51 protein-coding genes, 1 tRNA gene, 2 rRNA genes and 2 riboswitches (2 of these 56 running past the window's edge) are annotated in these 56,588 nt (G+C 62.3%); of the genes, 41 read left to right on the plus strand and 13 right to left on the minus strand.

From position 1 onward, the window contains the following. From ACZ52D_RS08895 to ACZ52D_RS08905, 3 genes are all read left to right on the plus strand, one after another. A 23S ribosomal RNA gene (locus tag ACZ52D_RS08895) occupies nt 1–1,386 on the plus strand; it begins 1,442 nt to the left of the window's first position. 215 nt (nt 1,387–1,601) lie between these two features. After that, nucleotides 1,602–1,716 (plus strand): 5S ribosomal RNA (gene rrf / locus ACZ52D_RS08900). A gap of 123 nt (nt 1,717–1,839) precedes the next feature. Then, nucleotides 1,840–1,916: transfer RNA gene (locus ACZ52D_RS08905), tRNA-Met, on the plus strand. A gap of 222 nt (nt 1,917–2,138) precedes the next feature. Here the strand turns inward: ACZ52D_RS08905 and ACZ52D_RS08910 are convergent. Then, nucleotides 2,139–3,911 carry an OmpA family protein gene (locus ACZ52D_RS08910; protein WP_464441084.1) on the minus strand — a complete coding sequence of 591 codons (1,773 nt, stop codon included), beginning with the start codon at nt 3,909–3,911 and terminating at the stop codon, nt 2,139–2,141. 262 nt (nt 3,912–4,173) lie between these two features. After that, complete coding sequence (locus ACZ52D_RS08915) at nt 4,174–5,049, minus strand: LysR substrate-binding domain-containing protein (protein ID WP_464441085.1); 876 nt, start codon at nt 5,047–5,049, stop codon at nt 4,174–4,176. A 168-nt stretch (nt 5,050–5,217) separates the two neighbouring features. On the opposite strand from ACZ52D_RS08915, the gene ACZ52D_RS08920 reads away from it, so the two are divergent. From ACZ52D_RS08920 to ACZ52D_RS08930, 3 genes are read left to right on the plus strand one after another with little or no spacing between them, the layout of a single operon-like run. After that, a complete protein-coding gene (locus tag ACZ52D_RS08920; protein WP_464441086.1) occupies nt 5,218–6,873 on the plus strand; it encodes a GMC family oxidoreductase in 1,656 nt (551 codons plus the stop codon). Beyond that, nucleotides 6,863–8,071, plus strand: a complete 1,209-nt coding sequence (locus tag ACZ52D_RS08925) for a mandelate racemase/muconate lactonizing enzyme family protein (protein WP_464441087.1) — start codon at nt 6,863–6,865, stop codon at nt 8,069–8,071. The genes ACZ52D_RS08920 and ACZ52D_RS08925 overlap by 11 nt, the downstream gene beginning before the upstream one ends. Nucleotides 8,072–8,087: 16 nt before the next feature. Then, on the plus strand, nt 8,088–9,518 hold the full coding sequence (locus ACZ52D_RS08930; RefSeq protein WP_464441088.1) for an aldehyde dehydrogenase family protein: 1,431 nt from the start codon (nt 8,088–8,090) through the stop codon (nt 9,516–9,518). Nucleotides 9,519–9,747: 229 nt separating this feature from the next. On the opposite strand, the gene ACZ52D_RS08935 is transcribed toward ACZ52D_RS08930, so the two are convergent. The 3 genes from ACZ52D_RS08935 to ACZ52D_RS08945 form a co-directional block, all read right to left on the minus strand. Then, the gene (locus tag ACZ52D_RS08935) at nt 9,748–10,500 is read right to left on the minus strand and encodes a class II aldolase and adducin N-terminal domain-containing protein (protein ID WP_464441089.1); all 753 of its coding nucleotides are present in this window, start codon (nt 10,498–10,500) and stop codon (nt 9,748–9,750) included. A gap of 5 nt (nt 10,501–10,505) precedes the next feature. Then, nucleotides 10,506–11,474 carry an NAD(P)-dependent oxidoreductase gene (locus ACZ52D_RS08940; protein WP_464441090.1) on the minus strand — a complete coding sequence of 323 codons (969 nt, stop codon included), beginning with the start codon at nt 11,472–11,474 and terminating at the stop codon, nt 10,506–10,508. A gap of 183 nt (nt 11,475–11,657) precedes the next feature. Further along, complete coding sequence (locus tag ACZ52D_RS08945) at nt 11,658–12,449, minus strand: shikimate dehydrogenase family protein (RefSeq protein ID WP_464441091.1); 792 nt, start codon at nt 12,447–12,449, stop codon at nt 11,658–11,660. 106 nt (nt 12,450–12,555) lie between these two features. Between ACZ52D_RS08945 and ACZ52D_RS08950 the strand changes: the two genes are divergently transcribed. The 9 genes from ACZ52D_RS08950 (at nt 12,556) to ACZ52D_RS08990 (ending at nt 20,993) form a co-directional block, all read left to right on the plus strand. Further along, a complete protein-coding gene (locus ACZ52D_RS08950) occupies nt 12,556–13,248 on the plus strand; it encodes a GntR family transcriptional regulator (protein WP_417475487.1) in 693 nt (230 codons plus the stop codon). Nucleotides 13,249–13,297: 49 nt separating this feature from the next. After that, the gene (locus ACZ52D_RS08955; protein WP_464441092.1) at nt 13,298–14,314 is read left to right on the plus strand and encodes an ABC transporter substrate-binding protein; all 1,017 of its coding nucleotides are present in this window, start codon (nt 13,298–13,300) and stop codon (nt 14,312–14,314) included. Between the two features lie 59 nt (nt 14,315–14,373). Then, complete coding sequence (locus tag ACZ52D_RS08960; RefSeq protein WP_222456530.1) at nt 14,374–15,141, plus strand: ABC transporter ATP-binding protein; 768 nt, start codon at nt 14,374–14,376, stop codon at nt 15,139–15,141. Continuing rightward, entirely contained in the window at nt 15,134–15,946 is an 813-nt protein-coding gene (locus ACZ52D_RS08965) for an ABC transporter permease (protein ID WP_222456529.1), read from the plus strand. Before ACZ52D_RS08960 ends, ACZ52D_RS08965 begins: the two co-directional genes overlap by 8 nt. Then, entirely contained in the window at nt 15,943–17,199 is a 1,257-nt protein-coding gene (locus tag ACZ52D_RS08970; protein ID WP_464441093.1) for an FAD-dependent oxidoreductase, read from the plus strand. Before ACZ52D_RS08965 ends, ACZ52D_RS08970 begins: the two co-directional genes overlap by 4 nt. 84 nt (nt 17,200–17,283) lie before the next feature. Next, a riboswitch (cobalamin riboswitch) is annotated at nt 17,284–17,486 on the plus strand. Between the two features lie 88 nt (nt 17,487–17,574). After that, complete coding sequence (locus ACZ52D_RS08975) at nt 17,575–18,294, plus strand: (2Fe-2S) ferredoxin domain-containing protein (RefSeq protein WP_464441094.1); 720 nt, start codon at nt 17,575–17,577, stop codon at nt 18,292–18,294. After that, nucleotides 18,281–19,219, plus strand: a complete 939-nt coding sequence (locus ACZ52D_RS08980; protein WP_464441095.1) for an ABC transporter substrate-binding protein — start codon at nt 18,281–18,283, stop codon at nt 19,217–19,219. Before ACZ52D_RS08975 ends, ACZ52D_RS08980 begins: the two co-directional genes overlap by 14 nt. Continuing rightward, nucleotides 19,220–20,227: a FecCD family ABC transporter permease gene (locus tag ACZ52D_RS08985; protein ID WP_464441096.1), complete on the plus strand. Its 1,008-nt coding sequence runs from the start codon at nt 19,220–19,222 to the stop codon at nt 20,225–20,227. Further along, nucleotides 20,217–20,993, plus strand: a complete 777-nt coding sequence (locus ACZ52D_RS08990; RefSeq protein ID WP_464441097.1) for an ABC transporter ATP-binding protein — start codon at nt 20,217–20,219, stop codon at nt 20,991–20,993. Before ACZ52D_RS08985 ends, ACZ52D_RS08990 begins: the two co-directional genes overlap by 11 nt. A 25-nt stretch (nt 20,994–21,018) precedes the next feature. On the opposite strand, the gene ACZ52D_RS08995 is transcribed toward ACZ52D_RS08990, so the two are convergent. Together ACZ52D_RS08995 and ACZ52D_RS09000 are read right to left on the minus strand one after the other, a co-directional pair. Continuing rightward, entirely contained in the window at nt 21,019–21,315 is a 297-nt protein-coding gene (locus ACZ52D_RS08995; RefSeq protein WP_464441098.1) for a DUF2218 domain-containing protein, read from the minus strand. Nucleotides 21,316–21,390: 75 nt separating this feature from the next. Continuing rightward, nucleotides 21,391–23,352 (minus strand): TonB-dependent receptor domain-containing protein, encoded by a 1,962-nt coding sequence (locus tag ACZ52D_RS09000; RefSeq protein ID WP_464441099.1) that lies wholly within the window; start codon nt 23,350–23,352, stop codon nt 21,391–21,393. A 171-nt stretch (nt 23,353–23,523) separates the two neighbouring features. Between ACZ52D_RS09000 and ACZ52D_RS09005 the strand changes: the two genes are divergently transcribed. Then, the gene (locus tag ACZ52D_RS09005) at nt 23,524–24,468 is read left to right on the plus strand and encodes a helix-turn-helix domain-containing protein (protein ID WP_464441100.1); all 945 of its coding nucleotides are present in this window, start codon (nt 23,524–23,526) and stop codon (nt 24,466–24,468) included. A 53-nt stretch (nt 24,469–24,521) separates the two neighbouring features. Here the strand turns inward: ACZ52D_RS09005 and ACZ52D_RS09010 are convergent, their stop codons facing one another. The 3 genes from ACZ52D_RS09010 to ACZ52D_RS09020 form a co-directional block, all read right to left on the minus strand. After that, on the minus strand, nt 24,522–26,072 hold the full coding sequence (locus tag ACZ52D_RS09010; RefSeq protein WP_464441101.1) for a TRAP transporter large permease: 1,551 nt from the start codon (nt 26,070–26,072) through the stop codon (nt 24,522–24,524). Beyond that, entirely contained in the window at nt 26,065–26,565 is a 501-nt protein-coding gene (locus ACZ52D_RS09015; RefSeq protein ID WP_464441102.1) for a TRAP transporter small permease subunit, read from the minus strand. The genes ACZ52D_RS09010 and ACZ52D_RS09015 overlap by 8 nt, the downstream gene beginning before the upstream one ends. 65 nt (nt 26,566–26,630) lie before the next feature. Further along, nucleotides 26,631–27,716, minus strand: coding sequence for a TRAP transporter substrate-binding protein (locus tag ACZ52D_RS09020; protein ID WP_222456518.1), 1,086 nt, complete (start codon nt 27,714–27,716; stop codon nt 26,631–26,633). 202 nt (nt 27,717–27,918) lie between these two features. Here ACZ52D_RS09020 and ACZ52D_RS09025 point away from each other — a divergent pair, with 202 nt between their 5' ends. Further along, nucleotides 27,919–28,620, plus strand: a complete 702-nt coding sequence (locus ACZ52D_RS09025) for a GntR family transcriptional regulator (protein WP_464441103.1) — start codon at nt 27,919–27,921, stop codon at nt 28,618–28,620. Nucleotides 28,621–28,641: 21 nt separating this feature from the next. On the opposite strand, the gene ACZ52D_RS09030 is transcribed toward ACZ52D_RS09025, so the two are convergent. Further along, a complete protein-coding gene (locus tag ACZ52D_RS09030) occupies nt 28,642–29,346 on the minus strand; it encodes a GntR family transcriptional regulator (RefSeq protein ID WP_464441104.1) in 705 nt (234 codons plus the stop codon). Nucleotides 29,347–29,443: 97 nt separating this feature from the next. Next, nucleotides 29,444–30,313, minus strand: a complete 870-nt coding sequence (locus tag ACZ52D_RS09035) for a glycosyltransferase family 2 protein (protein ID WP_464441105.1) — start codon at nt 30,311–30,313, stop codon at nt 29,444–29,446. A gap of 128 nt (nt 30,314–30,441) precedes the next feature. On the opposite strand from ACZ52D_RS09035, the gene miaB reads away from it, so the two are divergent. From miaB to ACZ52D_RS09120, 17 genes are all read left to right on the plus strand, one after another. Further along, complete coding sequence (gene miaB, locus ACZ52D_RS09040; RefSeq protein ID WP_464441106.1) at nt 30,442–31,764, plus strand: tRNA (N6-isopentenyl adenosine(37)-C2)-methylthiotransferase MiaB; 1,323 nt, start codon at nt 30,442–30,444, stop codon at nt 31,762–31,764. A gap of 348 nt (nt 31,765–32,112) precedes the next feature. Further along, entirely contained in the window at nt 32,113–32,634 is a 522-nt protein-coding gene (locus tag ACZ52D_RS09045; protein ID WP_417475589.1) for an OmpA family protein, read from the plus strand. Nucleotides 32,635–32,647: 13 nt separating this feature from the next. After that, nucleotides 32,648–32,953, plus strand: a complete 306-nt coding sequence (locus ACZ52D_RS09050) for a hypothetical protein (RefSeq protein ID WP_222456512.1) — start codon at nt 32,648–32,650, stop codon at nt 32,951–32,953. Nucleotides 32,954–33,094: 141 nt separating this feature from the next. After that, nucleotides 33,095–34,105, plus strand: a complete 1,011-nt coding sequence (locus tag ACZ52D_RS09055) for a PhoH family protein (protein ID WP_369925001.1) — start codon at nt 33,095–33,097, stop codon at nt 34,103–34,105. Nucleotides 34,106–34,191: 86 nt separating this feature from the next. Continuing rightward, nucleotides 34,192–34,707 (plus strand): rRNA maturation RNase YbeY, encoded by a 516-nt coding sequence (gene ybeY, locus ACZ52D_RS09060; protein ID WP_369925002.1) that lies wholly within the window; start codon nt 34,192–34,194, stop codon nt 34,705–34,707. 22 nt (nt 34,708–34,729) lie between these two features. Continuing rightward, entirely contained in the window at nt 34,730–35,629 is a 900-nt protein-coding gene (locus ACZ52D_RS09065) for a hemolysin family protein (RefSeq protein WP_464441107.1), read from the plus strand. Then, entirely contained in the window at nt 35,626–37,128 is a 1,503-nt protein-coding gene (lnt, locus tag ACZ52D_RS09070) for an apolipoprotein N-acyltransferase (RefSeq protein ID WP_464441108.1), read from the plus strand. Before ACZ52D_RS09065 ends, lnt begins: the two co-directional genes overlap by 4 nt. A 61-nt stretch (nt 37,129–37,189) precedes the next feature. Beyond that, nucleotides 37,190–37,238: riboswitch (SAM-SAH riboswitch) on the plus strand. Between the two features lie 7 nt (nt 37,239–37,245). Then, nucleotides 37,246–38,427 (plus strand): methionine adenosyltransferase, encoded by a 1,182-nt coding sequence (gene metK / locus ACZ52D_RS09075; RefSeq protein ID WP_369925005.1) that lies wholly within the window; start codon nt 37,246–37,248, stop codon nt 38,425–38,427. A gap of 258 nt (nt 38,428–38,685) precedes the next feature. Further along, on the plus strand, nt 38,686–39,291 hold the full coding sequence (locus ACZ52D_RS09080; protein ID WP_464441109.1) for a COG3904 family protein: 606 nt from the start codon (nt 38,686–38,688) through the stop codon (nt 39,289–39,291). Nucleotides 39,292–39,440: 149 nt separating this feature from the next. Further along, the gene (gene trmB, locus ACZ52D_RS09085) at nt 39,441–40,217 is read left to right on the plus strand and encodes a tRNA (guanine(46)-N(7))-methyltransferase TrmB (RefSeq protein WP_417475504.1); all 777 of its coding nucleotides are present in this window, start codon (nt 39,441–39,443) and stop codon (nt 40,215–40,217) included. A 103-nt stretch (nt 40,218–40,320) separates the two neighbouring features. Next, nucleotides 40,321–41,667 (plus strand): 3-phosphoshikimate 1-carboxyvinyltransferase, encoded by a 1,347-nt coding sequence (aroA, locus tag ACZ52D_RS09090; RefSeq protein WP_222456505.1) that lies wholly within the window; start codon nt 40,321–40,323, stop codon nt 41,665–41,667. Beyond that, on the plus strand, nt 41,664–42,287 hold the full coding sequence (locus ACZ52D_RS09095) for a (d)CMP kinase (RefSeq protein ID WP_464441110.1): 624 nt from the start codon (nt 41,664–41,666) through the stop codon (nt 42,285–42,287). The genes aroA and ACZ52D_RS09095 overlap by 4 nt, the downstream gene beginning before the upstream one ends. 164 nt (nt 42,288–42,451) lie before the next feature. Then, the gene (locus tag ACZ52D_RS09100) at nt 42,452–44,011 is read left to right on the plus strand and encodes a sulfatase-like hydrolase/transferase (protein ID WP_464441111.1); all 1,560 of its coding nucleotides are present in this window, start codon (nt 42,452–42,454) and stop codon (nt 44,009–44,011) included. 288 nt (nt 44,012–44,299) lie between these two features. Continuing rightward, entirely contained in the window at nt 44,300–45,202 is a 903-nt protein-coding gene (locus ACZ52D_RS09105; protein WP_464441112.1) for a metal ABC transporter substrate-binding protein, read from the plus strand. A gap of 97 nt (nt 45,203–45,299) precedes the next feature. Next, nucleotides 45,300–46,211, plus strand: coding sequence for a manganese/iron ABC transporter ATP-binding protein (locus tag ACZ52D_RS09110; protein WP_369925010.1), 912 nt, complete (start codon nt 45,300–45,302; stop codon nt 46,209–46,211). Beyond that, nucleotides 46,211–47,089 carry a metal ABC transporter permease gene (locus ACZ52D_RS09115; protein WP_222456501.1) on the plus strand — a complete coding sequence of 293 codons (879 nt, stop codon included), beginning with the start codon at nt 46,211–46,213 and terminating at the stop codon, nt 47,087–47,089. Before ACZ52D_RS09110 ends, ACZ52D_RS09115 begins: the two co-directional genes overlap by 1 nt. Continuing rightward, nucleotides 47,089–47,949, plus strand: a complete 861-nt coding sequence (locus ACZ52D_RS09120; RefSeq protein ID WP_464441113.1) for a metal ABC transporter permease — start codon at nt 47,089–47,091, stop codon at nt 47,947–47,949. The genes ACZ52D_RS09115 and ACZ52D_RS09120 overlap by 1 nt, the downstream gene beginning before the upstream one ends. Nucleotides 47,950–47,988: 39 nt before the next feature. Here ACZ52D_RS09120 and ACZ52D_RS09125 read toward each other — a convergent pair whose 3' ends face one another. Further along, nucleotides 47,989–48,462 (minus strand): nuclear transport factor 2 family protein, encoded by a 474-nt coding sequence (locus tag ACZ52D_RS09125; RefSeq protein ID WP_464441114.1) that lies wholly within the window; start codon nt 48,460–48,462, stop codon nt 47,989–47,991. A 312-nt stretch (nt 48,463–48,774) separates the two neighbouring features. Here ACZ52D_RS09125 and ACZ52D_RS09130 point away from each other — a divergent pair, with 312 nt between their 5' ends. The 7 genes from ACZ52D_RS09130 to ACZ52D_RS09160 all read left to right on the plus strand — a co-directional run. Continuing rightward, on the plus strand, nt 48,775–49,602 hold the full coding sequence (locus ACZ52D_RS09130; protein ID WP_464441115.1) for a GAF domain-containing protein: 828 nt from the start codon (nt 48,775–48,777) through the stop codon (nt 49,600–49,602). A 119-nt stretch (nt 49,603–49,721) separates the two neighbouring features. Continuing rightward, nucleotides 49,722–51,242, plus strand: coding sequence for an aldehyde dehydrogenase (gene adh, locus ACZ52D_RS09135; RefSeq protein ID WP_464441116.1), 1,521 nt, complete (start codon nt 49,722–49,724; stop codon nt 51,240–51,242). A 139-nt stretch (nt 51,243–51,381) separates the two neighbouring features. Then, a complete protein-coding gene (locus ACZ52D_RS09140) occupies nt 51,382–52,413 on the plus strand; it encodes a LacI family DNA-binding transcriptional regulator (protein ID WP_464441117.1) in 1,032 nt (343 codons plus the stop codon). 114 nt (nt 52,414–52,527) lie between these two features. Further along, complete coding sequence (locus tag ACZ52D_RS09145) at nt 52,528–53,829, plus strand: ABC transporter substrate-binding protein (RefSeq protein WP_369925016.1); 1,302 nt, start codon at nt 52,528–52,530, stop codon at nt 53,827–53,829. Nucleotides 53,830–54,073: 244 nt separating this feature from the next. After that, nucleotides 54,074–54,904 carry a carbohydrate ABC transporter permease gene (locus ACZ52D_RS09150; protein WP_369925106.1) on the plus strand — a complete coding sequence of 277 codons (831 nt, stop codon included), beginning with the start codon at nt 54,074–54,076 and terminating at the stop codon, nt 54,902–54,904. A 10-nt stretch (nt 54,905–54,914) separates the two neighbouring features. Next, entirely contained in the window at nt 54,915–55,745 is an 831-nt protein-coding gene (locus tag ACZ52D_RS09155) for a carbohydrate ABC transporter permease (protein ID WP_464441118.1), read from the plus strand. 12 nt (nt 55,746–55,757) lie between these two features. Further along, a protein-coding gene (locus tag ACZ52D_RS09160; RefSeq protein WP_222456492.1) for an ABC transporter ATP-binding protein crosses the window boundary here: on the plus strand, nt 55,758–56,588 show its 5' portion. Its footprint extends 174 nt past the window's final position; 831 of the gene's 1,005 nt are visible here — the first part of the coding sequence; the start codon lies at nt 55,758–55,760; its stop codon lies off the right edge, out of view.

The following is a 56,588-nucleotide window of genomic DNA, read 5'->3' on the forward strand; positions in this document are numbered from 1 at the left end:
CGTAGGCGATGGGAACCAGGTTAATATTCCTGGGCCAGGAGGATGTGACGGATTGCAAAGGTAGTTCACTCTTATCGGATTGAGTGGGCTGCTCAGCAGTCCCTGGAAATAGCCCTCCATCAGACCGTACCCTAAACCGACACAGGTGGACTGGTAGAGAATACCAAGGCGCTTGAGAGAACGATGTTGAAGGAACTCGGCAAAATACCTCCGTAAGTTCGCGAGAAGGAGGCCCGGGTTCAAGGCAACTTGGATCCGGGGGCACAAACCAGGGGGTGGCGACTGTTTATTAAAAACACAGGGCTCTGCGAAGTCGCAAGACGACGTATAGGGTCTGACGCCTGCCCGGTGCCTGAAGGTTAAAAGGAGGGGTGAGAGCTCCGAATTGAAGCCCAGGTAAACGGCGGCCGTAACTATAACGGTCCTAAGGTAGCGAAATTCCTTGTCGGGTAAGTTCCGACCTGCACGAATGGCGTAACGACTTCCCCGCTGTCTCCAACATCGACTCAGCGAAATTGAATTGCCTGTCAAGATGCAGGCTTCCCGCGGTTAGACGGAAAGACCCCGTGCACCTTTACTACAGCTTCGCACTGGCATCAGGATTGTGATGTGCAGGATAGGTGGTAGGCATCGAAACCAGAACGCAAGTTCCGGTGGAGCCTCCCTTGAGATACCACCCTTCGCACTCTTGATGTCTAACCGCGGTCCGTTACCCGGATCCGGGACCCTGCGTGGCGGGTAGTTTGACTGGGGCGGTCGCCTCCTAAAGAGTAACGGAGGCGCGCGAAGGTTGGCTCAGAGCGGTCGGAAATCGCTCGTTGAGTGCAATGGCAGAAGCCAGCCTGACTGCAAGACTGACAAGTCGAGCAGAGACGAAAGTCGGCCATAGTGATCCGGTGGTCCCGCGTGGAAGGGCCATCGCTCAACGGATAAAAGGTACGCCGGGGATAACAGGCTGATACTGCCCAAGAGTCCATATCGACGGCAGTGTTTGGCACCTCGATGTCGGCTCATCTCATCCTGGGGCTGGAGCAGGTCCCAAGGGTACGGCTGTTCGCCGTTTAAAGAGGTACGTGAGCTGGGTTTAGAACGTCGTGAGACAGTTCGGTCCCTATCTGCCGTGGGTGTAGGATACTTGAGAGGAGTTGCCCCTAGTACGAGAGGACCGGGGTGAACGATCCACTGGTGGACCTGTTGTTGCGCCAGCAGCAGTGCAGGGTAGCTATGATCGGACAGGATAACCGCTGAAGGCATCTAAGCGGGAAGCCCCCCTCAAAACAAGGTATCCCTGAGGGCCGTGGAAGACCACCACGCCAATAGGCCGGAGGTGTAAGCGCAGCAATGCGTTCAGCTGACCGGTACTAATCGCCCGATAGGCTTGATTTGATCCAGTAACAGACAGTGTTACAGGAAACAGAAAGAAAACCATCCAAAACACAAAACCTGGACAACGTTGATTGTAACCGACGCAGGTTGTTCTGCCTGCCGCCAATCGGCGGTGACATAACAACCCAGCGGCAACGCGCATTTGCTTCGCAAACACGCTGCCTGCCGCTCGCCTGCCTTGCTCCGCAAGGCCGTCGGATTTGGATTTTCCTCGGTTTGGTGGCTACAGCACAAGTGAAACACCCGGTCCCATCCCGAACCCGGAAGTTAAGCACTGTCGCGCCGATGGTACTTGGGCTCAAGCCCTGGGAGAGTAGGTCACCGCCAAACCTAGTAAAATCCAAAACCTCTCTTCAACGATACAAGATTACCCGGAAAACGCGCCGATACGGCAAGTCACCGGATAATAACCGGCCTCAAGTAGCGATCCGCGCGGTAGGCCAAAAAAAGTGTCGCGGGATGGAGCAGCCAGGTAGCTCGTCAGGCTCATAACCTGAAGGTCGCAGGTTCAAATCCTGCTCCCGCAACCAAAGGTCACGACAAAGCCTCCGCAAAAAGCGGGGGCTTCTTCGGTTCAGCGCTCCCCAAAGCCATGAGCCCGGCCAATCCTCCAACAAGTTCAAGCCGATGGCCGCCCGAAGGCGTGGTAGTCGCGGACCGCGCGGATGAATGAAGCGCCAACAGGGCCCTGCTGAATGCAGGGTCCTGAAGTCTTTTTGAGCGAACTTAGAGAGAAAGCTGATTATTGCGGTTCATTGCTCGCCATGCAGCAGCGGGGTGATGCGGCGAACGGCGACACGGCGGTTGGCCCGTTCTGCGGCGGCTGTCTGGACCGCAAGATCCGTTTCACCATAGCCTTGTACAACGAGGTTCTCCGGCGGCACTTCGAAATACTCGCTAAGTGCCAACGCGACGGTTTCTGCCCGACGATCCGACAGCGCGAGGTTATAGGACGCAGCGCCGACGGCATCGGTATGGCCTTCAATCAGGAAGACTTCACGCGGATTCCGGTCGATCATGTCCCGCAGCGCGTTCCCCAGCGCCGCGAGTTCCCGCGCTTCCTCGGGGCGGATCACGGCCGAGCCGGTTTCGAAGTTAATGGAATCCACGTTGATTTCAGGCACCAGGCGCCGCACTGCGTCGATGCCTCGGACTTGCGAGAGGGAGAACCGGCGTTGAGCCGTCGCGGCTTCCTCGGCGGCGAGAGCGGCGGCGAGGTCCTCAGCGTCGACGCTGCGATAGTTGATGACCTTCTTCTCGGTCGTGTCACGTTCCGGCAGATCTTCGACTACCACTTCCTCGACACGCTGGGTGTCGTCGAACAACACGACCGTGCGCCCGTCCGGCAGAATACGGGTGCGACGCAGGACACGGCCATCGGCGGCGCGAATGGTTTCGACCTTGGCGCCGTTTTCGCGTTCCACGACCGTGCGGGTCGAGCCGTCCTTGTAACGGTAAGTGGTGACCTCCGAACCGGGCTGACGCAGAAGGGCGTCGTCATTCTTCAGCACCCTGTATTGCCCATTCTGCTCCACCACGGCTCGGTCGCCGGAGTTGCTGACCACCTTTTCACCGGAATTGAGCAATTTGCCGACAGCGAGGGCGCCGAGCCCCAAGAGGGCAGCACGCTGGATGTCCGACAGTCCCTCATCGTCTTCTGCAGGTGCGGCAGCGGCGGCACTGGGCGCGGCAGATTCGTTGACGGACGTTTCGAACTCCTCGTCAGAGCTGCGCGAGTTTTCTTCGGTCACGGTTTCTTCGATCACCTCGGCCTCGGCGGTGGTGTCCGCCTCGGACGAGGTCGCCGCTGCGGCAGCGGCGGCTTCAGACGCAGCCGCGACCGCGTCTGCCTGGGCTTGACTGTCTACGGGCTGCAATTCCTGGCCGTCCGTTTCCGACTGCTCGACTTTCATCTCGTCTTCGTTCTGCGAAGCGTCTGTGGCTTGCGCCTCACCTGCGTCGGCTGACCCCGCATCTTCGGTGGACTGCTCGGAAGAACCTGTGGCCTCGGTCGTTTCAGTGGCTTCGGTTTCTGCTTCTGCTTCTGCTTCCACTTCAGTCTCAGTCTCAGTCTCAGTCTCAGTCTCTGCCGAAGCTGTATTTGCTTCGCTTGTGGCGTCCTCGCCTACCTGGGCCTGTGCGTCGGTCTGTTGTGTTGCCGAGGTGGTGTCGTCGTTCGACGCGGTGGCTTCGGCTCCGGTGTCAGTCGAGGTTTCTGCTTCAACTTGGGCGTCGGAGGAGGTGCCTTCCTCTTCCAGGATCTCGGCTGTTGCGTCTACATCTGCGCCCAAAACAGCGACGGACTGCAGGTTTTCAGGCAGAAGCTCATCGAAAGCGCCGTTGCCGTAGGTCTCGCAAAACTGGGCGATCGGCCCGCGTTTCTGGGCGACCTCCTCGCCTGCGTCGAGCTTGCGCTCGCGACGGTCCGCCCGCTTCTTGCACTTGCCAACCAGGTCCGAGATTTCCGCTTCGGTCATTGCCGAGATGTCGATTGGCGCGCGTTTGCCCTGCGAGATGGCAGGCACGGGCACTGCAAGAGACAACATAACCGCAAGGGCGGTGGTCGATTTGAAAGGTCCGGTCTTCATGTTTGCTCCCTTCCTGAACACGCAGTTCGAGTTTGAGAGACAACGCCCGAGCGAGGGATAGGTTGCATCACTGCTATGAAATGCGCGGAGTTTTGCTGCCGCGCGCACTTCATCTCGGAATGGACAGCCCGATATCTCCCGCCGAACTTACGCCGACATCAGATCGAACAGTGGGGCCGGAGAGGTGTCGCCCCCGAGATCAGGTTTCATTCATCAGCCACTGGCGGAAGGCTTCCATCTCGGCTCGCCCGGCGGGGCCATCGCGCATGACAAGGTAGTAGGCTTCGCGGATCGGCAGGCTGAATTCAAAGGGGGAGACCAGAACGCCGCGTGCCTCGAATGGTTTCGTAAAGCTTTTGTGGATGAGCGCGGTTCCAAACCCTGCGGTGATGGTTTGCAGGGCAATCAGGGACGAGTCCGCCGTCAGCCAGACCGGAGGCTCGGGGAAGTCCAGGCCGAAGCGGTCCGAGAGCCGTCGCCATTCCAATTCGGAGCCGAGAACAGGAACGGTCCCCGCGGAAAGAAGGTCCCGCACATCGGGTGTGTCCCCAAAGCTCTGCAAATGTTCGGGGTGGCAAACCAGCGTTGCCACTTCGTCTCCCAGTTTCCAGATATCGGTTTCGTTCCAATGGCCCGTGCCATAGCGGATATCGATATCAATGGCTTCTGGATCCATCCGGTCGGACCAGACGGCGGTGGACAGGACCACCTCGATTTCCGGGTGCAAGTCGTGGAAGGCCTTCAGGCGCGGCGAGAGCACGAGTGCAGCATAGCTGATCGACGCCCGGATGCGGATCTTGCGCTTGCGGCTGACGGTGAACAATCCCTCAGTGGCGTCCTTCATCTCGGCAAAAGACTTGCGAATGGGCAGCGCGTAGGCCTGTCCCATGTCCGTCAGCTCGACCCCCCGCGGAAGACGGCGAAACAAGGGGACGTTCAGGTATTGCTCCAAGAGACGGATCTGCTGGCTGACAGCGGCAGGGGTCAGGTTCAACTCGACCGCGGCGTCAGAGAAACTGCTGTGCCGGGCGGCGGCTTCGAAGGCTCTGAGCCAGGTCACATGAGGCAATCGCATGGGGTGGCTTCCATCTTGCAGGGTGATTTCTTCATCATGCACACCCCGGCAGCAATGTGGATAGCGTGACCCGATAATTGAACCGCCCCTTTGGCGAAAGATCCGTTGTTTGTCACCGCCCACCGCGATCCCCCAAAACGAGCGGGTATCGCAAGGGAGCGTATCGGGATGTCTTCCCCCTCGTATGATTACATTGTCGTTGGTGCCGGGTCTGCTGGATGCGCGCTGGTTGAGCGACTGACGCGAGATGGCCGCACGCGCGTGCTGCTGATCGAGGCAGGCGGATCGGATCGGCGCTTCTGGATCAAGGTGCCTATCGGCTATGGCGTTAATTTTGCCAATCCGCGCCTCAACTGGAGCTACCACGCAGAGCCGGACGACAGCTTGAACGGTCGCCGTGTCTACTGGCCGCGCGGCAAGGTGATCGGCGGGTCGAGCTCGATCAATGCGATGGCGTACATGCGGGGGCTTCCGCATGATTTCGACGATTGGGCCCGTGCGGGGGCCGCTGGATGGGCGTGGAGTGACGTCCGCGCGGCCTATGAAGAAATGGAACGGCATCTGGAACGCGGGGCCGATGGTGCGCTGCGAAGTCACGGTGACGGGCTGCTTGCGGTAAGTGACCTGCAGGACCAGATGTCGCCCTTCTCGGACCGATTTCTTACGGCTGCAGAAGAATGTGGCTGGAGCCGTTGCGACAATCTGAGCACCACAACGGTCGAGGGCGTCGGCTACTACCGAAGCACGGTGCGCAATGGCCTGCGTTGTTCCGCGGCGGATGCTTTTCTCGCGCCAGCACGCGGTCGCGCAAACCTGAGGATCATGAAACACACGCAGGTAGACCGCATCCTCTTTGAGGGGGCGCGGGCAACCGGTGTGCGGCTACGGCACAAAGGCAGGCACCGTGATGTCACCGCGGGACGCGAGGTGATCCTGTGTGCCGGTGCCGTCAATTCGCCCAAGCTGCTGCAGCTGTCCGGCATCGGTCCCGTCCCGCTCTTGCAGGGGCTGGGGCTGGCCGTTCGCTGCGCCATGCCGGAGGTGGGACGAGGTCTGCAGGACCACCTGGCGATATCCCATATGTTCCGGGCCACGACACCGACCCTGAACAACACGTTGGGGCGGTTTTTCCCACGGCTCCGGGCAGGCGTGCAATACTTGGTTCGCCAACGTGGACCGCTGGCGGTGCCTGTCAATCAAGTGGGCGGCTACCTCCGCACGGACCCAGGCAGCGAACACCCGGACATGCAGATCTACTGCAATCCGCTGTCCTACGTCAGTCGGCCGGACGGGCGCCCCGCGCTTGAACGCGAAGCTGGATACCTGCTGAGCGCGCAACTCTGCCGCCCGACCAGTCGCGGAGAGATCATGATCCGCTCTGCCGACCCCAAGGACCCTCCGCTGATACGGCCCAATTCGCTTGCAACCGAATATGACCGCGCCGGTGCGCGCCGGGCCATCGCGGTGATCAACCGGCTCGCCAGCTCCTCGCCCTTGGCCGATGTGACGCGCACCCGTCTGATACCGGCGCCGACCGTGCAGGACACCGACGTGCTGATGGAGGATTTTCGCGCCCGGGCCTCGACCGTCTTTCACCCGACTTCGACCTGCCGGATGGGGAGGGACGCGCGGGAATCGGTGGTGGATGCCCGGTTGCGCGTTCACGGTGTGGCTGGCCTGCGGGTTGTCGACAGCTCGGCCTTTCCGACCGTGACCTCGGGCAACACCAATGCACCGACTATGATGCTGGCAATTCGCGCCGCCGAGATGATCCTCGAGGATGCCGCGGCGACCAGCGAAAAAAGGACATCTTATGCATCTTGAGAAGATCGAAACCTTTGTGTTCGGAAATCCGCCGCCGCGTCATGGCGGGCGCTACTTTGTTTTTGTTCGGCTGACGACGGCCTGTGGCATCAGCGGCGTGGGCGAGATCTACAATGCTACATTCGGCCCGGATCTCGTGGCGGCGATGGCGGTGGACATGTTCCAGCGCCAGTTCGAGGGGGCTGATCCCCACCACATCGAACAGTTGTGGCGGCAGGCCTACGGAGCGGGCTTCACGCAGCGTCCTGACCTCACCGTCGCGGGCGTGTTGAGCGGGCTTGAGATGGCCTGCTGGGACATCATCGGCAAGGCTGCGGATCAACCTGTCCACCAATTGCTGGGCGGCAAGGTGAACCATCGCCTGCGTAGCTATACCTATCTCTATCCTCCGCAGGGCGATGTCTATCCATCGCCGGGCGATCCGAGTGTCTACGACGACCCCGATCTGGCCGCTGAGGTTGCGGTTCAGATGGTGCACAAGGGGTTCACCGCGGTGAAGTTCGACCCAGCCGGCCCCTACACGATCCATGATGGCCACCAGCCACGCATGGCGGATCTCACCCGCTCGGAACAGTTTTGCAGCCGCATCCGCGAAGCCGTAGGCGACCGGGCCGACCTGCTGTTCGGGACCCATGGCCAGTTCACGGTCTCCGGTGCCAAACGCATGGCGCGACGGTTGGAGGCCTATGATCCGCTCTGGTTCGAGGAGCCGATCCCGCCGGAAAATCCGGCGGACATGGCCGAAGTCGCCCGGTTTACGTCGATCCCTGTGGCGGCTGGTGAACGATTGTGCACCAAGCATGAGTTCGCGCGCATGCTGGAGGCCGGTGCGGCCTCGATCCTGCAAATGAACCTCGGTCGCGTCGGCGGGCTATTGGAGGCCAAGAAGATCGCGGGCATGGCGGAGACGCGGTCGGCCCAGATCGCCCCGCATCTCTATTGCGGTCCCGTGGTCGCTGCCGCCAACATCCAACTCGCGGCGTGCAGTCCCAATTTTCTGATCCTGGAAAGCATCGGCACGTTTGAAGGCCCCTATATGTCCTGTCTCAAGACCGGCATTACCTGGGAGGAGGGCTATGTGATCCCGTCTGATGCGCCCGGTCTTGGGGTTGAGCTCGACGATGCGGCCATCGCGGCATTGCCCTATTGCGACAGCGCCTTGCACCTGACGATGGAAACCCAACCGGTAACCCCCTGAACAACTGAGGCAGACGATGCAACAGCTCGACAAATTCTACATCGGTGGCGCCTGGGTCACTCCGGATGGAGACCGGACCATGCCCATCAAGAACCCCGCCGACAACAGCCATGTCGGCACGCTGACGCTGGGAAGCGTTGCGGACGTGGATCGTGCGGTGACGGCAGCCAGAGAAGCCTTTCAGAGCTTCTCGCGCACGCGCAAAGAGGAGCGTCTCGCTTTGTTGCGCAGCCTGCTTGAGGTCACGCGCCGTCGTCAGGGGGATCTGGCCCGGGCGATCACCACGGAAATGGGAGCGCCTGCGACCATGTCTCACGACGTGCAGGCCGAGAGCGGTATTGGGCATCTCGTTTCCTTCATCGAGGCGCTGGAGAAGTTGGCCGAAGAGGAAGTTATGCCCAATGGGGATATTCTGACCCGCGAGCCAATCGGCGTGGTTGGCATGATCACGCCCTGGAACTGGCCAATCAATCAGATCGCTCTCAAGGTGATTCCTGCCCTAGCTACAGGGGCAACCTGCGTGTTGAAACCATCGGAGCATACGCCGCTTTCGGCTAATCTATATGCGGAGATCGTAGCGGAAGCAGGGTACCCGGCCGGGGTCTTCAATCTTGTACACGGGGATGGTCCTGTGGTGGGGGCGGCTATCGCGGCGCATCCGGATGTTGCCATGGTCTCTTTTACCGGGTCGACGCGGGCCGGGATCGAAGTCTCTCGCGTTGCGGCAGCCGGGATCAAGCGCGTGACGCTGGAACTTGGGGGGAAATCGCCCAACCTGGTTTTTGCGGACTGCGATCTGGAGCAGAGAATTGCGGAAGGTGTTGCCGAGTGTTTCGATAACACCGGCCAGTCCTGCAATGCACCGACACGGATGCTGGTGGAACGGTCCTGCTATGACCGCGCCCTGGAACTGGCCCGTGCTGCCGCCGAGGCGCAGAAAGTGGGGGACCCGGCACGGGAGGGCGATCACATCGGCCCCTTGTTTGACGAGATCCAATTCCACCGCGTGCAGGAAATGATCAAGGCGGGTATCGACGAGGGGGCGACCCTGCTGGCGGGTGGTCTGGGCAAGCCTGCGGGGCTGGAGCAGGGGTGGTATGTCCGTCCCACGGTCTTTGCGGATGTCGAAAACCATATGCGAATTGCGCGTGAGGAAATCTTTGGCCCCGTTCTGGTGATGATCCCCTTCGACACAGAAGCAGAAGCTATCGTCATCGCCAATGATACCGAGTACGGGCTGGCGGCCTACATTCAGACCGGCGACAGGGCGAGAGCAGCCCGCGTCGCGCGCCAGCTTCGGGCGGGCGTGATTTCGATCAACGGGCGCGGGACGGCATATGGCTCCCCGTTCGGGGGATACAAGAAGTCAGGCAACGGTCGGGAAGGCGGTATCTTCGGGTTGGAAGATTATCTGGAGCTGAAAGTTCAGCCGCCATTCGTCACCTGAGACATCCTGTAGCCCTTACGCCGGGCATGAAGCGCAACAGGCTCGGCGTGATGACGCCGAGCCTTCGGTTGAGTTAACCGAAAGCCATAAAGCCGTACCCTGCACCGCTGTTTGTGCTGTGCCGCCCGACTTGTTTCCCAATGCCCTTGGCTTAGCAGCGGACCGCGTCTTTGGTGCACCCAAGAAGGAGGACAGCCCGCAAGGGGGGCACAGCGCACTGAGTTTGCCGTCAGGTGGCGTAGTCCGCGTTTTCATGGTCGAGGATTTCGCGGATGGCCGCCAGATGCGCGGCGGCCTGTCCGGGGTAATCCTCGAGTTCGCGTGCAGTTTTCTCGGCAATGTCGGGCGGGATCAGGCGCAGGGGTTGCCCGGTCTGGAGAGCGCGGATGTAGGTTTCTGCCGCGCGTTCAAAGTAGTAAAGGCGATTGAAGGCATCGCCGACATTGTCGCCAAGGACAAGAACCCCGTGATTGCCCATGATCATGACCTTCTTGGACGGGTCGGTCAGCAAGGTGGCGCAACGCTCCCCTTCGTCCTCGAAAGCCAACCCGCCAAACTGCTCATCGATCACGACGCGGTTGTAAAAGGTGGCCGTGTTCTGGTCGATGGGCGGCAGGCGGCTGTCTGCAAGGGAGGCCAGAACGGTCGCGTGGATCGAATGGGCGTGCATGACGCACCGCGCGTGCGGGCAACGCCGGTGAACGGCACCGTGCAGCCCCCAGGCGGTTGGGTCCGGGGCCATGGGGCGGCTGAGGGTTTCGGGATCATTGGCGTCCAGCAGCAGCAAGTCCGAGGCGCGGATGCGCGAAAAATGCGCCTGGTTGGGATTAATAAGGAATTGGGTGCCGTCATCATTGACGGCGAGGCTGAAATGATTGGCCACCGCCTCGTGCATGTTCAGGCGCGCCGTCCAACGAAAGGCGGCGGCCAAATCGGTGCGCTCCTGCCAATAGCTCAGGTTCGATCCGGACGTATCGGGCATGGTGGTTACTCCGCTGCGACAGGACGTTGTGCGCCGGGAGGGAAGACCTCATAGCCCGGCTCTTCGGGTTCGTCGTCCACCAGCTCGGCGGGGAAACCGTCAGCAAGGACTGACAGGCCGGTTGCTTCTTCCAGACGGCGAATGATGTCATCGGTGTTGGCGCGGGTGCCATACCGAGCCTGCCCATCCTTCATGATCTCCACAATCATGGGTGATATCTCCAGCGGCACGTTGGCGCGTTGGGCGATCGCCTCGAACAAGCCGAGATCCTTCAGGATCAGGTCCATGGTGAAATTCACGTCACGCGACCCGTTCAGGATCAGCTGGCTCTCTGTTTCATGCACGAAGCTGTTTCCGGAGGATATCCTGATGGCTTCATAGGTCGTGGCCAAATCGATTCCGGCCGCCTTCATGGTCACCAAGGCTTCGCAGCATGTAAGAAGATTCGCAGTGGCGAGGTAGTTGGTCATCACCTTGAGCGTCGAAGCCGTGCCGACGGGGCCAGTATGCAAAACCCTTCGGCCAAGGCAGGTCAGCAGGGGAAGAACCGTCTCGAAGGTGGGGCGTTCGCAGCCTGCAAAGATAGAGATATTGCCGGTATCCGCCCGATGACAGCCGCCTGAGACGGGGCAATCGACAGCCGCGCCGCCTTTATCCTCTACCAGAGCGGCAAGGCGTCGGATCTCGGCCTCATCCGTTGTCGACATTTCGAGCCAGATCTTCCCCGGGCCGACTTCCGGCAGCATTTCATCCATGACGGCAGCGGAGGCGCTGGGCGAGGGCAGGCAGGTTATCACCACGTCGCTTTGACGCATCAGCGCCACAGGGGTCTCCGCCGTACCTGCTCCGCGGGCCGCGAAATTGTCCATCAATTCCGCCTTTTGGTCCATCACAGTGAGGTCGAAGCCGTTGCGCAGGAGACTACCGGCCAGTTTGCCTCCCACATTGCCGAGGCCGATGAATCCAACTTTCATGTCGTGCTCCCATACGCTGATGCCATCTGGCGCAAGGGTGCCAAGTTTTCAGGACTGAGAGAAGCGATGGATTCGCATGCTCAGGGTCCCTTCTTGTTGTATCAGGAGAACGCGCCAGGTGAGCCACAGCGGACTGTGGCCCTCTGCAGCGCATTCAAGTCGCGCGGGGCAACAGGACGACGTTCAGGTCGGCTCTAACCCGAGAAAGCTGCGCATCCGGCTCGCCTGGCATTTCGCCATATCCCTGCCAGTCACGGCGGCAACACCTGCCTGGCGGGCCATACGCAGCAACTCGGTTTCTTCTGGCTCGGTCAGGGCGTCTGCCACACAACGCGCATTTGAAATCAGGTCTTGCGTGAAGGGGGGCGGGGCGATGGCGGGACTTCCAGCAGGGGACGCATTTATTACAATGTCTGCCTTGGCCGGGAGAGATGTGGAAACCGGAACGTTCAGAACCAGGGAAAGTTTCTCCGCCAAGTTCGACGCCTGCGTGGGATCAATGTCGATGACGGCGATGCTGTAAGCGCCACGTTGTGCAGCCTCGATCGCGATGGCGCCACCCGCTGCGCCAGCACCGCATATCACAACGGCGCTATGTGCGACGCTGATGCCCTTGTGCTCGATCGCATCCAGCATGCCGTGGCCGTCGAACATATCTCCGATCAGGTCTCCGGTTTCCGTCAGGCGGAAGGAATTTGCCACGCCAAGACTCCGCGCGGTTTCGGAGAGACGGTCACACATCTGCGCGAGGGCGGCCTTGTGGGGAGTGGTGCTGAGGAACCCCGGCACGTTCCGTGCCTGCCTTGCCCATGCAACGAACGGCTCAAGCCCGGTGGCTGGAAGGTCGAGGGGAACGCTGATCGCGTCCTGACCTCTATCGAGAAAAACTGCGTTCCATATCGCAGGGGTTGCTACCTGTGCCACGGGATCTCCCAAGATTGGGATCACCTGTGTCGCGCTCCGGTTCGTCTTCATTTTGCTCCCCCCTTGCGATCACAGGACGTCTATTGACGGCTGCTGTTGAACGATTCTAATAATGTTACACATTTTTTGGATCAAGTAACGAAAGGGGCGGTGGAGCGTGTTCGGTCGCAAGCCTCAGAAGACAAATTCGCAGACCGTGGTTTCGGTTGTCGCGGCATCGCTGCGTCGGGACATTGCCTTTGGCGATCTTGCTCCGGATTCCAAGTTGAAGATCGAAGCGCTGCGCAGCCGCTACGGTGGGTCGAACCATTCCGTGCGCGAAGCGCTGACACAGCTGGCGTCGGAAGGGCTTGTGGAGGCGACGGCGCAGCGGGGGTTCCGGGTGGCGTCGGCCACGCAGGCGGATCTTCAGGATATCATCAAACTGCGCGCCGAACTGGAGCCGCTGGCCCTGAAATGGTCGTTGCAAAATTCTGACATCGCTTGGGAGGGGAGGCTGGTTGCCGCGCTGCATGCGACCGAACGCGCAACCGAAAGCCTGCTGCAAGATCCCGATGGCGCCGTGATGATGTGGGACGAAGCGGCGAGGGAGTTGCACCAGGAGGCGATGTCGGCCTGTGGTTCGCCGCGGATGATCCGCGTGCTTGGCCAGCTTTATGATCAATCCCGGCGCTTTCGCCTGGCGGCGCTGCGCGAAGGGCGCTGCGATCCGCGTGAGCTGAGCCGCCTGCGCAGCGGCATGGTCGCTGCCATTCTTGCAAAGGATGCCGACACTGCAACCGAGCATCTTATCCGCGATATCCGGCATGAGCTGGACGCGTCGCAAGCTCGGGGAAATGGCAACACGTGAAAAGCTGCGCCCCGTCCGGGGCGCAAACTTCAGAGGAGGAGGAACTCAGATGAAAACCCTTACCAGGCGCGCCACGCTGGCCGCCCTTGGCGGCGCGCTGGCGACACCCTATCTGGTGCGCTCGGCGCGGGCCGGAACCGCGGTGAACCTTGGCGCGCTGCGCTTTGTCAGCCACGCGCCCAGCTACATCGCCTATGAGCGCGGCTACTTCAAAGAGGCCGGGCTGGACGTCAGCTTTGACTTTTTCGAGGCCGCGCAGCCGATGGCAGTCGCCATTGCCTCGGGCGATACCGACTATGCGATGACCGCGATTTCGGGCGGTCTGATCTCGCTGGCCGACAAGGGCGTTGCCAAGGTGATCGGCGGCGCGTTGTCCGAGGAAAAAGGCATCTCCGGCCAGAAGATCCTCGCCTCCAACGCGGCCTATGAGGCGGGCCTGCAAAGTCCCGCGGACCTGGACGGCAAGACGTTCGGCATGACCCAGGCGGGCTCGTCTTTCCACTACATGGGCTCGCGCATTGCCGCGGCAGAGAACGCCAAGCTGAAGTTCAAACCGCTGCAGAAGACCGGCGCGGTGATTGGCGCCATCAAGTCCGGCCAGATCGACGCCTGGTCGATCGTGCCGCATATTGCCAAGCCGCTGGCCGATGCCGGTGCGGTCAAGATCATCGGCGAGGTCGCGGACTACATCCCCGATTACCAGGTGACGACGGTCTTCACCTCGGCGCAGAACGCGGCCAATGAAACCGAGCAGACCCGCGCTTTCCTCGCGGCGCTGGCCCGCGGTGCGGATGATTTCAACGCCGCGTTGGTCGACAAGACCGCAGAGCAGGACGAGCAGGAAGCCATCATCGCGCTGCTGGCCGCGCACATTTATCCCGACCGCGCGCTGGAAGACGCCCGCGGGCCGATCGTGAACGGTGCGATGCGCATCAATCCGGGCCTGTCGCTGAACCGTACGTCGGTCAAGGACCAGCTCGACTGGTTCAAATCGGAAGGTCTGGTGAAATCCAGCGTCGAATACGAGACGCTGGTGGACGAGAGCTACGTCGAAGCCCGCGCCTGATCCCAATTGTCCGGTTGCCCGCCCAAAGGCGGCCGGACGCCCTGCCATCGGAAGTATCTATGGAACTCAGACTCGAAGGGGTCTCGCATCGCTATGGCGATGTCGAGGTGATCCGCAATATTGACCTCTCCATCCCGAAGGGGCGCATTGTCTGCATCGTCGGCCCCTCCGGCTGCGGCAAGTCCACCCTGCTGCGCTTCCTCGGCGGGCTGGAACGCCCCACCGAAGGGGTGGTCAGCCAGGTCGGCCAGCCGCCAAGCGACAGCATCAACCCGTTGACCTACGTGTTCCAGGATTTCGCGCTGTTGCCGTGGCGCACGGTGGAAGGGAATATATCGCTGATCCTCTCCGACCACGGCGTGCCGACAAAGCGGGCCAACGCGATCATCGAGGATGTGCTCGCGCGCACCAAGCTGAGCGATTTCCGCAAGGCGCTGCCCAAGCAGCTGTCCGGCGGCATGAAGCAGCGGGTGGCGATCGCCCGCGCACTGGCGGTGAATCCCGCGGTGCTCTTGATGGATGAACCTCTGTCCGCGCTCGACAGCCAGACCCGCGAGCTGCTGATGGATGATCTGGTGGATCTGTGGACCAAATCGCCTTTCACCGCAGTCTATGTGACCCACAACCTGGCCGAGGCGGTGCGCCTCGGCCATCAGGTTGTCGTGCTGTCGCGCCGTCCCGGCGCCATCAACGAGGTGATCGAGATCGACACCCCGCTTGCAGAGCGTCGCGCCAACGACCCTGAACTGGAACGCACGCAGCAGCATCTTTGGGCGCTGATGCGCGCCGAGGCTGAGGCTGCAGATATGGAATTGATCGATGACTGACAGCGCAACCGAGACCTCAGACGTCCGCCCGGTGGAATTCCGGGGCGGCGGTTTCCGTCCGTCATCGCCCCGCTGGGTGGGGTTGGTCGTGTTTATCGTCCTGATTGCCTTGCTGGAATGGGGAACGCGTGCGGGCTTTATCTCTTCGCTGACGGTGCCGCGCCCGTCGGACGTATTCCTGACATTGTGGGATCTGGCCGCATCCGGCGCCTTGTGGACCAACCTGGCCCCGTCGCTGATGAGGCTTCTGGTCGGCGGCAGCATCGGTGCCGTTGCCGGTATCACCGTCGGCGTGATGATTGGCCTGTTTTCGTTTGTTCGGGCCGGGCTCGTCCCCCTTGTGGCGGCGATATTCCCGATCCCCAAGATCGCCCTGCTCCCGCTGTTCGTGATCTGGTTCGGCATTGACGAGGCGTCGAAATACGCGCTGATCGCCTTTGGCACCTTCACACCAACCGTTGTTGCCACCTATGGCGCGGTCGACAACGTCGACCGGTCGCTGATCCGGATGGGCCAGAGCTTTGGCCTGCGCTGGTCGACGGTGGTGCTGCGGATCGTGCTGCCCGGCGCCATGCCCGGCATCCTGTCCGGGCTGCGTGTCAGCTTGGCCATCGCGATCATCCTGCTGGTGGCGGCGGAAATGCTGGGCGCCGAACATGGCATCGGCGCTTACATCCTGCAGGCCGGATCGCTGTACGACCTTGAACGTTTGTTTGCCGGGGTGACGATCCTGTCGCTGCTGGGGGTGCTGCTGTCTACCACCGTGGGGCTGGTGGAAAAGCACGTTCTAGGTTGGCGGACATGAGCCGGAAGACCGAAAGCGAATATGATGTGGTCGTGGCCGGTGGGGGCGCTGCCGGCATCGGGGCGGCGCTCGGCGCTGCCCGCGCAGGCGGCAAGGTATGCCTGGTGGAAAAATACGGCTTTCTCGGCGGCGCGGCGACCACATCGCAGGTTCTGGCCTACTGCGGATTTTTCCAGCAAGGGCCTGAGCCGGTAAAAGCGGTCGGTGGGGCCGGGGATCTGGTGCTGGAGGCCATGCGGGCCTGCGGAATGAATACCGAGGCCCATAATTCCGAAACCACGGGCAACTGGATCATCCTGTTGAACCCCGAGATCGCAAAGCTGGCGTTCGACCGGGTGCTTGCCGATCACGGCGTTGATGTGCTGCTGCACTCTCGTGTCGCCGCCGCAACCAGAACGGCTGACCGCATAGAGGCTGTAACCGTCGCCGGAATGGAGGGCCGCCGAAGGATCATCGCTGAGGGCTTTGTCGATGCGACCGGCGACGCCAATCTGTCCCTCGTGTCTGGTATCACAATGCGTGAGGGCGACATGAACGGCCAGTTGCAGGCCGTCTCTGCCCCGATCCGGATTTCCGGGTTGGATCCGCGGGTCCCCTTTGACCGGGCGGCGATCAAGGCGGCCATCCAGCGTTACAACAAGACCGGCGTCTATCCGATCCGTCGCGAGGATGGCGGCATCTATACGCGCATTCCCGGCACTGGCGACATGTGGTGGATGATTATCGATCTGGCGCTGCCCGACCTCACGTCCGCTAGTTTTACGCGGGCGGAGCGGTGCGCGCGGGAGATGGCGAATGACTATGTGCAGATGTTGCGCGATCACGTGCCGGGGTTCGAGAATTGCTTCTTGGCCCAGTCTGGTCCGCAGATTGGCATTCGTGAAAGCAGGCATCCTGCCACTCGGTATGAGATGACGGCCGAGGATCTCGCCTGCGGGCGGCAACGCCCCGACAGCATCGCCCGGGCGGCGTGGCCCGCAGAATTGCACGGTGAAGCCGGCAAGCCGGTCTATCACCCGGTTGGCGGGCATGGTTACGCCTCGGTTCCACTGGACAGTCTGCGGGCGCGCGACCTCGACAATCTGTTTGTGTCTGGCCGCGTCATCGGGGCCGATCCTGTCGCTTACGGCTCGGTCCGTGTCATGGGGACGGCTTTTGCCACCGGGGAAGCCGCAGGCATCGCCGCAACAATGGCGACCGTAGACGGGGAGCGCGTTGGTGCGCAGGTGCGCCGCCTCGGGGGACTGACCTGACCATGTTCCGACGCATCCTCCCTGCTCGAAGGGCGTGGTTGCGTGGCTAATTATAGCGGTTGACAGGCCAAGCCGATTTGCGCAGACAAAAACCGATGGTTCCCGGCCGAGTATGGCAATGGGATGAAAAGGGAATCTGGTGCGGGCTGAGCGGCCCAAGTCCAGAACTGCCCCCGCAACTGTGAGCGGAGAGTACCCCGTCAGAACCACTGGATCCGGCGGATCCGGGAAGGGACGGCACGCTTTGATCCGCAAGTCAGGAGACCTGCCATCGGTAAACCGTAACCAATCGGGCGGAGGGCCCGTGGAGGAAGAGATGACAGTGTCCCCAGCGCTTCGCGCCAGCGCCTGCCTGCCTCCGCTTGAGAGGCTTGCATGGACGCCCGAATTTATCTGATCTCCGCTTCGTATGTCAGCCAATCCCGCTTTCAGGCCCTGGCCGACGGGCTGGCGGCAGCGGCGCCCTGTGCGGCGGTGGCGGTCCGGCTCGAAGCCAGCGGCGAGGGGCTTTGGCGGGCGCTGGACGATATGGCGACGTTGGGAGCGACGCGGATCGAACTACGTCCGGTTGGCCTCCCGTTTTCGCAGAGCATAGAGGCCTGGCTGCCCGGCGCAGTGGGGGCCTGGCTGGCGCGCCAGACCGGGACACGCCCGAAGGTTCTGCTGGCTGAGGCTCCGCAAGCTGACCCTTCGGTCCTTGGCCATGTTGCGCGGGCCGAGGTGCCGCTGACGGAAGTGGAACCGAGACCAGACGGCGAATTGGGCAAAGGCTGGAACAGTCCTCCGCCCCATCGTCACCACCTGCTGGTCTGCACTGGACCGCGCTGCCATCTGAAGGATGCACCCGACCTGTTGGCGGCGCTGAAGGCCGAGTTGGGCCGCATGCAGTTGGCCTCTGACTGTCTTGTGACGGCGGCCGGCTGCCTGTTTCCCTGCAACAACGGGCCTGTGATCGTGCACTATCCAAAAGGGGATTGGTACCGGGTCCGCGATCTGGCGGACGTGCGCAGCCTGGTGGCCCGGGTTCTTTGCGCGGGGGATGTTCCGCAGTCCCTGCTTATCCATCAATCAGGAGAAACCCATGAATTTGCTTAGAGTTCTGATGCCGCTGTGCCTTGTTGCGGCCGCTGGTGCGGCGCAGGCCGATCCGGTGACCGTTCAAAGTTGTGGGAGCTCCTACACTTACGAAACGCCGCCGAAGCGGGCCATTACCTTGAACCAGCAGGCCACCGAGGTGATGCTGGCACTCGGTCTGCAGGGCGCCATGGTCGGCACCGCCTATCTCGACGACGAGATCCCGGACCAGTGGCGGGATGCATTCGACAGCGTCCCCGTTCTGGCCGAGAAATATCCGGCTGCAGAAATCGTGCTGACCCAAGAGCCTGACTTCCTGTTCGCAGGCTTCGCCTCTGCCTTCTCGGAGGACAATTTGGGATCGGTGCAGAAGTGGCACGACTTGGGCGTGGGGACCTATCTGGTGGATGCGTCGTGCAAGTCTGCGCACCCTCAGGACGTGCCGCTGACCATTGCGCCGATCCTGCGCGACATCGAAGTGATTGGCGACATTTTCGGCGTTCAGGATCGCGCGGATGCGCTGATTGCCGAGACCAGGGCGCGCATCGAAGCGGTGCAAAACAATACCGCGGGCGGTGGGCGCAGCGCCTTTATCTATGACAGTGGCACCGACACGCCGTTCTCGATCGGTTGCTGCGGCGGCCCGGCACTGGTCGCCAAAACCGCCGGGCTGACCAGCATCAGTGCGGACGTCGAAGGCGCCTGGGTTGACCTCGCCTGGGAGCGCGTGGTCGAGGCCGACCCGGATGTGATCCTGCTGATCGAGGCAGGCTGGTCCTCGGCGCAGGAGAAACGGGAGTATCTGGAAAACGATCCCGTACTGTCGCAGCTGACGGCGGTGCAGAACGGGCGTTTCGTGGTGGTGCCGTTTTCCGAGACATTGCTGGGCATGCGCTTTGCCGACGGGGTTGAAAACCTGAACGCGCAGCTGGCGGCGTTGCGCTGAATGCAGGCCCGCTTCTCGCTTCTGTTTCCGGCAGCCCTGGTGGCGATGGTCCTGGCGGCCGTCGCCGGGGTCCTGTGGGGCACGGCCGACATCGGCTGGGCGGACCGCCTTGCGATTCTGAGCCGGAGCGAGGACGCACCCCGCGGCCTGTCGCTGATCGTGTGGCAATGGCGGATCCCGCGGGTGCTGGCCGTCGGGCTGATCGGCGCGGGATTGTCGCTGGCCGGTGCGCTGATGCAGACGGCGCTGCGCAACCCGATGGCGGATCCCTACCTGATGGGGCTCTCCTCGGGGGCGTCGGCGGCAGCGGTGGCGGCGATCATCTGGCTGCCCGCGGCGGTCACCGACCGGCTGGGAGTGCCGCTGATCGCCTTCCTCGGAGCGGCGGCCGCCTTTGCGCTGACCATGGGGCTGTCGCAGCGGCGCGGCCAACCGATGGATCCGCTGATCGTGGTGCTGGCGGGGGTAGCGGTGTCGCTGATGTTCCAGTCGTTGACCGCCTTCTTCCTCTATGTTGGCGACCCGCATGCGACCCGCAACGCGATGGGCTGGCTGATGGGCACCGCCGCCGGAACAGAATGGCAGGAGGTGCCGCTGCTGGCGGTGGCGGTGGTCGCGCTGGGGCTGGTGTTCCTGACCCAGGCCAACGCGCTGGACGCAACGCTGCTGGGAGAGGAGCGCGCAAAGGCGCTAGGCATCCGCACCGCGCGGCTGCGGGCGATGATCTTCGTGGCGACCGTGTTGTTGACCGGGCTGGCGGTGGCAGTGGCGGGGATCGTCGGCTTCGTCGGCCTTATCGTTCCGCATATGGCGCGGCTGCTGGTCGGCGCGCGCCACCGGGTTCTGCTGCCGATTACCATGGTGCTGGGCGCGACGGTGCTGATTGCGGTTGACCTCATGTGCCGGGTGCTGCTTGCTCCGGAGGAGCTGCCGCTGGGCGTGCTGCTGGCCCTGTTCGCGGCGCCGCCGTTCATCATCATCCTGAGAGGGCTGCGCCGTGCCGTCTGAGTTCGCGCTGGAAATCGATAATCTGACGGTAGAGATCGCGGGCGCTGCCTACGTGCGCGATGTGTCTTTGGCAGTGCCCGAGGGGCAGATCCACGGGCTGCTGGGGCCGAACGGCGCGGGCAAGACAACGCTGCTGCGCAGTCTTTACCGCGCGGTGGCACCGACGGCGGGGCAGATCCGGGCACAGGGCCGGGCAATCGGCGATCATGCCCATCACGAATGGGCCCGCAAGCTGGGCGCGCTGGTGCAGAGCGCAGGCTTGCTGGACGGGCTGACGCCGCGTGACATTGTCGAGATCGGCCTGTCGGTGCTGGAGCTGCCGCACGGTGAATTCGACCGCCGCCGCCAGGACGCGCTGGAGCTTGCGGGCCTTGCGGACAAGCAGGATCAGCCCGCGGGCAAGCTGTCGGGCGGCGAGCTGCAGCGCTGCTATTTCGCCCAGCTTCTGGCCTGTGATCCGGAAATATATGTGCTGGACGAGCCGACCAACCATCTGGACCTGCATTACCAGCTGGCGCTGCTGGACGAGGTCCGGCGCCGCGGCCGCACCGTGCTGATGACGATGCATGACCTGAACCTGGCGGTGCGCTACTGCGATCATGTCTACCTGATGGCGGGCGGGCGCATTGTCGAACACGGCCGCCCGCTGGAGGTTCTGAACCGGCAGAACCTGATGACCCATTACCTGGTGGACGGCCAGTTCCACGGCAATGTGCTGTCCATCACCGGTCCGATCTGCCAGCAGCCGGACCGCCGCCGCGCCTGACGCAAACGGCACGTCTGGCCTGCTGTCAGCCCTCCGTCGGTGCCGCCCAGTCCATCTGGTTGAAGCCTTCGCGGAAGGCAAAGGTTTTCAGGTGCGAGTCGATCACGGCGCGGCCCCGCTCTAACGTGACGTTGTCCGCGCCGGTGATCTCGGCACGCAGCTCTGTTGCGCTGGCGCGCAGGGTTGCCGGGCCGAATGGGAATTGCACGCGTCCTTCCGTTTCGCCGCACGCGGCTGGAACCTTGTGGGCAAAATGCTTGCACAGCTGGCGCATGTATTTGCTGGCGTGGGCGGTTTGAAACCGGCCTGTCTGTCGGATCATGTTATCTGGCCTTCGTTGGCTGGAAGGGCCGGGGGACGGCAGCCGCCCCCAGGGACTTGACTGTTTCGCGGCGGTTCAGAACTTAAGCCGTGCGGTCAGACCGATGGTGCGGCCGGGTTCGTTCAGCGCGATCACCCGGCTGGAATCCACCCCGTCGGAGCTGCGGCTGGCATAGGTCTCGTCAAACAGGTTGCGCACATCGAGCCGCACTTCCAGATTGCCGAGGCTGCGCGGCGTGTAGGAGGCATAGACGTTCACCACCTCGTAGCCGGGCAACGGCGCCGGGGCGTCGCTGTATTCGCGGGCGATCTCGGCGGTGCCGCCGAACTGCCACTGGTCGTTCAGAGCCCAGCCGCCTTCCAGCGCGATGATCTGCCCCATCGGGCGGCCCAGGTAGTAGGCAGTGGAGCCGACGGCATCGCCATCCATCGTCACATCCGCATAGGTCCAGTTCAGCCGCGCAAAGCCGACGCCCCAGTTGTATTCCAGCGAAGCATCGATGCCCTGGCTGGTCAGGTCGGCGGTCGCTCCGCGGACACCGGCCGAGGGCAGCACCGCGGTGATGTCGTCGACATCGGTGCGGAACACGGCTGCGCTGGCCTTCCAGACGCCATTGTCGAAGCGCAGACCGATGCGGCCCGCCTTGGCACGCGACGCGGTGAAGCCGTCATAGTTCCAGGCGGTGCCAAAGTTGACCAGTGCCGCCTCGCCGAGCTCGTAACCGCCCCAGGTCGAGGCCACACCTGCATTCAGGGTCCAGTTGTCCGACAGGATCACATCGACCGCACCATTGGCGCTGAAGCCGCTTTCCGAGAGTTTGGTCGGGCCGTCCGGCCCATCATCAGCACCGGTGAACTTCTGAGCATCATACCTAGCACCATAGCTGACCGAGACCCGTGTCCCCAGGTCCTGACGCGCCTGAGCAAAGACGCCCAGGTTGCGCAGCTTCTCACGCCCGGAGCTGCCGAAGGGCCCCGGCCCGCGGCCTTCGCCCTCGGCGGTTTCGTTAAAGAAGTCGAAGCCCGCGGTGAGAGAGCCGCCGCTGATGGCAAATCGGTTCTTGAATGTGCCGCTGAGGCTCTTGTTGGTGCCGTAGACGCCGCTGGCATCGATTTCCTGCTCGTTGTGGCTCAGCTGGATGGTGGGGGCCCAGATCCCCTGCGCCTGGGCATTTGTATAGGTCAGCGTATAGGAGGTCCGGCGCGACAGCCCCTCGGTCAGGACGCTGGGGCCAGAGGCGACCCCGGCAAAATCCGGGCGGATGAAGAGGATGCCGCCGGGACCTGCCTGGGCTGCGCGCAGGCCGTTGTCCTTGGTCTGTGAGGCGGCGAATTCAAATCGGTGGCCGCTGTCGAACTGATAGGCAAACTTGCCGACGTAATCTGTGAGGTCAGCGCCGGTGCCCAGCACTGTGTTGCCGTCGCCGTCCTCATAATCGCTACCGGTACGGCGGGTGGCATTCAGAAGGTACTCAAATCCGCCCTGGCGGCCAAAGATGGCCAGCGCGCTGTCCTGGTCGGTGCCGTTGTCGCTGGTGCCCAGTTTCACCCGGCCGCCGAAGGTTTCGCCCTCTTCCAGCAGGTCGCCTGCGGTCTTGGTTTCATAGGCGATTGAGCCTGCCAGCGCGCCCTGGCCAGCATCGGCGGGGGCCAGGCCCTTGGTGATCTCGACCGATTTCAGCAATTCGGGGTCCAGCAGCACATTGCCGGTGTGGTGAAAGGCCGATTTGTTCTGGCGCGCGCCGTCGATGGTGACCGACAAGAGGCTTTCCTCGATCCCGTTCACATAGACCTTCTGCGCAATCGCCGCGCCGCCGCCAGTGGTGACAGCGCTTTCGCCGGCAAAGACATCCTTGGTGCTGGAGGGGTTACGGGCGTCCAGCTCCTCTTCGGTAATCACGTCATTGCCCAATACGCTCTGCGCATCCGACGCCTCAATGCGAATTGTGTCCAGCAACAGAGGGGTGCTGTCTTGGCCGAAGGCCGCCAAGGGGACGACCAAGGCCGTTCCTGCCAGCATCAAAAAACGCAGTGTCATCCGTGGCATGGTGCTATCCTAGAGTAGTTGACTATTTAACTCGGGTAGCTAGACTGCTTTTCGGTTCCCTGCCAGACAGCCATCTTTGCGCATTGTTCAAAAGTCTTTGCAGAACGCGCAAAAGTATCGCTGCCCAGCCGACTGGGGTGATGAACTCTCTGGAGCACATACATGGCCGGGCGTGCAGATACTCTTCCAAACGTAGTCGATTTCGAACGAAATCTGGACTGGTCGAGCGCGACCGACTGCCCGGGGCAGGGGGTATTTGACGGCGTGGTGACGGCGCTTCAGCTGCGAGAGGGCTTCGGGCTGCATACCTTGAACGCGACGGCACGCCAGCAGTTCGAAGTGAACAGCCATCGCAAGCCGGGGGTGATCCTGCACTGCTTTCTGGATGGCATTGCCGACGCAGAGCTTGCGGGGAAACCGATGAAGCTGGGGCGACGGCCCGGGGAGCCCGTCAAGCTGGTACTGACCTCGGTTGACGAGTGCCAGCCGTTCGTGCGGCGATCGCGGCCCGCGGATTACGTGCGCAAGATCAGTATCCAGATGTCTCATGCGTGGTTGGATGAAAACGGGCTGACGCTGCCAGGGCAGGGGCAGGATCTTCAACGCTTTGAATGGCTTGCGACCAACGAGGATATCCGCCTGCTGGAAGCCTTGGTGCGGACACCGGGGTTTGCCACACCGGTCGAACGGCTGCAGGCCGAGGCGATGTCGCTGGGGTTGGTGGCGGGAAGTTTTGCCAGCCTCTCTGGTCAAAAGCAGAACTGCCGACTTACCGCGCGGGAGCAAATGCAGCTACGGAGGATTGATGCGCTTGCCCGGCACTCCGGCCCCTTGCCGTCGCTTCAGGATCTGGCCCGCGAGGCCGGGCTGAGCCTGTCCGGTTTGCGAAGGCTGATCCACACCGTCCACGGCTGCGCTCCGTTGACACATGTGAGGCGGCTTCGGCTGGAGATGGCGCGCAGCAGATTGGAGGCGGACCAGTCGAGCGTTGAAGAGGCGGCACGGCTGGCGGGCTACAGCTCCGCGGCCAATTTTGCCACTGCGTTTCGCAGGCATTTTGGCGTTGCCCCGTCGCAAGTGCGCCGCGCGCCACGTGCAGCAAGGTGACCGGGCTCAGAGCCCGGCCTTGGAATATGCGTGCTTAACGAGCTGCGCCGCGATCAGAAGATCGCGGAAGGCAGCCACGTGGCCAAGCTGGGGACCAGCCAGACAAGCAAGACCCCGACGGCCTGCAGCCCGATGAAGGGAATTACCCCCTGGTAGATATGGCGTGTGGTGATCTCGCTGGGCGCCGCGCCGCGCAGGTAGAACAGTGAAAAGCCGAAGGGCGGCGTCAGGAAGCTGGTCTGCAGGTTGATCGCGATCAGGATGCCCAGCCAGACCGGGTCATGCCCCATCAGGATCAGCGTCGGCGTCACCAGCGGCAGCACGATCACCGAGATCTCGACAAAATCGAGGAAGAACCCCAGCACGAAGATCAGCAGCATGCAGAACAGCAGCGCGCCGGTCGGGCCGCCGGGCATGTCGCCAAGGATATGCGCCACGCGTTCCTCTCCGCCAAGGCCGATGAATACCAGCGAGAACATGCCCGCGGCCAGGATGGTGGCAAAGATCATCGCCGTCATCGTGGTGGTGGAGGTCACCGCCTCGTGCAGAACCCGCTTCTTCAGCCCGCTGCGCAGCGCCATGAGGATGGCAATGGCTCCCAGCGCGGTCAGCAGCGCATAGAAGATGCCTGCGGCAAAGTCCGTGGTGCTGAGATCGCTGCGCTGCAGCCGTACCGGGTGCAGCCCGGACAGGATGCCCAGCAGGATCAGCGCCGCCGCGCCCAGCATGATGATCCGCGCAGGCCCGCCCGCCCGCAGCCCCGCCATCAGTAGCGCGCCGATGGCGCCCACCGATGCGGCTTCGGTCGGGGTGGCAATGCCGCCGAGGATGGCCCCGAGGACGGCAAAGATCAGCAGGATCGGCGGCACCACGGCGCCCAGAACCTGACCTCGGCTGGGTCGGGCCATCTCCGCCGGGGCGGCAGGCATGTCCTGCGGCCGCAGAAAGCCGCGTGCCAGAATGTACAGAAGATACAGCACCACCAGCACCAGTCCGGGGATCAGCGCCGCGGCAAAGAACTGCCCCACCGACAGCGCCTCGACCGAGAATTTTCCCTGCTCGTATTGTGCCTGCTGATAGGCGTTGGACATCACGTCGGCCAGAATGATCAGCAGGGTCGAGGGCGGGATGATCTGACCCAGGGTGCCCGCGGTGCAGACGATGCCGGATGCGACCCGCGGATCATAGCCTGCACGCAGCATCGCGGGCAGGGCGATCATGCCCATGGCCACCACCGTGGCCCCGACAATGCCCGTGGAGGCCGCCAGCAGCGCGCCCACCAGCACCACCGAGATGCCCAAGCCGCCTTTGAGCTGCCCGAACAGCCGCCCCATGGTGTCCAGCAGCTCCTCGGCGATGCGGCTCTTTTCGAGGATTGCGCCCATCAGCACGAACAGCGGAATGGCGATCAGCACCTCGTTGCTCATGAGGCCAAAGGCCCGCTGCCCCAGCGCCCCCAGTAGGGTGACGTCCATCACCCCCAGGAGCCAGCCGAGATAGGCAAACAGGATGGCGGTACCGGCAATGCTGAAGGCCACCGGAAAGCCCAGAAGGATCGCCGCCATCAGCGCGGCGAACATGATCACGTCGAGATATTCAGTCATTGGCGGGTCTTTCGGCAAACAGGCGGATCAGCAGGGCGGCGGATTGCAGCATGACTAGCACGCAGAACGCGGGGATCAGCGATTTCAGCAGGAACACGGCCTCGATCCCGCCCACGGCGATCGGGCCTTCGAGGATCTTCCAGGAGTTGCGCACCGAGGGCCAGGACCAGTAGAGCAGCGCCGCCATCGATGGCAGCAGCAGAAACAAGTGGCCGAAGATGTCGATCCGCCTCTGCGCGCTGGGGCTGAGGCCCGCATAGAACACGTCCACCCGCACATGTTTGTCGACCAGCAACGTATAGCCCGCCGCCAGCATGAACAGGGTGGCGTGCATGTACAGAACGCTTTCCTGCGCCGCGATCGAGTTCACCCCAAACACATAGCGTCCGACGACGATGGCAAACTGCGCCAGCACCATCATCAGCGCCAGCCAGCGGATCACCCGCGCCAGCTGCCGGTTGAGGCCATCCAGCCTGTCAGCGACCCAAAGCATTCTGCGTCCTCCCCATCAAAAAACCGGCGCCCGACAGGATCGGGCGCCGGTTCCAGTCAAGCGTATCAGTAACCCATCACCGCGGCGCGGGCGTTCATCTGTCCGTTGTCGGCAAAGGTCATGTACCCGCCGACGCTGTCGCGGTAGGCGATGAAGCTCTCGGTGATGCGGCGCACCAGCTCGTCCTCGTCCTCGCGCAGCTCTGCGATCACTTCCTTGGCGGCGACGCCCATCGCGTCGATGACATCTTGCGGGAACATCTTCACCTGTACGCCGTCCTCATCCACCATCTTCTTCAGCGCCAGCGCGTGTTTGGTGGTGTATTCGGTCCAGACCGGGTTGTAGAGGCTCTCGCAGGCCAGCGCCACGACCTGCTGCAGGTCTTCGGGCAGGGCGGCAAAGACATCGGCGTTGACGCCGCATTCCTCGGCCGAGGACGGCTCACCGACGCCGGGCCAGTAGTAGTTCTTGGCAACCTGGTAATAGCCAAGCGCGCTGTCGGTCCAGGGGCCGATGAACTCACCCGCGTCCAATGCGCCGGTCTGCAGGCCCTGGAACATCGCGGGGCCGCTGGTGGCCTCGGCGGCCATGCCCAGTTTGGATGCCATTTCCGACGCCAGACCGGTGGTGCGGAACTTCAGACCCTTCAGATCCTCGACCGAGTTGATCTCGTTCTTGAACCAGCCGCCCCACTGCGGGCCGGAGTTGCCGCACAGGAAGGGCTTGATGCCAAAACGGCCATACATTTCGTCGTACAGGGCCTGACCGCCGCCGTGATAGAGCCAGCCGAATTGCTCATCCGCGCGCAGGCCGAAGGGCTGCGAGCCGAACAGCAGGATGCCCTTGGACTTGGAGCCCCAGTAGGCGGGAACCGCGTGATACATCTCGGCGGTGCCTTCGGAGACGGCGTCGAACACGCCGCGGCCCGGGACCAGCTCGCCTGCGGCGAAGAGTTTTACCTCGATGCGACCGCCGGACAGGGTGGTGATCCGGTCTGCCAGCATCTGCGCCGCCACGCCGGGTCCGGGCAGGTTCTTGGGCCAGGCGGTGACCATTTTCCACTGCATCTTGTCCTGGGCGATGGCGGGGCTGGCCAGGGCCGTTGCCGCGGCACCCACGGCGCCGGCCTTCAAAAACTCACGTCTTTGCATCTCTGCAATCCTCCGTCTGTTGTTGCATCTGTTGCCGCGGGGGCTGGGCCGCGCAGAATCAGCCTTGTTTTGTCGGTGCTTTAGATTAATATGTAGCTACATAATAATGTCAATCACGGTTTATACGGTGTTGTTTCACCTGTGAACAAGTGACGACAAATTCCGCATTCGCGCCTATTTGTGATGCAGTTGGGAGAGAGGCATGACGGGCAAGCCACGCCATTCCTGGAGATCGATCCGCGACAGCATCCGCCAGATGATCCTGGATACGACCTATGGACCGGGCGACAAGTTGCCCCGAGACGAGGAATTCGCGGCGCGTTTCGGCTGCGCCCGCTCCACCGTCCATCGGGCAATGCGCGATCTGGCCGAAAGCGGTGTTGTCGAACGTCGCCGCAAGGGTGGCACCATGGTGCGGCGCGATCCCGTGACCCGGGCCACTTTGAACATTCCGATTACGCGCCTGGAGGTGGAGCAAAAAGGCTGCGCTTACCGGTATCAGCTGATCCGCAAGACAGTGCAGGACACGCCTCCGGCGATCATGGCCAATTTCGCACTGCCCGAGCCACGCCGGATGCTGCGCGTCGAATCCCTGCATCTATGCGACGAGGCCCCCTACATCTTCGAGGATCGCTGGATCTGCCTCGAAACCGTGCCAGAGATCGAGGCGGTTGATCTTGAAGTGGAAAATGCGAATGAGTGGCTGGTCCGCAATCGTCCTTACAGTCGATGCGACCTCCGGCTCTATGCGCGGCGAGGCACCGACGCAGATCGAAGTGTGCTGAACAGTGAAGTTGGGGACGCGCTATTCGTGATGGAGCGCACGACCTGGATTGACGAGGCCCCGATCACCAGCCTGCGCGCTGTGGCCCATCCTGGGTATCAGTTGTTTACCCAAGGGTAATTGCGTAGTTTCGTTAGCTCTCTATAGATGTGTGGTCATCTTGTAGCCGGGCGCGAAGAAGAGTTTTGCCAATGTCACCGGGGTTCCGCGCAACCAGGTGATGCGTTCGGCGGTAAAGATCGGATCCCCGATCGGCGCTTCGAGAAATTCGGACACGATCTGATCGGCTTTGGTCGCCATGACGCTGAGTTCGAGATTGGTGAAAGGTACCTTCTTGACCAGCCAATCGTTGGGACTGAACTCGGTGAAATCCGCGTCGAGAACTTCGGGGACGCTATCCGGGACGATCCAGCGGGTTTCATATTGATAAGGGGCGTTGTCGGCGTAATGCATGCAACGCACGTGCATCAGCTTCTGTTCGGGGCGCAGCTCCAGCCGCGCGGAAATCCACGCCGGAGCCGGGATGAGGCTGCGTTCGACCAGGGCATAACGATAGCTGGCGCCGGTCGCGGTGATCTCATCGCGCACCAGCGGGATCGAGAACTGCGCCTTGCGGATCGGCGCGTTCAGCACGCGGGTGCCGGCCTTGCGTTTGCGCTCAAGGTAGCCTTCCTCGGCCAGCTCTCTCAGCGCGCGATTGACCGTGGTGCGGGTGCTGGAGAATTCCTCGGCCAGTTCCGTTTCGCTAGGTAGCAGGCTGTCCGGCGCCCAAATCTGCGTTTCGATCCGGTCCAGAACGACCTTCTTGATGTCGCGATAGCTCATGTTCTGGCGCGGTGCGGCCATGCTGCCTCTCAGGGGGAATAATGTCGTTTAAGCTGGATAAATATACACATAACATCAGTGGTGCAAAGCACTGATGTGGTGGGCCGTTCAGTGGGTGTCAGAACCATTGCCCGGGTTCCATGAGACCGAGGTCCAGCAACTGGCGGGAATGCCATTCGAACGGTGCGGAATTGTGCCAGCGGAACGTGTCGATTTCGAAGGCGGAGCCCGGGTTGCGTTTGAGCGCCTTGGCTGTCCGGAAGGAACAGATCGCGGCCGTCAGGTTGTGGTGCCATGGGCAGGCATAGGTGTTGTATTCCTGCTCGTTGAAAGTGTGGTCCGGCAACAGCTGCAGTCCGGGCCGGGCCTTGAACAGGGCGATACGGTCGATCTTGCGGCTTTGGGCGGGAATGTGCTCCTCGAAGCGCCAGCGCACGCCGCCAAAGAAATCCAGCTGCCGCTCTCTGGGGTGGCCAGTCGCAGGGTCCTTTCGCGCCTGGGCGTAATATCCGGATTTGTCCAGGTAGGCGGCCTCCAGGGAAACGGCATTCGGGTGGGCCTCAAGATCGCCTGCGTAGAGGTCGACCACATAGGTCAGCATGGCATCGCGGCGTTCTTCGCTGTGGAAGGCCAGCATCTCGCCAACGCTGCGCGTTTCGCAGAACGGATAGAACAGGTACTCCGCGTTGTAGCAGTAATAAAGCCAGCAGCCCGGTTGCGCGGCGGCGATGACGGCGTTGACGGCGCGGGGAACCGCCTCTGCGCCGCGGCAGTCATAGGGCACCCTGTGAACCTTGGCGTTTACGTCCTGCGGCAGATCAAAGGCATCCGGCATCAGCGCGACGACGCTGTCAAAGCCGCACTGCAGGTGATGACGCAAGGTGGTCGCGATCTCGACCTCATCCTCGACGAATATCAGTGCGACCGGCCCCTTGGCCAAAAGCGGGCTGCTTTCCTTGAGGAATGCCTGCAGCGAAGAATACATCATGCCTGTCTGCCCTTTGCCTTTCTGGCCTTTGTGGACAAAATCGGGTAAATGGCAGCGCATTGCAAGCGGCGGCATTTGCCTGTATTGCAGGCCGCTGTTTACCCACCCTGGCTGGAAGGCTGACCCGCATGAGCGCTCCGAAGAAGCTGTTTATCAAGACCTATGGCTGTCAGATGAATGTCTACGACAGCGAACGCATGGCAGAGGCGCTGGGCGGTGAGGGCTACGTGGAGACCAAGTCGGCCGACGACGCCGACATGATCCTGCTCAACACCTGCCATATCCGGGAAAAAGCCGCGGAGAAGGTCTATTCCGAGCTCGGCCGCTTCAAGGGGTTGAAGGCCGAAAAGCCGGACCTGAAGATCGGCGTGGCAGGCTGCGTTGCCCAGGCCGAGGGTGAAGAAATCATGCGTCGCCAGCCATTGGTGGATCTGGTCGTCGGCCCGCAGAGCTATCATCGCCTGCCGGAGATGGAGGCCAAGGCGCGCGCGGGTGAAAAGGTTCTCGACACCGATTTTCCCGAGGAGGACAAGTTCGAGAAGCTGAAGAACCGTCCCAAGGCCAAGCGCGGCCCGACGGCCTTCCTGACGGTGCAGGAAGGCTGTGACAAGTTCTGTGCCTTCTGCGTGGTGCCCTATACCCGCGGTGCCGAGGTTTCGCGCCCGGCGGACCGCATCCTGCGCGAGGCGCAGGACCTGGTGGAACGGGGCGTGCGCGAAATCACCCTGCTGGGTCAGAATGTGAACGCCTACCACGGCGCCGGTCCCAACGGCGATCTGACGCTTGCCCAGTTGATCTGGGAACTGGACAGGATCGACGGGCTGGAGCGCATCCGTTTCACCACGTCTCACCCCAACGACATGCAGGATGATCTGATCGAGGCACACGGCACCTGTGCCAAGCTGATGCCCTACCTCCACCTGCCGGTGCAGGCAGGGTCGGACAAGATCCTCAAGCGCATGAACCGTAGCCACACCGCGGAAAGCTATATCCGCCTGATCGAACGCATCCGCGCGGCGCGGCCTGATATTCTTATCTCCGGTGACTTCATTGTCGGTTTCCCGGAGGAGACCGAGGAGGATTTCCAGGCCACCATGGACCTGGTGGAAGAGGTCAAATACGGCACCGCCTACTCCTTCAAGTATTCCACCCGTCCCGGCACCCCGGCGGCCGAGCGTCCGCAGGTCGATCCTGCCGCGGCTGATGATCGGTTGCAGCGCCTGCAGGCTTTGCTGACGCGGCAGCAGCGTGAGGTTCAGGACAGCATGGTTGGCCGAGAGGTGGGCGTGCTGTTTGAAAAGGCCGGGCGCTTCCCGGGGCAGATGGTCGGCAAGTCCGACTACCTGCATGCGGTTCATGTTGCCGATTGCGACCGGCAGATCGGTGATCTTGCGCGGGTCCGCATCGTGTCTTCCGGTGCCAATTCGCTTGCCGGAGAACTCATCGACTGATCCCGCCGCGACACGGGGCGCGAATCCCGTGTCGTTCGCGACCTTTGCCACTTGGTCAGGCTGAGACGTCCCTGATGCATTTTAGGGGCGCGGCGGAATTGCATCGCTTTGATGAACAATTCACCCTAAGAGCGCGCGAGTGTTTTGCAATCGCGCTCAATATATGCAGATTAATAAAAATTTTAGCAGGTAAACTGCATCAGATTCAGGTAGTTTTGCCTTTATGGCCTGATATTCGAGGTCAATATGCGGCGAATGCCCTGGGGCAACTTAGGTGAAGGAATTCTGGTTGTGTTGACATTCAAACTGAACAAGGCGCTTGCGCTGGCCGCCGCCGCGGCCGCCGCCATGAGCATCGCAGCCGCGCCTGCCAGCGCGCAGACCGGGCAGCGAACCATCAAGGGGGAGCGTTACGTTCCCACGATCTGGGTGGATCCTGATGGGTGCGAACATTGGGTCATGGATGACGGCGCCGAAGGGTATATGACTCCCCATGTCACCCCGGACGGCAAGCCGGTTTGTCGCCGTGGCAACATTTGTGGCGTGATGCCCACCGATCAGTTCTTTGCAACCGACAAACATCACATCAACGCCGCTGGCCGCCAGAGACTGGCGGAATTCTTCCAGCAGGCGCGATCGAATGGGGCCCGGGCCTTCGTCGTGGCAGGTCACACCGACAGCCGCGCCTCGGATGAATACAACATCCGTCTGTCGCAACGTCGCGCCCATGCCGTGGCGCAGGTCGGTCGCTCGGTCGGTGCCCGGATCGCCGATGTGCGGGCCTACGGCGAGCGTGACCCGCGCGTGCCCAACACCAGTGCCTCCAACATGGCGCAGAACCGTCGTGTCGAAATCTATTGCCTGCGCTGAGGAGACATACCCCATGCTGATGCGTAAACCCCTTTTGCTCCTCGCGGCTGCGGCCCTGATCCCAGCCTGTTCCGAAACCTTTGACAAGACCCGCGACCAGCATTTCGGCGATGGCTCCTCGAGCCACCTGTCGAACATGACCGCGGGTATCTGGGTGGACCCGCAGGGCTGTGAACACTGGATCATCGACGACGGCCTGGAAGGCTATGCTGACCTGCGCCGCACGCCGGATGGCCTGCCAGTTTGCAACAGCAACCTGCCGCGCAATGTGGCCACTGGCCCGTTCAAATCCGGCTCTACCTTGGCCGACGCGCTGTAACCAGCCCGGCTGCCGCCTGTCTTTCAGCCGCCCTCCGGGGCGGCTGTTTTGTTTCAGCGCGGTGAAATTCATGCGCCGGATCTTGCGCAACTTCCACTTCGCAGGCAGACTGAAGCTGTAACCCTGATAAAGGAGATCAGCTTGGCCATCGGTGCCCTGAATGACGCGCAAGACCAGACCGCCACCCACGAAGTGCTGCTGGAATTTCCCGACAACCGCTTGCTGATCGACCTGTGCGGCGAATACGACCGCAACTTGGCTGACATCGAACAGAAACTGGGCGTTCAGATCGTCCGCCGCGGCAACCAGTTGTCGGTGATGGGCGAGGATTCGGCACGCGAACAAGCCGCTGGGGTGCTGACCGCGCTTTATGACCGCCTGGAAACCGGCCGGAGCGTCGAAACTGGTGATATCGACCGCGAATTGCGGATGAGCCCCGAGGCAGACAGCGCGGAACCGGACGGCCAGTTGCAGATGTTCCGCGGCGGCCGGGTGGAAATCAAGACACGCAAGAAACTGGTGGAGCCGCGCACCGAGGCGCAAAAGGCCTATGTGCAGTCCCTGTTCGAGCATGAACTGGCGTTCGGCATCGGGCCTGCAGGAACGGGTAAGACCTATCTGGCCGTTGCCGTGGGCGTTTCCATGTTCATTACCGGCCACGTGGATCGCATCATCCTGTCCCGTCCAGCGGTCGAAGCCGGCGAAAAGCTTGGCTATCTGCCCGGCGATATGAAGGACAAGGTCGATCCCTACATGCAGCCGCTCTATGATGCGCTGAACGACTTTCTTCCCGGCAAGCAGCTGGCCAAGCTGATCGAGGAAAAACGCATCGAAATCGCGCCGCTTGCCTTCATGCGTGGCCGCACGCTGTCGAATGCCTTTGTGGTGCTGGACGAGGCACAGAATGCCACCACCATGCAGATGAAGATGTTCCTCACCCGTCTCGGTGAAGGCTCGCGCATGGTGATCACCGGCGACCGCAGTCAGGTTGATTTGCCCCGTGGCGTGCAGTCTGGTTTGGCGGATGCGGAACGGTTGTTGAAAACGATCCCCAAGATCAGCTTCAACTATTTCACTGCCCGTGATGTCGTGCGGCATCCGCTTGTGGCGGCGATCATCGAAGCCTATGACGCGGATGCAAAACCGGCATGAGGCCGGACGGGGCCGCGCGAGCGGTCCCCATTGACACGACTTGCCGGGACGCGTGCGCGACCGGTTTCCGCATTGGCAGGCACAAGATGACCCTTGAAATCAGCATCGAGGACAAGCGCTGGCAGGACGCCGGGCTGGAGCATATGGCGCAAGAGGTGATCGCCGTTGTGCTGTCCCATTTCGAACTGGACCCGGAGGTTTGCGAAGTCTCCCTGTTGGGTTGCGATGATGCGCGGATTGCCGAGCTGAACGTTGAATTTCGCGGCAAAGCCAAGCCGACCAATGTGCTTAGCTGGCCAGCCGAGGAGCTTGCGGCGGCGCAGGACGGGGGCGTGCCATCGCTTCCGGAGGCCGATTTTACCGGGGAAATTCCGCTAGGCGATATCGCCATTGCCTATGACACATGCGCCCGCGAAGCGCAGGAGGCGGGCAAGTCGCTGGCCGATCATGCTCGTCATCTGACCGTTCACGGATTGTTGCATCTCCTCGGGTATGATCACATTCGGGACCGTGATGCTGCATTAATGGAGGATATTGAGGTGGAGATACTTGGCAAAATGGGTATCGCGAACCCATATATCATAGATGAGGATACCCCCTGAACGGGGCTTTTGGATAGGACCGATGGGCGACATAGAAGGCAGTTCTAACGCGGCGCATGGCGCGCTGGACAATATCAACGGCAGGGCACCAGAGGCGCCTGCCCCCGCAAAACCAGGCTTTTGGGCGCGGCTTCTGGGACGCAGAAGCACACCCGAGCAGCCGGTGGAACTGGCCGAAAGCCCGCCACCTGCATCAGGCCCCGCGTCGCATGGCATGATGAACCTGCGCCGCATGAGGGTTGAAGATGTGGCGATTCCGGCCGCGGAGATCTCGGCGGTTCCGGTCACGATTTCCCAAGAAGACCTGGTTGACGTCTTCCGCCAAAGCGGTTGCACGCGCATCCCTGTGTATGAAGGCACGTTGGACACGCCTTTGGGCTTTGTGCATCTCAAGGATTTTTCGCTGACCCACGGGTTCAACTGCGACGCATCGGATTTCGATTTGTCGCAGATGTTGCGTCCGTTGCTCTTTGTGCCCCCCTCCATGCCCATCGGGGTTCTGCTGACCAAGATGCAGGCCGAGCGCCGCCACATGGCGCTGGTGATCGATGAATACGGTGGCGTGGACGGGTTGGTGACCATTGAAGACCTGATCGAACAGGTGGTCGGGGAGATCGAGGACGAGCACGACGCCGACGAGCTGCAAACCTGGTTCGAGGAAAAGCCCGGCTGCTACATCGCGCTGGCCCGGACCTCGCTGCCTGAGTTCGAAGCGGAAACCGGTCATTCGCTGACCAGCCATGACGATGTGGACGAGGAAGAGATCGACACGTTGGGTGGTCTGGTGTTCATGCTGTCGGGCCGTGTCCCCGCCCGCGGCGAGGTGATCGAGCATCCGGAGGGCGCCGAGTTCGAGGTCATGGATGCCGATCCGCGCCGCATCAAGCGGTTGCGGGTGCGGTTGCCGGACGCTGCCGCATGATCGCATTGAGGCTGCGGCCTGCCCGGCACGCGCGCAGCTTGCTGCCCGGGGCGCTCGCGCTGGGCAATGGTGCTTTGGCATCGCTGGCGCTGGCGCCGTGGCATTTGCTTGCGGTGCTGCCCCTCGCACTGGCCGTATCCGGCTGGCTGGTGCTGCGCGCCTCTTCGGCTCGCCATGCTGCGCTGATGGGGTGGTTGTTCGGCCTCGGGTATTTCGCCTTTGGCCTGTCGTGGATCGTCGAACCCTTTCAGATCGACCCGGAGCGCCACGCCTGGATGGCGCCGTTTGCATTGCTGTTCCTCGCGGCGGGCTTGGCGCTTTTCTGGGGGGCGGCATTCGGGTTGGCAGCGCGCTTCAGCGTCGGGACCTGGCGAATTGCGATGCTGGTCGTGCTGTGGTCGTTGGCAGAGATTGCCCGGGCCTATGTGCTGACCGGTTTCCCCTGGGCCGCCTTTGGGCAGTTCTGGCTGGACACACCGGTGGCCGACCTGTTGCCCTGGACCGGACCACAGGGAGTGGCGCTCGCGACGCTGGCGGCTTTTGTGCCCCTTGCACTCCTGGCGCAACGACGCCTGCTGGCGGCGTTGCTGCCTTTGGCACTGGTGGCGTGCGCCGCGTTTCTTGCCCCCCCACCACCTGAGCCGCGCTTTACGGAAACTGTCGTGCGAATCGTTCAGCCGAACGCGCCACAACATTTGAAATGGCATCCAGATTACCGTTGGGATTTCGTTCGCCGAGCCGTGGAATTTTCAGCCGTGACCCCGCGCCCGGATCTGATCGTCTGGCCGGAGACAGCCGTGCCGCTGCTTTTGAACCGGGCCGACGAGACCCTGAGGGCGATCACTGAGCGTGCGGCCGGGGTGCCGGTTCTCCTCGGCATCCAGCGCGAGGAGGCCGGAGCCTACTATAACTCCGCCGTCCTTCTGGATCAGACCGGCGCAGTCGTCGGCACCTACGACAAGGCGCATCTGGTGCCCTTTGGCGAATATGTGCCCTTTGGCGATTTCATGGCGCGGTTTGGTATCCATGGTTTTGCGTCGCAGGCCGGGGCGGGATATGCCGCCGGGCCCGGGGCCGAAGTGATGGATCTCCCCATCGGGCGAGCCGTGCCGCTGATCTGCTACGAGGCTGTTTTTCCTCAGGATGTCGGTGCCTCCGACGAGCGGCCACAGATGCTTGTGCAGCTCACCAATGACGCCTGGTTCGGCACCCGCTCTGGTCCCCATCAACACTTGGTACAGGCGCGGATGCGCGCTCTGGAGCAAGGGCTGCCCATGATCCGCGCCGCCAACACCGGGGTTTCGGCGATGATTGGCCCGGATGGGGCGCTGCTCGACAGTCTGCCGCTCGGCAAGGCGGGCAGCATCGATGCCCGGTTGCCGGAGCCTTTCGCGGCGACATTGTACAGCCGGACCGGAGACTGGCCGGTTCTACTGGTCTGCCTTATCGCGGCGGTGGGGATTGGATGGCGGATGCGGGCGCTTGCACTGTGGTCATAGCTGCTTAACGTAGATCGAATATAGATTGACCCCCGCGGTCGTGCCGCGTTATGCGGCTTGATACCTGCCACAACGGCTTCCTGGCGTGGCGGGCTGAACCCAATGGAGCACTCTTTCATGACCCGTATGAACTACACTTTCACTTCGGAATCGGTTTCCGAAGGCCACCCGGACAAGGTCTGTGACCGCATTTCAGACGCGGTGCTGGACGCGTTTCTGGCGGAAGAGCCCGAAGCACGCGTGGCAGCCGAGACCTTCGCCACCACCAATCGTGTTGTCATCGGGGGGGAAGTTGGCCTGTCCGACCAGGCCAAGCTGCATGATTACATGGGCAAGATCGATGAGATCGCCCGTGCCTGCATCAAGGACATCGGTTACGAGCAGGACAAGTTCCACCACGAAACCGTGGAAGTGACCAACCTGCTGCACGAGCAGTCCGCGCATATCGCACAGGGTGTGGATGCGGCAGCCGACAAGGATGAAGGTGCCGGCGATCAGGGCATCATGTTCGGCTTTGCGACCAACGAAACCGACGCGCTGATGCCCGCGCCCATTCAGTTCAGCCACGCGATTCTGCGCCGACTGGCAGAGGTCCGCAAAAATGGCACCGAGCCCGCACTGGGGCCGGATGCCAAGTCGCAGCTGTCCGTGGTCTATGAAAATGGCAAGCCGGTCGGCGTCAGCTCGCTGGTGCTGTCGACCCAACATCTGGACGAAAGCCTGACCTCCGCGGATATCCGCGCGATCGTGGAACCCTACATCCGCGAAACCCTGCCCGAGGGCTGGCTGACAGACGACACCGTCTGGCACGTGAACCCCACCGGCAAATTCGTGATCGGCGGCCCGGATGGCGACGCAGGCCTCACCGGTCGCAAGATCATCGTCGACACGTATGGTGGTGCCGCGCCGCATGGTGGCGGGGCGTTCTCCGGCAAGGATCCGACCAAGGTGGACCGCTCGGCCGCTTATGCCGCGCGCTATCTGGCCAAGAACGTGGTGGCCGCGGGCATGGCCGAGAAATGCACCATCCAGCTGTCCTACGCCATTGGCGTCTCCAAACCGCTGTCGATCTATGCCGACACCCACGGCACCGGCGAAGTCGCGCCCGCAGCCATCGAGAAGGCGATTGATCAGGTCATGGACCTCACCCCGCGCGGCATCCGCTCGCACCTGGGGCTGAACAAGCCGATCTACCAGCGCACCGCAGCCTATGGGCATTTTGGTCGCCAACCCGAGGCGGATGGTGGCTTCAGCTGGGAACGTACCGATCTGGCCGAAGCTCTGAAGAAGGCGGTGTGAACCGCCTGAAACGCACCCAAAATCAGCAGGAAGAGCGGTCCGCGCGGGCCGCTCTTTCTTTTTCGACGTCCTGCGGCAGTGGGCGAGCGCTTCGGACTGGAGCGTTTTTGAACTCTGCGCCATAGTACCACTAGGATTCTGCGAGCTTCGCTCTGAGAAAGGTCGCCTGGTATGTTCAAGAGTTTCGCTGTTTCGTGCCCCGCTCTGAGGGGCGTTATTTCGGTATGCGCTGCTGTTGCGCTTTGGCTGGGGTGCGGCGTGGCAACCCTGGCGGAAAACCTGCCCCAGAAGTTCGGTTTGGCCGATGGCACGCTGGTCTATGACACCGAAACGGGTGTCGTGGGCGAACCCGATGAAATATCGGAAGAAGATGTGGAGCGTATGCGCCGGATCCTGGCGGATCACCCGGAAATCACCCAGTTGCAGCTGAACAGTGCCGGCGGCAGTGTCGATGCGGGGGAAGCCTTGGCAGAACTGGTGCTGTCGCGTGGGTTGCACACGCTGGTTGACGGGATTTGCGTCAGTGCCTGTGTCGATGTCTTTCTGGCTGGCAACCAACGACGCATGACACCGGGATCTCGCATCGGGTTTCATCAACGCAGCTGGCCGCCTGAAGCGGTGCACAGTTTTTACCGGGCAGAGCGCAAGGCGGAGCGCTGGTCGACTCCCTTTGAATTTGGTTCGTGGATCTATTCTGACACCCAGCGCGAGATTCACGACTATCTCACCTACATGGTGATGCGCGGGGTCGACCCGGCGTTTGCGATTGAAACGCTGCGCACGCCTTCCCAGGCAGAGTGGTATCCCAGTCGCCTGCGCCTGACCGCAGCCGGTGTGCTGCGCGAGCTGCCCTCGAGCCAGTGAAACATCGCTAGACCCGTGGCGAGGGGGCTGGGAAGTGTGGGCGCGCGCACCGGGGCGGTTGTCCGGTAATGCCGGGTTGACCCGCGCGCCTGCTTGCGGCACAGCAGCGGCCAGCCCGTTGACAACACCCTGAACAGGAGGCCAGACGTATGTCCGGCGACCAGAAGCCCCGTCAAGATCAGCCCGCGCAAGCCCAGCCCGCCGCCACCAACGCGGCCGAGAAACACGCCAGTGGTGCGCCCTGGCGCAACTTCTATGGCCGCTTCAAGGGCAAGACGCTGAAGGACAGCCAGAAGCGCTATCTGGATGAGGATCTGGGCAAACTGAGCCCCGGTGCTGTGGGGTGGGACGAGAACCCGGACCGCACGCCGCTGGATTTGCAGGCGCTGTTCGGGGGCAAGGATGTCTGGCTGGAGGTCGGCTTTGGCGGCGGCGAACACCTGGTGCACCAGGCCGTCAGCAACCCGGATGTCGGCATCATCGGTGCCGAACCCTTCATCAACGGGGTGGCGATGCTGCTGGGCAAGATCCGCAGTGCCAAGGCGGACAATATCGCGGTCCATCCCGGCGATGCCCGCGATCTGATGGATGTTCTGCCCGCGCAGTCGATCTCGCGGGCGTTCCTGCTCTACCCGGATCCCTGGCCCAAGGCCCGTCACCACCGCCGCCGGTTCGTGACGCAAGAGCATCTGGAGCCGTTGGCCCGCTGCCTGAAACCCGGCGCGATCTTCCGCGTGGCCACCGACATTCCCGACTATGTCCGCCAGACGCTGGAGGAAGTGCCGAAGGCGGGGTTCGAGTGGCTGGCCGAAGGGCCCACCGACTGGCGCCAGCCTTGGGATGACTGGATCTCGACCCGATACGAGCAGAAAGCCCTGCGTGAAGGCCGCACACCGCATTACCTGACCTTCCGCCGCCTGGGCTGAGGCACCGCGCCGCGGTGGGCAATTGCGCTGGACCGGTTCCGGCCAATCCGCTACCGATAACGCAAACAAAACAGACGAACGACCGACAGACGAAGGAAGCCCCATGTCCGGACACGGCACGCCCATCCCGATGACCTCGCACCGCTCTGGCCCGCTCACCGGCGTGGCGGAGGTGCCCGGCGACAAGTCGATCTCGCACCGCTCGCTGATCCTGGGGGCCTTGTCGGTGGGCGAAACCAAGATCTCCGGACTGCTGGAAGGCGAGGACGTGCTGGACACCGCCAAGGCGATGCAGGCCTTTGGCGCCGAGGTGGTGAACCACGGCGGCGGCAACTGGTCGGTGTTCGGTGTCGGCGTCGGTGGATTTGCCGAGCCGGACAACGTGATCGACTGCGGCAACTCCGGCACCGGGGTGCGGCTGATCATGGGGGTGATGGCGACATCGCCCATCACCGCGACGTTCACCGGCGATGCCTCTTTGAACAAACGACCGATGGCGCGTGTGACCGATCCGCTGGCGTTGTTCGGCACCCAAGCCGTGGGGCGCAGCGGTGGTCGGCTGCCGATGACGATTGTCGGTGCCGCAGACCCGGTTCCAGTGCGCTACGAAGTGCCGGTGCCCTCGGCACAGGTGAAGTCGGCCGTCTTGTTCGCGGGGCTGAATGCGCCGGGCAAGACCGTGGTGATCGAAAAGGAGGCCACCCGCGACCATACCGAACGGATGTTGGCAGGGTTCGGGGCCGAGATCACCACCGAGGAAACCGAAGAGGGCCGCGTCATTACCCTGACCGGTCGCCCGGAGCTGACGCCGCAGGAGATCGCCGTGCCGCGCGATCCGTCCTCGGCAGCCTTCCCGGTGTGCGCCGCGCTGATCACCGAAGGATCGGACGTGCTGGTGCCGAACATCGGCCTCAATCCGACGCGTGCGGGACTGTATTACACCCTGCAGGACATGGGAGCCGACCTGACCTTTGAAAACATGCGTGAAGAGGGCGGCGAGCCGGTTGCCGACCTGCGCGCCAAGTTTTCGCCGAACATGAAGGGCATCGAGGTTCCGCCGGAACGCGCGGCGTCGATGATCGACGAATACCCGGTCCTGTCGGTGGTGGCGGCCTTTGCCGAAGGCAAGACCATGATGGCGGGCGTCAAGGAGCTGCGCGTCAAGGAGAGCGACCGCATTGATGCGATGGCCAAGGGCCTGCGCGCCAATGGTGTCACCGTCGAAGAAGGCGAGGACTGGTGGGAAGTCACCGGCCTCGGTATCGACGGTGTGCCGGGCGGCGCCACCTGTGAAAGCTTCCTGGATCACCGCATTGCCATGTCCTTCATGGTGATGGGGATGGGGGCAAAGAACCCGGTGTCGGTCGATGACGGCAGCCCGATTGCGACATCTTTCCCGATTTTCGAAAGCTTGATGGGCAGCCTCGGAGCCAAGCTGGAGCGCACATGAGCGAGACGTTTACCATTGCCGTTGATGGGCCTGCTGCGGCGGGCAAGGGGACAATCTCCAAGGCGGTCGCGGCTCATTACGGGTTCGGCCACCTTGACACGGGTCTGCTGTATCGGGCGGTTGGCGCCAAGACCATGGAAGGTGTCCCGGCCGTCGAGGCCGCCCAGTCGCTGACACCGCAGGATCTGGCCCGCGAGGACCTGCGCGGCCCGGAAGTTGCACAGGCCGCTTCCAAGGTTGCCGTGATCGCCGAGGTGCGCGCGGCACTGGTCGATTTCCAACGTGCCTTTGCACGGCGGGCTGGCGGAGCTGTCCTTGACGGGCGCGACATCGGGACCGTTATCTGCCCCTATGCCCAGGTGAAACTGTTTGTCACCGCCAGCGCCGAAGTGCGCGCGCGGCGGCGTTTCCTGGAATTGACCGCGGCTGGCAAGGTCATCACCCTGGATGAGGTGCTGGCGGATGTGAAGGCGCGTGACGACCGGGACATGAACCGCGCGGAATCGCCGCTGCGGCCGGCCGATGATGCGGTCCTGATCGACACCAGCGATTTGAGCATCGAACAGGCGCTTGCCACGGCGCTCGCGGTGATCGAAGAGCGCAGGCATCCGTCCGGCTGACCGAGGCCCTGATTTCCGGCTGTCAGCCGCATTCCGCGGCAGGGACGGGTACCGCCGATGAAGCCACGTTGCAGGGCAGGCCGCGTGGTGATCCTTGTCTTTCCAACGTGTTTCTTCACTGTGGGCGTAACTAGAACTCGATTCGCGCCCGCAAGGATCCCTGAATGCCTGCCACCCGGTCAAAGCCCCGCAACGTCCTGTTCGTGATCATCGACCAGCTGCGCGCTGATTGTCTTTCGGGGGCGCTGGCCCAACACGTTGCACTGCCCAACATCCGTGAGTTCATGCAGGAAGCCGTGTCGTTCTCGCGGCACTTTTCGGTGACCAATCCCTGCGGGCCATCGCGGGCATCCATTCTCACCGGACAATATGCGATGAACCATCGGTCCGTGCGCAACGGAACACCGCTGCGCCACGACACCCCCAACATCGCCACCGAGATGCGCAAGTCCGGTTACCTGCCGATGCTCTTCGGCTACACCGATACTGCGCAGGATCCGCGCGTCTTCGATGCCAATGATCCGGCGCTGAGAACCTATGAATATCTGATGCATGGGTTCCATGAAATGACCGAGATGCGGATGGAGATGTCTTATCCTTGGCGGTCGCATCTGCTGCGCCGGGGATATGCCTTTGACGACTACTGGGACATCTACCGCCCGGTTTCGCCCGATGGCGGTGCACCGCGGTTGAACGATCCGGCGCTCTATGCGGCAGAAGACAGCGATACCGCATTCCTGACCGATTCCTTTCTGGGCAAGATGGCAGGCTACCACCAGGACAGCTGGTTTGCGCATCTAACCTATATACGTCCGCATCCGCCGCTCGTGGCTCCGGCTCCGTATAACGAGATGTATGACCCGGCCAGCTTGCCCCTGCCCGTCCGTCTGGAGACGGCGGGGCAGGAAGCCGCGATGCACCCGTTTTTCGGCCCGGCGCTGCAGGCAGGCACCGTGGCAAGCTTTGTCGAGGGGTTTCCGGATCTTGAGCCGACGGATGACGCGGTGCGCACGCTGCGGGCCGTTTACCTGGGATTGGCGACTGAGGTGGACCATCACATCGGGCGGGTTATCCAATTCCTGAAAGACAGTGGTCAGTACGACAACACGATGCTGGTGCTGACTGCAGACCACGGGGAAATGCTTGGTGATCGTCATGCCTGGGGCAAAATGTCGGTCTATGATGCGGCCTATCACACGCCGCTGATCATCCGGTTGCCGGACAATCAGGCCCACGCCGGGGCCGAGCTGACAGAGATCACCGAGTCGATCGACATCGCCCCGACCATTCTGGATTGGATCGGGCAGGACATTCCTGATGCGATGGATGGCCGGTCGCTGCTGCCGTTGCTGCGGGGGGAGCAGCCGGACGATTGGCGGCGGTATTCCTTCTCAGAACTGGATTTTTCAGATCCTGTGGCGCCGACCCGCTGGCAGCAGGACCTGGGAACCTCGGCCAGTGACAGCTGCCTTGGCATTTTGCGCGATGACAGGTTCACCCTCGTGGAATTTGCGGCCGACTTGCCGCCGCTGTTGTTCGATCGGGCCGGGCAGGGCGAGCTGGAGGACGTATCCCAGCGGCCCGAATATGCCGCGGATCTCGCTCGATTGACGCGGCAAATGCTGCGGCACCGCATGCAGAACGCGGATCACATGCTGTCCATGATGTCCGTAACGCCCGATGGGGTGAAGCGGCAGCCGCGTCACGCTCCCAAAACAGTCTGAACGGCGTGAGCGGCTGGGGGATTGAGGCCAGCCGTCTGGCCCGCCGGTGTCATTAGTTCGGCGCGCGCGCAAGACGTTACGTTTCTAACCTGTGGCAGCACATGGCGTTGTAACCTGTTGTTCGGTGCACAAGGCCGCCGCCGAGGCGTCCCATAACCGGTGGAGACAGCACCAGGCGGGTTGGTCTCCTTCGGTCGCCATAGTTGCAAATCATTCTCAATTTCATTGACAGTTGAGAATGATTTGCATTAACGATGCTTTCGAGAACACCAGAACACGGAGAATCGCATGTTCACTCATCTGCTCAAGACAGCGTCGGCGGTGGCTTTGGCGACCTTCGCTGCGAATGCTGCCATTGCCGGGGAAAAGATGAAGGTGGTGACAACCTTCACCGTTCTGGCCGACATGGCCGCCAATGTGGCAGGCGAGGCTGCGGAAGTCGTTTCAGTGACCAAGCCCGGGGCGGAAATTCACGGGTATGAGCCAACGCCGCGCGATATCGTGCGCGCCTCGGATGCGGATCTGATCCTTTGGAACGGCATGAACCTTGAGCTGTGGTTTGAACAGTTTCTGTCGAACCTTGAGGGGGTGCCTTCCGTTACCCTGACCGAAGGTATCGACCCGATCCCGATCGCTGCTGGATCATACGAAGGAAAGCCGAATCCGCATGCCTGGATGGGGCTCGACAATGCCTTGATCTACATCGACAACATCGTCGAGGCATTTGTCGAACACGATCCTGAGAACGCGGCAACCTACGTAAAGAACGCAGATGCCTACAAAGATCAGCTGCGGGCCACCATCGAACCGCTGCGCCGTGCCATCGCCGAAATCCCGGAGGAGAAACGCTGGCTGGTGACCTGTGAGGGCGCGTTCAGCTATTTGGCGCGGGATTTCGGAATGAAGGAATTGTACCTCTGGCCGATGAACGCGGATCAGGTGGGCACACCGCAACAGGTGCGCAGCGTCATCGACGGGGTGCGGGCCAATGACATCCCCGTGGTGTTCTGCGAAAGCACCGTCAACACGGCTCCGGCGCAGCAGGTCGCACGCGAAACTGGTGCCGCTTATGGGGGGGAGCTTTACGTTGACTCGCTGAGTGCGGCGGACGGTCCGGTGCCGACCTATCTTGATCTTCTCAAGGTCACCTCGCAGACTGTGGTCAAAGGTCTGACGGAGGTCACCAACTGACGTCAATTGCAGCATATTTTCACCCCGCGGAGCCGATCCGCGGGGTGTTTCATTTCACAAAGCACGATTTCTGTGTGTAACTCTGCGGGACTGCCGAATGTTAGACGCCAGCGAGAGCCTCAAGATGAACACCAGCGCCGCCGACAGCGGGATTTCCGCCAGCAATGTCACGGTCACCTACCGCAACGGTCATACCGCCTTGTGGAACGCCAGCTTTGACATTCCACGCGGCACCGTCACGGCGCTGGTCGGGGTCAACGGCGCGGGCAAATCGACCCTGTTCAAGGCGATCATGGGCTTTGTTCCCGCGGCCGAGGGCGAGATCCGCATTCTGGGCATGACGGTGAAGCAGGCGCTGCGGCAGAACCTGGTCGCCTATGTGCCCCAGTCCGAGGAGGTCGACTGGGCCTTCCCGGTGCTGGTCGAGGACGTGGTTATGATGGGCCGCTATGGCCACATGGGCTTCCTGCGCCGCCCCAAGGCGGCGGACCACGCGGCGGTCGATCAGGCGCTGGCCCGCGTCAACATGCAGGATTTCCGCCACCGCCAGATCGGCGAGCTGTCGGGCGGCCAGCGCAAGCGGGTGTTCCTGGCCCGCGCCCTGGCGCAGGACGGGCAGGTGATCCTGCTGGACGAGCCCTTCACCGGCGTCGATGTGAAAACCGAAGAGCAGATCATCGCCCTTTTGCGCGAACTGCGCGCCGAAGGCCGGGTGATGCTGGTCTCCACCCACAACCTCGGATCTGTGCCGGAATTCTGCGACCGCACCGTTCTGGTCAAGGGCACGGTGCTGGGCTTCGGCCCGACCGAGACCACATTCACCCGCGCGAACCTGGAACATGCCTTTGGCGGGGTGCTGCGCCATTTCACCCTCGGCGGCGACGCGCTGCACGAGGACGGCGACACCCGCAAGGTCACCATCCTGACCGACGACGAGCGCCCCTTCGTGCAGTACGGTGAGAAAACCCAGACCAGCAAGGGCCGTTCCAAGGCGAAGGGCAAGCCGTGATGGAGTATCTGTTGGAACCCTTTGCCTATGGCTACATGACCAATGCGATGTGGGTCTCTGCACTGGTCGGCGGGGTCTGCGCGTTTCTCTCCGCCTATCTGATGCTCAAGGGCTGGTCGCTGATCGGCGACGCGCTCTCGCATTCGGTGGTGCCGGGGGTGGCGGGCGCCTACATCCTGGGCCTGCCCTTTGCGCTGGGCGCCTTCATTGCGGGCGGACTGGCGGCGGGTGCGATGCTGTTCCTGTCAGAACGCTCGGGCCTCAAGGTGGATGTGATCATCGGGCTGATCTTCACCTCCTTCTTCGGTCTTGGCCTGTTCATCGTCTCGATCAGCCCGATGTCGGTGTCGGTGCAGACCATCACCATGGGCAATATCCTGGCGATCACGCCGGAGGACACGCTGCAGCTGGCGATCATCGGCTTTGTCTCGCTGGCGGTGCTGATGGCAAAATGGAAAGACCTGATGGTCACCTTCTTTGACGAGAACCACGCCCGTACCATCGGCCTGCGTCCGGGGCTGCTCAAGGCGGTGTTCTTTGTACTGCTGTCGGCCTCCGTCGTGGCGGCGATGCAGACCGTGGGCGCGTTTCTGGTGATCGCCATGGTGGTGACGCCCGGTGCCACCGCCTATCTGCTCTGCGACCGTTTTCCGCGGCTGATCCTGCTGTCGGTGCTGATCGGCGCGCTGACCAGTTTCCTTGGCGCCTATGCCAGCTATTTCCTCGACGGGGCCACTGGCGGCATCATCGTGACGCTACAGACGCTGATCTTCCTGGCGGTCTTTGTCCTTGCCCCGAAACACGGGCTGCTGGCGGCCCGGCGCAAGGCGCGCGAGGCGCTGCGGCGCGGTCCCGAAGCCCAGCAGGAGGGCGCATGATGGACTTGGAAACCCTGCTGATGCCGTTTCAGTTCGCCTTCATGCAGAACGCCTTTCTGATCTCGGTCATCGTTTCGGTGCCGACAGCGCTGCTGTCATGCTTTCTGGTGATGAAGGGCTGGGCGCTGATGGGCGATGCGGTCAGCCATGCGGTGCTGCCGGGGATCGTGCTGGCCTATATCGCGGGCCTTCCGCTGATACTGGGGGCTTTCGGCGCGGGCATGCTGTGTGCCGTTGCGACCGGGTTCCTGTCCGGCAATAGCCGCGTCAAGGAAGACACGGTGATGGGTGTGGTCTTTTCCGGAATGTTCGGGCTTGGCATCGTCCTTTATGTCTCGGTGGAGACCAACGCGCATCTGGATCACATCCTGTTTGGCAATATGCTGGGGGTCGAGCAGGATGAACTGTGGACCGCGCTGGTGATTTCGGTCGGCGTCGGGGCGCTATTGCTCCTGAAGTGGAAGGATTTGTTGTTGCACAGCTTTGATCCGGCCCAGGCGCGGGCGTCTGGCCTGCCGGTGACGCTCCTGCATTACGGCTTGCTGGCAGCGCTGTCGCTGACCATCGTCGCCACCTTGTCAGCGGCGGGGCTTATCCTCGCTATCGGTCTGCTGATCGCGCCGGGGGCAATTGCCTTTCTGGTGGTGCGGACGTTCCGCAGCATGTTGTGGGTTTCGGTGTTCGTCTGCATGGTTTCGATGGTGGCAGGCACCTACGCCAGCTTCTTCCTCGACAGCGCTCCGGCACCGACAATCGTGCTGATCCTGAGTGCGCTTTTCGTCATAGCCTTGATCCGGCGGTTGACCCTGACCCGCCGCCGGTCGATGCAGCGGGTCAAGGAAGCGACGAACACGCGCTGAGGCGGGGCCCTTTGGCGGCCCCGGACCTTTCGGCGAGGATCAGAGCCCGAGCGCGCTGAGGCCGGGATGGTCCTCAGGCCGCGGACCCAGCGGCCAGTGGAACAGTCGCTCATCCTCGGAGATTTTCAGATCGTTGATCGAGGCGAAGCGATGCGCCATGCGGCCCTTCGCGTCGAACTCCCAATTCTCGTTCCCATAGGATCGGAACCACTGGCCCGCAGCGTCTTGCCATTCATAGGCAAAGCGCACGGCAATTCGGTTGTCGGTAAAAGCCCAGAGTTCCTTGATCAGGCGGTAGTTGTGCTCGCGCTGCCATTTCGCGGTCAGAAAACGATGCACTTCCTCGCGACCTTGCGGGAATTCAGCCCGGTTTCTCCAATTTGTATCCAGCGTATAGGCAGGCGCAACGGTGTCGGCACAGCGGCTGTTCCAGGCATCCTCGGCCGCACGAACCTTGGCAATGGCCGTTTCGCGGGTGAAGGGCGGTAGCGGGGGGCGGGGGAGTTCAGTCATTTTGTGTACCGATCTGTTAACCATACTGAAGGTGTACCGATCTGTACGAAAACTGCAAGAGCAGAATCTCCCTGGCGTTGGAAAGTCAGGCGGCAGCTGCCGAGGACGCTGGAACAAAGGTTTTTGTCGACTTCTCGCAAAAGCGACTATGCTGGCGGCGGGAGGAAGGTTGATTTGGTTTTTGATACGCATCATGCCGCTCGGGTGATCGAAGTGGTTCGCCAGCCGGGAGCCGCGGCTCGATCTCGGTTGGCGGCCTCCTGGCGGCGCTCGTTGGATCACCACGGATTGAACCCCGATCAAAAACGCTGTGTGCGCAGAGTTGGCGCGCAGGAGCTGGCGGAGCGACGGGATCGCAGCGGTCCTATGATGCGGCTGGCCGCGTCAAAACTGGATGCCTTGTTTCAGCTTGTGGGCAGGTCGGGCTGTGGCGTGCTGCTCACCGATGCCGAGGGCGTTGTGCTGGATCAAAGGATCGCTGGTGGCGATGTCGCGATTTTTGATGCCTGGGGGCTGACGCCGGGGGCGGATTGGTCCGAAGCATCGGAAGGCACCAATGGCATCGGCACCTGCCTTACGGAGGGGCGTCGGGTGATCATCCACCGTGATCAGCATTTTCACGCTCGCAACTCCGGCATGAGCTGCATGGATGCGCCCATATTTGGTCCTGAGGGGGAGCTGATCGGCGCGCTGGACGTCTCTTCCGCGCGGGCGGATCAGACCGAAGCCTTCAATCGGCTGATCTCTGCGACGGTCACCCAGACCGCCCGCCAGATCGAGATGGACACTTTCCGGGCCGCCTTTCCCACAGCGCGGATTATCGTTGCTGACACCACCGACAGCGAATCTGCAATGTTGCTGGCGGTGGATCAGGACGATCTGGTGCTGGGCGCGACACGGGGCGCTCGCCGCGCCTTTGGTCTGCGTTCCTTTGGGCCAATCGCCACCATCCCGGCCTCGGATCTCTTCGGGCGGGAGGATGGGCCCTCGGGCTTTGAGAAGGCAGAACGGGCCGCGGTCATCCGGGCACTGTCCCGGGCAAACGGCAATGTTTCTGCGGCAGCTCGCAACCTCGGAATCGGCAGGGCAACGCTGTACCGGCGGATGAAGCGGCTTGGTATCGGCGGACGCCAGCGCTGACCTGTCTCAGTTCTGAGACAGGTGGCGACGGCAGCAGCCGTGGGCGGGCTGACTGCGCCGTCTGGGCTGCGCATCTTCTTTGGCATCCCGGTGGAGGACCGGGGCTGAAGGAGGAACCCATGAACGAACAGACGCAAATCGCGGGCGAGCATATTTCGCCATTCAAGACACGCTACGACAACTTCATCGGAGGCCAATTCGTGGCCCCGGTCAAAGGTCAGTACTTTGACAACATCACTCCGATTACCGGTGCCAAGGTCTGTGAAGTGGCGCGGTCCACGGCCGAGGATGTCGAGTTGGCGCTGGATGCCGCCCATGCCGCCAGGGAGGCCTGGGGCATGACCTCGGCTGCTGAACGCTCTAACTTGCTGTTGAAGATCGCGGATCGGATCGAGGAAAATCTGCAGCTGATCGCGACAGCGGAATCCTGGGACAATGGCAAGCCGATCCGTGAGACCACCGCCGCCGATATCCCGCTTGCGGTTGACCACTTCCGCTATTTTGCGGGCGTACTTCGCGGCCAGGAAGGCACGATGTCGCAAATCGATCACGACACCGTTGCCTATCATTTTCACGAACCATTGGGGGTGGTTGGCCAGATCATTCCCTGGAACTTTTCGATTTTGATGGCCGCGTGGAAGTTGGCCCCTGCATTGGCGGCGGGGAATTGCATCGTTCTGAAACCGGCCGAGCAGACCCCTGCTGCAATCATGGTTCTTGTCGAGGTCATTGCTGACCTGCTGCCGCCGGGAGTGTTGAACATCGTCAACGGTATGGGGCCGGAAGTCGGCGGTCCGCTGGCGAAATCACCGCGAATCGCCAAGATCGCCTTCACCGGATCGACCGAGACGGGCCGTGTCATCATGCAGGCGGCCACCGAAAACCTGATCCCGGTCACGCTGGAGCTGGGCGGCAAGTCGCCGAATATCTTCTTCTCGGATGTGATGGCCGAAGATGATGCCTTTCTCGACAAGGCGGTCGAAGGTTTCGTGCTGTTTGCCTTCAATCAGGGGGAGGTTTGCACCTGTCCCTCGCGCGCTTTGATTCAGGAAGACATCTATGAAGCCTTCATCGAACGCTGCATCGCGCGGGTCGAGGCGATCAAGCAGGGGGACCCCCGTGATATGGCCACGATGGTGGGGGCCCAGGCCAGCCAGGAACAGCAGGACAAGATCCTGTCGTATCTGACGATCGGGGTCGAAGAAGGGGCCGAGGTGGTGACCGGCGGTGGAGCAGCGCGGCTCAACGGTGATTTGTCCAACGGCTTCTACGTGCAGCCGACCATTCTGAAAGGCCACAACAAGATGCGCGTCTTTCAGGAAGAGATCTTCGGGCCGGTTGTCTCGGTGACGACCTTCAAGGACGAAGCAGAAGCGTTGGAAATAGCCAATGACACCATGTACGGCCTCGGCGCCGGCGTGTGGACGCGCGATGGCACGCGGGCCTATCGCTTTGGGCGCAACATAGAAGCGGGGCGGGTCTGGGTGAACAACTATCACGCCTATCCGGCGCATGCCGCCTTTGGTGGGTACAAGCAATCCGGTATCGGGCGGGAAACGCACAAGATGATGCTGGATCACTATCAGCAGACCAAGAACATGCTGGTGAGCTACAATCCGAATAAATTGGGCTTCTTTTGAGCCTGGCAGTCGTGTGCCGCGCAGCTTTTCCCGAAACGGGCTGTGAAAATTTCCGCGCGTAAATTATCATTGCTGGATGATCCCGGGCAAGGCCGCAGTCGGCCTTGCCTATTTCCGAAGTAATGAAGCGAGCGCGTGCATGGCAGCCAAGAAGATAAAAAACATGGAAGAGTTTGCGGCGCTTAGCGGCATCTCGCGGCCAACGCTCTCGAAATTCTTCAACGACCCGTCAAGCGTCAGAGCTTCGACGAGGCAGCGCATCGAAGCGGCGCTGGATCGTTATGACTATCGCCCCAATCTGTACGCAATCAATCAGAACCGCCGACTGACAAAGAACATCGGCATCGTCGTGCCGTATCTGGCCGACCCGTTCTTTGCCGAAATCGCCCGCAACATCGAGGCGCATATCCTCGGTATGGGCTATCGGCCGGTCTTGCTTGGCTCTCATGGCAATCCCGAGCAGGAGATCGAGAATCTGGAAAACCTGCGTCTGCTGAAACCGGCCGGGGTGTTGCTGGCCCCACTCGGGCGGACCTCGGATCACGACAGGATCGCTGCCTTCTGCCAGGACGTGCCGACGGTGCTGTTTGACGCAAGCGTTGGCACTGTCGGTGAGGCCTTCGTCGGGTCAAACAACGAGCAGAGCATTGGTCTGATTGTGGACTACCTCTGCCGCACCGGGGAACCGCCTGCCTTCTTTGAAATGAAGACCCCGGCAAACCCGAACGCTCACAAGCGCCGTCAGGCCTATATCAAGGCGATGGAGCGGTTGAACCACACGCCGCAGCTCATTCAGGCATCCGGGGCCGGTTGGGAATTCGAGCAAATCGGATTTCGCGAGGGCTCCCGTGTCGTGCGCGACCGCAAGCTGACGACCAATACGATCCTTTGCAGCAACGACCGTCTGGCCATCGGCTTTTTGTCGGCGGCGTATGAGGCTGGGGTTCGCGTTGGTCTGGGGGATGCCTGCACCATGCGAGTTGCCGGTCACGATGACCATCCGTTCTCCCGCTATACCTGCCCGACATTGACCACCGTCTCGCAGGACTACGAAGCCATCGCGCAGAAAAGTGCCGAAACCCTGATGGCCGTAATCGATGCCGACAGCCCTGCTGATTCGCGGCAGGAGACGCTTTTTGATGGCCGTCTCGTCATGCGGGGGTCGGCGTAAGGTGCTGTTTTGATGTGCTAGGCGTATAAACTTTACGCGCGTAAAGAAATAATTTGACGCTAGGTAGGGTTCGGCGCTAGCTTGGTAGGCAACATCTCAACAGGGAGGTAGAAGATGTTTGCTAGACATGCTTTGAGCGCTGCAACGGCGGTTTCGTTGCTCGCGGCGGGGGGAGCATCCGCCGAAACCATCACCATCGCCACCGTGAACAACGGCGACATGATCCGCATGCAGGGTCTGACCGATGATTTCACCGAAAAAACCGGCCATGAGGTCGAGTGGGTGACGCTGGAAGAAAACGTGCTGCGTCAGCGCGTGACCACCGACATTACGACCAAGGGCGGTCAGTTCGACGTCATGACGATCGGCATGTACGAGACCCCGATCTGGGGAAAGAACGGTTGGCTGGTGCCGCTGGACGATCTGCCGGCCGAATATGACGCCGACGACATCCTGCCCGCGATGCGGGGCGGTCTCAGCGTGGATGGTACGCTTTATGCCGCGCCGTTCTACGGCGAAAGTTCGATGATCATGTACCGCACCGATCTGATGGAGCAGGCGGGCCTTGAGATGCCCGAGGCACCGACGTGGGACTTCGTCGCCGAAGCCGCCCGCGCGATGACCGACAAGGATGCCGGCATCTACGGTATCTGTCTGCGCGGCAAGGCCGGTTGGGGCGAAAACATGGCCTTCCTGACCGCCACCGCCAATGCCTTCGGCGCCCGCTGGTTTGACGAAAACTGGCAGCCCCAGTTCGATCAGCCGGAGTGGAAGGAAACCCTGGAATTCTACGTGAACCTGATGAATGACGCGGGCCCTCCGGGCGCGTCGAACAACGGCTTCAACGAGAACCTGTCGCTGTTCCAGCAAGGCAAATGCGGCATGTGGATCGACGCTACCGTGGCGGCCTCCTTCGTGACCAACCCCGAGGATTCCACCGTGGCCGACAAGGTCGGCTTTGCGCTGGCGCCGGACACCGGCAAGGGCAAGCGCGGCAACTGGCTGTGGGCCTGGGCGCTGGCCATCCCGGCGGGGACCCAGAAAGAGGACGCCGCCAAGGAGTTCATCCAGTGGGCAACCTCCAAGGAGTACATCGAACTGGTGGCCGAGAACGAAGGCTGGGCGAATGTTCCGCCGGGTGCACGCAGCTCGCTGTACGAGAACCCGAACTACAAGGACATCCCTTTCGCCAAGATGACTCTGGAGAGCATCCTGTCGGCTGATCCGACCAACCCCACGGTCGATCCGGTGCCCTATGTCGGCGTGCAATTTGCCGCGATCCCGGAGTTTGCCGGCATCGCTGGCCAGGTTGGCCAGGAATTTGCAGCCGCATTGGCCGGTCAGCAGAGCGTCGACGAAGCCCTCGCCAAGGCGCAGGCACTGACCACCGACGAGATGGAAGCCGCAGGCTACTGATCCCGCGGATCAATCCCGGAGGGCGGCCACCGCGCCGCCCTCTGGCCCTAACAATCCCCCAGAGCGCATAATCGTCCAAGGCGGCCCGTTGCCGTCAACGGAGGAGGTACATCCAATGTCCACGCAACCCCAACAACCCGCGCAGGAAATGGCGCTCGGTGCGACGGTGCCCAATGCCGCCACCCAGCCCGCCGCCGCGGATCACCAGGCTGGCACAAGGCACGCGCGCACCGCGGCTCGGCTGATGATGGCCCCCGCTGTCATCCTGCTGCTGGGCTGGATGCTGGTTCCGCTGACGATGACGCTCTACTTCTCGTTCAAGAAGTTCCTGCCGCTGCGCGGCGGCGACCTGGGCTGGGTCGGCTTTGACAACTACGTCCGGTTCGTTTCCTCCAGCGCCTTCTGGCCCAGCGTGCAGGCGACGCTGGTGATTGTCGGCGGCGTTCTGGCGATCACCGTGGTGCTGGGCGTGCTGCTGGCGATCCTGCTCAATCAGCCGATGTGGGGCCGCGGCGTGGTCCGCATCTTGGTAATCGCGCCCTTCTTCGTGATGCCCACCGTCTCGGCGCTGGTCTGGAAGAACATGTTCATGGATCCGGTGAACGGCCTGCTGGCGCACGTCTGGCGCGCCTTCGGGGCCGAGCCGCTGGTCTGGCTGACCGAGGCCTCGACCCAGTCGATCATCCTGATCGTCAGCTGGCAGTGGCTGCCCTTTGCGACGCTGATCCTGCTGACCGCGATCCAGTCGCTGGACCGTGAGCAGCTGGAGGCCGCAGAGATGGACGGCGCGCCGCCGCTGAGCCGTTTTGCCTATATCACCCTGCCGCATCTGTCGCGCGCGATCACCGTGGTGGTGCTGATTCAGACCATCTTCCTGCTGTCGATCTTCGCCGAGATCTTTGTCACCACCCAGGGCGCCTTTGGCACCAAGACCCTGACCTACCTGATCTTCCAGCGGGTGCTGGAGAGCCAGAACATCGGGCTGGGATCCGCTGGCGGTGTCTACGCCATCATCCTCGCCAACATCGTTGCCATCTTCCTGATGCGCATCGTCGGCAAGAACCTGGACGCTTAAGGAGGCCCGCATGGCACGTGCAATCACACCGCAACGCAAAGCCCTGAACACCACCCTGGCCTGGGGCGTGGGCCTGCTGATCTTCTTTCCGATCCTGTGGACCATCCTGACCAGCTTCAAGACCGAAGCCCAGGCCATCTCCGATCCGCCGGTATTCCTGTTCTTCGACTGGACGCTGGAGAATTACTCGGTGGTGCAGGAGCGTTCCGACTACGGCCGGTTCCTGTGGAACTCGATCATCATCGCCGGCGGCTCCACCCTCCTGGGTATCCTGATCGCGGTGCCTGCCGCCTGGTCGATGGCCTTCGTGCCCTCGAAGCGGACCAAGGACATCCTGTTGTGGATGCTGTCCACCAAGATGCTGCCAGCGGTCGGCGTGCTGTACCCGATCTACCTGATCTTCATCAAAATGGGGCTGCTGGACACCAAGCTGGGACTGGTGATCGTGCTGATGCTCATCAACCTGCCGATCATCGTCTGGATGCTTTACACCTACTTCAAGGAGATCCCCGGCGAGATCCTGGAGGCCGCCCGGATGGACGGGGCCGGCCTGCGCGAAGAGGTGTTGTTTATCCTCACCCCCATGGCCATTCCCGGCATCGCATCAACCCTGCTGCTGAACGTGATCCTGGCCTGGAACGAAGCCTTCTGGACGCTCAACCTGACCGCGGCCAAGGCGGCCCCGCTGACGGCCTTCATCGCCAGCTACTCCAGCCCCGAGGGCCTGTTCTACGCCAAGCTCAGCGCGGCCTCGACCATGGCCATCGCCCCGATCCTGATCCTCGGCTGGTTCAGCCAGAAACAACTTGTCAGCGGCCTCACCTTCGGCGCTGTGAAATAAGGAGACACGCATATGGGACGCATCACTCTGGACAAAGTCTCCAAAAGCTTTGGCGACGTGCAGGTCATCCCGCCCCTGGACCTGACCATCGAAGATGGCGAGTTTACCGTCTTCGTCGGTCCCTCGGGCTGCGGCAAGTCCACGCTTCTGCGGCTGATCGCCGGGCTTGAGGATGTCACATCCGGCCAGATCCGCATCGACAAGCAGGACGCCACCCATGTGCCGCCGGCCAAGCGCGGCCTGGCCATGGTGTTCCAGTCCTACGCGCTGTATCCGCATATGTCGGTGCGCAAGAACATCGCCTTTCCGATGAAGATGGCGGGCATCCCGGCGGAGGAGCAGGAGCGCCGCATCGAGGCCGCGGCCCGCGCCCTGAACCTGACCGACTACCTTGACCGCCGCCCGGGCCAGCTGTCCGGCGGCCAGCGCCAACGGGTGGCGATTGGCCGGGCCATCGTGCGCGAACCCTCGGCCTTCCTGTTCGACGAGCCGCTGTCGAACCTCGACGCGGCGCTGCGGGTGGGGATGCGGCTGGAGATTTCCGAGCTGCATGAGCGGCTGGAGACCACGATGATCTATGTCACCCACGACCAGGTCGAGGCGATGACCATGGCCGACAAGATCGTGGTGCTGCAAGGCGGCGTGATCGAACAGGTCGGCTCGCCGCTGGAGCTGTACCACAGCCCGCGCAACAAATTCGTGGCCGGCTTCATCGGCTCGCCCAAGATGAACTTTATCGAAGGCGAGGAGGCGGCCAAACATGGCGCCCATACGATCGGGGTGCGCCCGGAGCATATCGAGGTCTCGGGCGAGTCGGGGACTTGGTCAGGAATTGTCAGTGTC

The organism is Leisingera sp. S2M4, assembly GCF_055398055.1.

Bases quoted from the DNA above. Each gene is read 5' to 3' on its own strand.
- ACZ52D_RS08915 (WP_464441085.1), bottom strand. From the start codon at position 5,049: ATGCGATTGCCTCATGTGACCTGGCTCAGAGCCTTCGAAGCCGCCGCC.
- ACZ52D_RS08920 (WP_464441086.1), top strand. From the start codon at position 5,218: ATGTCTTCCCCCTCGTATGATTACATTGTCGTTGGTGCCGGGTCTGCT.
- ACZ52D_RS08925 (WP_464441087.1), top strand. From the start codon at position 6,863: ATGCATCTTGAGAAGATCGAAACCTTTGTGTTCGGAAATCCGCCGCCG.
- ACZ52D_RS08930 (WP_464441088.1), top strand. From the start codon at position 8,088: ATGCAACAGCTCGACAAATTCTACATCGGTGGCGCCTGGGTCACTCCG.
- ACZ52D_RS08935 (WP_464441089.1), bottom strand. From the start codon at position 10,500: ATGCCCGATACGTCCGGATCGAACCTGAGCTATTGGCAGGAGCGCACC.
- ACZ52D_RS08940 (WP_464441090.1), bottom strand. From the start codon at position 11,474: ATGAAAGTTGGATTCATCGGCCTCGGCAATGTGGGAGGCAAACTGGCC.
- ACZ52D_RS08945 (WP_464441091.1), bottom strand. From the start codon at position 12,449: ATGAAGACGAACCGGAGCGCGACACAGGTGATCCCAATCTTGGGAGAT.
- ACZ52D_RS08955 (WP_464441092.1), top strand. From the start codon at position 13,298: ATGAAAACCCTTACCAGGCGCGCCACGCTGGCCGCCCTTGGCGGCGCG.
- ACZ52D_RS08960 (WP_222456530.1), top strand. From the start codon at position 14,374: ATGGAACTCAGACTCGAAGGGGTCTCGCATCGCTATGGCGATGTCGAG.
- ACZ52D_RS08965 (WP_222456529.1), top strand. From the start codon at position 15,134: ATGACTGACAGCGCAACCGAGACCTCAGACGTCCGCCCGGTGGAATTC.
- ACZ52D_RS08970 (WP_464441093.1), top strand. From the start codon at position 15,943: ATGAGCCGGAAGACCGAAAGCGAATATGATGTGGTCGTGGCCGGTGGG.
- ACZ52D_RS08975 (WP_464441094.1), top strand. From the start codon at position 17,575: ATGGACGCCCGAATTTATCTGATCTCCGCTTCGTATGTCAGCCAATCC.
- ACZ52D_RS08980 (WP_464441095.1), top strand. From the start codon at position 18,281: ATGAATTTGCTTAGAGTTCTGATGCCGCTGTGCCTTGTTGCGGCCGCT.
- ACZ52D_RS08985 (WP_464441096.1), top strand. From the start codon at position 19,220: ATGCAGGCCCGCTTCTCGCTTCTGTTTCCGGCAGCCCTGGTGGCGATG.
- ACZ52D_RS08995 (WP_464441098.1), bottom strand. From the start codon at position 21,315: ATGATCCGACAGACAGGCCGGTTTCAAACCGCCCACGCCAGCAAATAC.
- ACZ52D_RS09000 (WP_464441099.1), bottom strand. From the start codon at position 23,352: ATGACACTGCGTTTTTTGATGCTGGCAGGAACGGCCTTGGTCGTCCCC.
- ACZ52D_RS09005 (WP_464441100.1), top strand. From the start codon at position 23,524: ATGGCCGGGCGTGCAGATACTCTTCCAAACGTAGTCGATTTCGAACGA.
- ACZ52D_RS09010 (WP_464441101.1), bottom strand. From the start codon at position 26,072: ATGACTGAATATCTCGACGTGATCATGTTCGCCGCGCTGATGGCGGCG.
- ACZ52D_RS09015 (WP_464441102.1), bottom strand. From the start codon at position 26,565: ATGCTTTGGGTCGCTGACAGGCTGGATGGCCTCAACCGGCAGCTGGCG.
- ACZ52D_RS09020 (WP_222456518.1), bottom strand. From the start codon at position 27,716: ATGCAAAGACGTGAGTTTTTGAAGGCCGGCGCCGTGGGTGCCGCGGCA.
- ACZ52D_RS09025 (WP_464441103.1), top strand. From the start codon at position 27,919: ATGACGGGCAAGCCACGCCATTCCTGGAGATCGATCCGCGACAGCATC.
- ACZ52D_RS09030 (WP_464441104.1), bottom strand. From the start codon at position 29,346: ATGGCCGCACCGCGCCAGAACATGAGCTATCGCGACATCAAGAAGGTC.
- ACZ52D_RS09035 (WP_464441105.1), bottom strand. From the start codon at position 30,313: ATGATGTATTCTTCGCTGCAGGCATTCCTCAAGGAAAGCAGCCCGCTT.
- miaB (WP_464441106.1), top strand. From the start codon at position 30,442: ATGAGCGCTCCGAAGAAGCTGTTTATCAAGACCTATGGCTGTCAGATG.
- ACZ52D_RS09045 (WP_417475589.1), top strand. From the start codon at position 32,113: ATGAGCATCGCAGCCGCGCCTGCCAGCGCGCAGACCGGGCAGCGAACC.
- ACZ52D_RS09050 (WP_222456512.1), top strand. From the start codon at position 32,648: ATGCTGATGCGTAAACCCCTTTTGCTCCTCGCGGCTGCGGCCCTGATC.
- ybeY (WP_369925002.1), top strand. From the start codon at position 34,192: ATGACCCTTGAAATCAGCATCGAGGACAAGCGCTGGCAGGACGCCGGG.
- ACZ52D_RS09065 (WP_464441107.1), top strand. From the start codon at position 34,730: ATGGGCGACATAGAAGGCAGTTCTAACGCGGCGCATGGCGCGCTGGAC.
- lnt (WP_464441108.1), top strand. From the start codon at position 35,626: ATGATCGCATTGAGGCTGCGGCCTGCCCGGCACGCGCGCAGCTTGCTG.
- metK (WP_369925005.1), top strand. From the start codon at position 37,246: ATGACCCGTATGAACTACACTTTCACTTCGGAATCGGTTTCCGAAGGC.
- trmB (WP_417475504.1), top strand. From the start codon at position 39,441: ATGTCCGGCGACCAGAAGCCCCGTCAAGATCAGCCCGCGCAAGCCCAG.
- aroA (WP_222456505.1), top strand. From the start codon at position 40,321: ATGTCCGGACACGGCACGCCCATCCCGATGACCTCGCACCGCTCTGGC.
- ACZ52D_RS09095 (WP_464441110.1), top strand. From the start codon at position 41,664: ATGAGCGAGACGTTTACCATTGCCGTTGATGGGCCTGCTGCGGCGGGC.
- ACZ52D_RS09100 (WP_464441111.1), top strand. From the start codon at position 42,452: ATGCCTGCCACCCGGTCAAAGCCCCGCAACGTCCTGTTCGTGATCATC.
- ACZ52D_RS09105 (WP_464441112.1), top strand. From the start codon at position 44,300: ATGTTCACTCATCTGCTCAAGACAGCGTCGGCGGTGGCTTTGGCGACC.
- ACZ52D_RS09110 (WP_369925010.1), top strand. From the start codon at position 45,300: ATGTTAGACGCCAGCGAGAGCCTCAAGATGAACACCAGCGCCGCCGAC.
- ACZ52D_RS09115 (WP_222456501.1), top strand. From the start codon at position 46,211: ATGGAGTATCTGTTGGAACCCTTTGCCTATGGCTACATGACCAATGCG.
- ACZ52D_RS09120 (WP_464441113.1), top strand. From the start codon at position 47,089: ATGGACTTGGAAACCCTGCTGATGCCGTTTCAGTTCGCCTTCATGCAG.
- ACZ52D_RS09125 (WP_464441114.1), bottom strand. From the start codon at position 48,462: ATGACTGAACTCCCCCGCCCCCCGCTACCGCCCTTCACCCGCGAAACG.
- adh (WP_464441116.1), top strand. From the start codon at position 49,722: ATGAACGAACAGACGCAAATCGCGGGCGAGCATATTTCGCCATTCAAG.
- ACZ52D_RS09140 (WP_464441117.1), top strand. From the start codon at position 51,382: ATGGCAGCCAAGAAGATAAAAAACATGGAAGAGTTTGCGGCGCTTAGC.
- ACZ52D_RS09145 (WP_369925016.1), top strand. From the start codon at position 52,528: ATGTTTGCTAGACATGCTTTGAGCGCTGCAACGGCGGTTTCGTTGCTC.
- ACZ52D_RS09150 (WP_369925106.1), top strand. From the start codon at position 54,074: ATGATGGCCCCCGCTGTCATCCTGCTGCTGGGCTGGATGCTGGTTCCG.
- ACZ52D_RS09155 (WP_464441118.1), top strand. From the start codon at position 54,915: ATGGCACGTGCAATCACACCGCAACGCAAAGCCCTGAACACCACCCTG.